Annotated in this window: 46 protein-coding genes, 1 tRNA gene and 1 pseudogene; 19 read left to right on the forward strand and 29 right to left on the reverse strand. The window is 60.2% G+C overall.

The genetic code is table 11. From position 1 onward, the window contains the following. Positions 1–40: 40 nt before the first annotated feature. The 9 genes from IHN22_RS02620 to IHN22_RS02660 form a co-directional block, all read right to left on the reverse strand. Positions 41–250: a hypothetical protein gene (locus tag IHN22_RS02620; RefSeq protein WP_191433320.1), complete on the reverse strand. Its 210-nt coding sequence runs from the start codon at positions 248–250 to the stop codon at positions 41–43. A 64-nt stretch (positions 251–314) separates the two neighbouring features. Beyond that, positions 315–2627 carry an ATP-dependent Clp protease ATP-binding subunit gene (locus IHN22_RS02625; RefSeq protein WP_191433321.1) on the reverse strand — a complete coding sequence of 771 codons (2313 nt, stop codon included), beginning with the start codon at positions 2625–2627 and terminating at the stop codon, positions 315–317. A gap of 44 nt (positions 2628–2671) precedes the next feature. Continuing rightward, a complete protein-coding gene (locus tag IHN22_RS02630; protein ID WP_300985325.1) occupies positions 2672–3289 on the reverse strand; it encodes a CvpA family protein in 618 nt (205 codons plus the stop codon). 49 nt (positions 3290–3338) lie between these two features. Then, positions 3339–4532: a DUF5711 family protein gene (locus IHN22_RS02635; RefSeq protein ID WP_191433323.1), complete on the reverse strand. Its 1194-nt coding sequence runs from the start codon at positions 4530–4532 to the stop codon at positions 3339–3341. After that, positions 4525–5280: a tRNA pseudouridine(38-40) synthase TruA gene (truA, locus tag IHN22_RS02640; RefSeq protein WP_191433324.1), complete on the reverse strand. Its 756-nt coding sequence runs from the start codon at positions 5278–5280 to the stop codon at positions 4525–4527. The genes IHN22_RS02635 and truA overlap by 8 nt, the downstream gene beginning before the upstream one ends. A gap of 44 nt (positions 5281–5324) precedes the next feature. Further along, on the reverse strand, positions 5325–6137 hold the full coding sequence (locus IHN22_RS02645) for an energy-coupling factor transporter transmembrane component T family protein (RefSeq protein ID WP_087388923.1): 813 nt from the start codon (positions 6135–6137) through the stop codon (positions 5325–5327). Next, the gene (locus IHN22_RS02650; protein ID WP_242958776.1) at positions 6138–7118 is read right to left on the reverse strand and encodes an energy-coupling factor transporter ATPase; all 981 of its coding nucleotides are present in this window, start codon (positions 7116–7118) and stop codon (positions 6138–6140) included. 36 nt (positions 7119–7154) lie between these two features. After that, positions 7155–8015 (reverse strand): energy-coupling factor transporter ATPase, encoded by an 861-nt coding sequence (locus IHN22_RS02655; protein WP_191433325.1) that lies wholly within the window; start codon positions 8013–8015, stop codon positions 7155–7157. A 12-nt stretch (positions 8016–8027) separates the two neighbouring features. Further along, entirely contained in the window at positions 8028–8891 is an 864-nt protein-coding gene (locus tag IHN22_RS02660; protein WP_191433326.1) for a class I SAM-dependent methyltransferase, read from the reverse strand. A gap of 139 nt (positions 8892–9030) precedes the next feature. Between IHN22_RS02660 and IHN22_RS02665 the strand changes: the two genes are divergently transcribed. From IHN22_RS02665 to IHN22_RS02690, 6 genes are all read left to right on the forward strand, one after another. After that, on the forward strand, positions 9031–9726 hold the full coding sequence (locus IHN22_RS02665) for a hypothetical protein (protein WP_191433327.1): 696 nt from the start codon (positions 9031–9033) through the stop codon (positions 9724–9726). Between the two features lie 156 nt (positions 9727–9882). Next, the gene (locus IHN22_RS02670) at positions 9883–12261 is read left to right on the forward strand and encodes a phosphoketolase family protein (RefSeq protein ID WP_191433346.1); all 2379 of its coding nucleotides are present in this window, start codon (positions 9883–9885) and stop codon (positions 12259–12261) included. Between the two features lie 68 nt (positions 12262–12329). Then, a complete protein-coding gene (locus IHN22_RS02675; protein ID WP_087328046.1) occupies positions 12330–12713 on the forward strand; it encodes a metal-dependent transcriptional regulator in 384 nt (127 codons plus the stop codon). A gap of 91 nt (positions 12714–12804) precedes the next feature. Then, complete coding sequence (locus tag IHN22_RS02680) at positions 12805–14946, forward strand: ATP-dependent helicase (protein WP_191433328.1); 2142 nt, start codon at positions 12805–12807, stop codon at positions 14944–14946. Positions 14947–15103: 157 nt separating this feature from the next. Further along, a complete protein-coding gene (locus IHN22_RS02685; protein ID WP_191433329.1) occupies positions 15104–15343 on the forward strand; it encodes a hypothetical protein in 240 nt (79 codons plus the stop codon). 71 nt (positions 15344–15414) lie between these two features. Continuing rightward, positions 15415–16812 carry an MATE family efflux transporter gene (locus IHN22_RS02690; RefSeq protein ID WP_191433330.1) on the forward strand — a complete coding sequence of 466 codons (1398 nt, stop codon included), beginning with the start codon at positions 15415–15417 and terminating at the stop codon, positions 16810–16812. Between the two features lie 39 nt (positions 16813–16851). On the opposite strand, the gene IHN22_RS02695 is transcribed toward IHN22_RS02690, so the two are convergent. Continuing rightward, positions 16852–17679: a TrmH family RNA methyltransferase gene (locus IHN22_RS02695; RefSeq protein ID WP_087328057.1), complete on the reverse strand. Its 828-nt coding sequence runs from the start codon at positions 17677–17679 to the stop codon at positions 16852–16854. A gap of 226 nt (positions 17680–17905) precedes the next feature. Here IHN22_RS02695 and IHN22_RS02700 point away from each other — a divergent pair, with 226 nt between their 5' ends. Beyond that, positions 17906–18589: a zinc ribbon domain-containing protein gene (locus IHN22_RS02700; RefSeq protein WP_191433331.1), complete on the forward strand. Its 684-nt coding sequence runs from the start codon at positions 17906–17908 to the stop codon at positions 18587–18589. A 45-nt stretch (positions 18590–18634) separates the two neighbouring features. Here the strand turns inward: IHN22_RS02700 and IHN22_RS02705 are convergent, their stop codons facing one another. Together IHN22_RS02705 and IHN22_RS02710 are read right to left on the reverse strand one after the other, a co-directional pair. Next, positions 18635–19195: a TetR/AcrR family transcriptional regulator gene (locus IHN22_RS02705; RefSeq protein WP_087399788.1), complete on the reverse strand. Its 561-nt coding sequence runs from the start codon at positions 19193–19195 to the stop codon at positions 18635–18637. Between the two features lie 38 nt (positions 19196–19233). Beyond that, complete coding sequence (locus tag IHN22_RS02710) at positions 19234–19686, reverse strand: zinc ribbon domain-containing protein (protein ID WP_158094642.1); 453 nt, start codon at positions 19684–19686, stop codon at positions 19234–19236. Positions 19687–19911: 225 nt separating this feature from the next. On the opposite strand from IHN22_RS02710, the gene IHN22_RS02715 reads away from it, so the two are divergent. The 9 genes from IHN22_RS02715 to bcp all read left to right on the forward strand — a co-directional run bounded on the left by IHN22_RS02715 (position 19912) and on the right by bcp (position 29823). Beyond that, the gene (locus IHN22_RS02715; RefSeq protein ID WP_191433332.1) at positions 19912–21549 is read left to right on the forward strand and encodes a class I adenylate-forming enzyme family protein; all 1638 of its coding nucleotides are present in this window, start codon (positions 19912–19914) and stop codon (positions 21547–21549) included. Positions 21550–21591: 42 nt separating this feature from the next. Further along, entirely contained in the window at positions 21592–23169 is a 1578-nt protein-coding gene (locus tag IHN22_RS02720) for a sodium:solute symporter family protein (RefSeq protein ID WP_191433347.1), read from the forward strand. A 153-nt stretch (positions 23170–23322) separates the two neighbouring features. Beyond that, positions 23323–25065 carry an indolepyruvate ferredoxin oxidoreductase subunit alpha gene (gene iorA / locus IHN22_RS02725; RefSeq protein WP_191433333.1) on the forward strand — a complete coding sequence of 581 codons (1743 nt, stop codon included), beginning with the start codon at positions 23323–23325 and terminating at the stop codon, positions 25063–25065. A gap of 2 nt (positions 25066–25067) precedes the next feature. Beyond that, positions 25068–25640 carry an indolepyruvate oxidoreductase subunit beta gene (locus tag IHN22_RS02730; protein WP_191433334.1) on the forward strand — a complete coding sequence of 191 codons (573 nt, stop codon included), beginning with the start codon at positions 25068–25070 and terminating at the stop codon, positions 25638–25640. 19 nt (positions 25641–25659) lie between these two features. Further along, positions 25660–26961: a phenylacetate--CoA ligase family protein gene (locus tag IHN22_RS02735; RefSeq protein ID WP_191433335.1), complete on the forward strand. Its 1302-nt coding sequence runs from the start codon at positions 25660–25662 to the stop codon at positions 26959–26961. Between the two features lie 15 nt (positions 26962–26976). Next, positions 26977–27408: an ACT domain-containing protein gene (locus IHN22_RS02740; RefSeq protein WP_087187148.1), complete on the forward strand. Its 432-nt coding sequence runs from the start codon at positions 26977–26979 to the stop codon at positions 27406–27408. Between the two features lie 24 nt (positions 27409–27432). Then, positions 27433–28599: a pyridoxal phosphate-dependent aminotransferase gene (locus tag IHN22_RS02745; RefSeq protein ID WP_191433336.1), complete on the forward strand. Its 1167-nt coding sequence runs from the start codon at positions 27433–27435 to the stop codon at positions 28597–28599. A gap of 14 nt (positions 28600–28613) precedes the next feature. After that, the gene (gene yaaA, locus IHN22_RS02750; protein ID WP_191433337.1) at positions 28614–29363 is read left to right on the forward strand and encodes a peroxide stress protein YaaA; all 750 of its coding nucleotides are present in this window, start codon (positions 28614–28616) and stop codon (positions 29361–29363) included. Position 29364: 1 nt separating this feature from the next. Continuing rightward, the gene (gene bcp / locus IHN22_RS02755; RefSeq protein ID WP_087388909.1) at positions 29365–29823 is read left to right on the forward strand and encodes a thioredoxin-dependent thiol peroxidase; all 459 of its coding nucleotides are present in this window, start codon (positions 29365–29367) and stop codon (positions 29821–29823) included. A gap of 33 nt (positions 29824–29856) precedes the next feature. On the opposite strand, the gene IHN22_RS02760 is transcribed toward bcp, so the two are convergent. The 14 genes from IHN22_RS02760 to IHN22_RS02825 form a co-directional block, all read right to left on the reverse strand. Continuing rightward, positions 29857–30429 carry an ECF transporter S component gene (locus IHN22_RS02760; RefSeq protein WP_191433338.1) on the reverse strand — a complete coding sequence of 191 codons (573 nt, stop codon included), beginning with the start codon at positions 30427–30429 and terminating at the stop codon, positions 29857–29859. A gap of 152 nt (positions 30430–30581) precedes the next feature. After that, on the reverse strand, positions 30582–31991 hold the full coding sequence (cysS, locus tag IHN22_RS02765; RefSeq protein ID WP_191433339.1) for a cysteine--tRNA ligase: 1410 nt from the start codon (positions 31989–31991) through the stop codon (positions 30582–30584). Positions 31992–32004: 13 nt separating this feature from the next. Continuing rightward, a complete protein-coding gene (epsC, locus tag IHN22_RS02770; RefSeq protein ID WP_191433340.1) occupies positions 32005–32691 on the reverse strand; it encodes a serine O-acetyltransferase EpsC in 687 nt (228 codons plus the stop codon). A gap of 242 nt (positions 32692–32933) precedes the next feature. Next, the gene (locus tag IHN22_RS02775; RefSeq protein WP_087187351.1) at positions 32934–33569 is read right to left on the reverse strand and encodes a DapH/DapD/GlmU-related protein; all 636 of its coding nucleotides are present in this window, start codon (positions 33567–33569) and stop codon (positions 32934–32936) included. Next, positions 33569–34096: a CDP-diacylglycerol--glycerol-3-phosphate 3-phosphatidyltransferase gene (gene pgsA, locus IHN22_RS02780; protein ID WP_087266262.1), complete on the reverse strand. Its 528-nt coding sequence runs from the start codon at positions 34094–34096 to the stop codon at positions 33569–33571. The genes IHN22_RS02775 and pgsA overlap by 1 nt, the downstream gene beginning before the upstream one ends. A gap of 6 nt (positions 34097–34102) precedes the next feature. Further along, a complete protein-coding gene (rimO, locus tag IHN22_RS02785) occupies positions 34103–35422 on the reverse strand; it encodes a 30S ribosomal protein S12 methylthiotransferase RimO (RefSeq protein ID WP_191433341.1) in 1320 nt (439 codons plus the stop codon). Between the two features lie 12 nt (positions 35423–35434). Beyond that, a complete protein-coding gene (locus tag IHN22_RS02790) occupies positions 35435–36010 on the reverse strand; it encodes a nitroreductase family protein (RefSeq protein ID WP_191433342.1) in 576 nt (191 codons plus the stop codon). Beyond that, complete coding sequence (locus IHN22_RS02795; RefSeq protein ID WP_087388905.1) at positions 36010–36660, reverse strand: regulatory protein RecX; 651 nt, start codon at positions 36658–36660, stop codon at positions 36010–36012. The genes IHN22_RS02790 and IHN22_RS02795 overlap by 1 nt, the downstream gene beginning before the upstream one ends. After that, positions 36647–37759 (reverse strand): recombinase RecA, encoded by a 1113-nt coding sequence (recA, locus tag IHN22_RS02800; RefSeq protein ID WP_087187356.1) that lies wholly within the window; start codon positions 37757–37759, stop codon positions 36647–36649. Before recA ends, IHN22_RS02795 begins: the two co-directional genes overlap by 14 nt. A 41-nt stretch (positions 37760–37800) precedes the next feature. Beyond that, positions 37801–38664, reverse strand: a complete 864-nt coding sequence (gene prmC, locus IHN22_RS02805) for a peptide chain release factor N(5)-glutamine methyltransferase (protein WP_087187357.1) — start codon at positions 38662–38664, stop codon at positions 37801–37803. 54 nt (positions 38665–38718) lie between these two features. Next, positions 38719–39699: a DUF1385 domain-containing protein gene (locus tag IHN22_RS02810; protein WP_191433343.1), complete on the reverse strand. Its 981-nt coding sequence runs from the start codon at positions 39697–39699 to the stop codon at positions 38719–38721. A 122-nt stretch (positions 39700–39821) separates the two neighbouring features. Then, entirely contained in the window at positions 39822–41240 is a 1419-nt protein-coding gene (locus tag IHN22_RS02815; RefSeq protein WP_242959421.1) for a sensor histidine kinase, read from the reverse strand. A 64-nt stretch (positions 41241–41304) separates the two neighbouring features. Then, a complete protein-coding gene (locus IHN22_RS02820) occupies positions 41305–41991 on the reverse strand; it encodes a response regulator transcription factor (protein ID WP_087187359.1) in 687 nt (228 codons plus the stop codon). 29 nt (positions 41992–42020) lie between these two features. After that, positions 42021–43412: a hypothetical protein gene (locus tag IHN22_RS02825; protein ID WP_191433344.1), complete on the reverse strand. Its 1392-nt coding sequence runs from the start codon at positions 43410–43412 to the stop codon at positions 42021–42023. Between the two features lie 151 nt (positions 43413–43563). Here IHN22_RS02825 and IHN22_RS02830 point away from each other — a divergent pair. The 3 genes from IHN22_RS02830 (at position 43564) to IHN22_RS02840 (ending at position 44655) form a co-directional block, all read left to right on the forward strand. Then, a tRNA-Leu gene (locus tag IHN22_RS02830) sits at positions 43564–43649 on the forward strand. Further along, positions 43622–43867 (forward strand): hypothetical protein, encoded by a 246-nt coding sequence (locus IHN22_RS02835; RefSeq protein ID WP_143383243.1) that lies wholly within the window; start codon positions 43622–43624, stop codon positions 43865–43867. Before IHN22_RS02830 ends, IHN22_RS02835 begins: the two co-directional genes overlap by 28 nt. After that, on the forward strand, positions 43864–44655 hold the full coding sequence (locus IHN22_RS02840; protein ID WP_087328121.1) for a TraX family protein: 792 nt from the start codon (positions 43864–43866) through the stop codon (positions 44653–44655). The genes IHN22_RS02835 and IHN22_RS02840 overlap by 4 nt, the downstream gene beginning before the upstream one ends. 140 nt (positions 44656–44795) lie before the next feature. On the opposite strand, the gene galT is transcribed toward IHN22_RS02840, so the two are convergent. The 3 genes and pseudogenes from galT to IHN22_RS02855 all read right to left on the reverse strand — a co-directional run. Continuing rightward, on the reverse strand, positions 44796–46286 hold the full coding sequence (galT, locus tag IHN22_RS02845) for a UDP-glucose--hexose-1-phosphate uridylyltransferase (RefSeq protein ID WP_191433345.1): 1491 nt from the start codon (positions 46284–46286) through the stop codon (positions 44796–44798). Positions 46287–46288: 2 nt separating this feature from the next. Further along, complete coding sequence (gene galE, locus IHN22_RS02850; protein WP_087187367.1) at positions 46289–47281, reverse strand: UDP-glucose 4-epimerase GalE; 993 nt, start codon at positions 47279–47281, stop codon at positions 46289–46291. Between the two features lie 40 nt (positions 47282–47321). Further along, positions 47322–47894: pseudogene (locus tag IHN22_RS02855) on the reverse strand (galactokinase); the annotation flags it as partial.

Genomic DNA, 47894 nt, shown 5'->3' on the forward strand with positions numbered 1-47894 from the left:
GGACAGGCTGTTGCCTGTCCCGGGACGCTTTTTATTGTCCTCAGAGGCGGAAATCCTCCTCCTTGAGCTTTTCCGTGTTCAGCTTTATGGGCCGGGGCGGGCATCGCTTCATGGGGTCATAGCGAAAGGCCGCGCAGTGTCCGCCAATGGGGACAATCCCCTTCTTCCGGCAGATGACCTCCTCCTCGCTGATAACCTCCCCCTTTTTGCAGTAGGCGCAGCAGGGGTCGATATCCCTTCGAAACAGCATAGTTTCCCTCTCCCTTCCCCGGGCTCCTTTGCCTGCCCGGCAAACACACACAGCTCCACTTCTCTTACATCGTGTACAGCGCCACTTTGTCCCCCTCGGCCGTGGCCTTGATCTGCGTGATGGGGTGGTCGTAGCTGTCGATAATCTCGGTGGCCAGCTGATCCTCCACCTCCTTCTGGATCGTGCGGCGGAGGTTCCGGGCGCCATAGGTCATGGAGAAGGACTTCTTCACCAGATACTCCACCAGGGCCTCGTCGTAGGTGAAGTTGAGGCCCTTCTCCTTCAGGCTGCTGCGCAGCTCGTCCAGCATGATGCGGGCGATGGCGCGGAAGTTCTCCTCCGAGAGCTTGTTGAAGCAGATGATCTCATCCACGCGGTTGATAAACTCCGGCCGCAGGAACTGCTGCAGAGCCTTCATGGCCCGGTCCTTATCCTGCTCGTTGGCCGTCTTGTTGAAGCCAAGGCTCCCCACCTTGGTATCGCTGCCGGCGTTGGAGGTCATCACAATGACCGTGTTCTCAAAATTCACCCGCCGGCCGTGGGCGTCGGTGATCTGTCCGTCGTCCAGGATCTGCAGCAGCACGTTCAGCACATCCGGGTGGGCCTTTTCGATCTCATCAAACAGGATCACGCTGTATGGCTTGCGGCGGATCTTCTCCGTCAGCTGCCCGGCCTCATCGTAGCCCACATAGCCCGGAGGGGAGCCGATGATGCGGGACACCGAGTGCTTCTCCATAAACTCCGACATGTCCAGACGGATCAGGCTCTCCGGGGAGTTGAACAGGTCGTCGGCCAGCTGCTTGACCAGCTCTGTCTTGCCAACGCCCGTGCTGCCCACAAAGATGAAGCTCACCGGCTTGTGCTTGGGGCTGATGCCCACGCGGTTGCGGCGGATGGCTGCGGCCACGGCGGCGATGGCCTCGTCCTGGCCCACGATCTTCTTTTTCAGCCGGTCCTCCAGCTCGCTCAGGCGCTTGAACTCCGCCTCCCGGATCTTGCTGGCAGGGATCTTGGTCCACAGCTCAATGACCCGGGCCAGGTTGTCCATGGTGAGCTCCGGCTCGCCCTTGGCTTTGATGGCATCCAGCTCCTTCTGCAGCTGCAGCTCCTTGACCTTGATCTCCGCCAGACGCTCGAAATTGGGCTCGCCCTCGGTCTGGTTCTCGATCATGTCCTTTTCCTTATAGTAGTCCGCCAGCTCCCGCTCGATCTCCATACGCCGGGAGATGCTGGGGTCCTTCAAATTCAGATCCGAGCAGGCCTCGTCAATGAGGTCGATGGCCTTGTCCGGGAGGAAGCGGTCGGTGATATACCGCTCGCTGAGCAGCACCGCCTGGCGGAGGATGCCGTCGGGGATCTTCACCCCGTGGTGCTCCTCGTAGTAGTGGGCGATCCCCTTGAGGATCTTCATCGTGTCCTCCATGTTGGGCTCCGCCACTGTCACCGGCTGGAACCGCCGCTCCAGGGCCGTATCCTTCTCGATGTGCTTGCGGTACTCGGAGAAGGTGGTGGCGCCGATGACCTGGATCTCTCCCCGGGAGAGGGCAGGCTTCAAAATGTTGGCGGCGTTCATGCTGCCCTCGGCGTCGCCGGCACCCACGATATTGTGGACCTCGTCGATGACCAGGATCACATTGCCGCACTTGCGGATCTCCTCGATGAGCCCCTTCATGCGGCTCTCAAACTGGCCGCGGAACTGGGTGCCCGCCACCAGAGCTGTCAGGTCAAGCAGATAGACCTCCTTGTCCCGGAGCTTGAAGGGCACCTCCTTGTTCACGATCCTCTGGGCCAGCCCCTCGGCAATGGCGGTCTTGCCCACGCCGGGCTCGCCGATGAGACAGGGGTTGTTCTTCTGCCGGCGGTTCAGGATCTGCACCACCCGCTCGATCTCCTGCTCCCGGCCCACCAGCGTGTCCAGCTTTCCCTGGCGGGCCCGCTCGGTGAGGTTGATGCAGTAGCTGTCCAGGAACTTGTGCTTGGGCGCCTTCTCCCCCTTGCGCTCCTTCTCCCGGCTGCGGCCGGATTCACCAGCATTACCGGGAGCCGGAGCGTTCTCATTGTTAAACAGGCGGTTGAGGAAGGGGAACGTGGCGGTCTTGCCGTCCTCATCGTCCTCCGTGTTGTCCGCGTCCTCCTGGTTCATGAGGCCCTCCATACTCTCCGCCCCGCCGAACGCCTGCATCATCTCCTGGGAGATGTTCTCCAGATCATCGTCGGTGATGCCCATTTTGCTCATCATTTCATTAACCTGGGGCAGCCCCAGCTCCTTGGCGCACTTCAGGCAGAGCCCTTCATTCACCATTTTGCCGTTCTCCATCTTCGCAATAAACACCACAGCCACATTTTTCTTACATCTGGAACACAAAGTCGGTTGCATAGTTACTTGACCTCCAAGGGTTACGTCCGCCCAGGCGCAGGGCCTCAGGCGGGCAAAATTTTCATCAGGAAAGCGGCGATATGCGAGCTCTGGACAGCGCTGCTGTCCAGCAGCAGCCCCGTTTTACTGTCCAGCCACAAGATCAGACACACAAACAGGATCCCCTTCACCGCGCCGATCAGGATACCGCCCAGCGTATTCATCTCGTGGAGCACCGGCAGGCGCAGGAGAAAATCCCCCAGATTGATGATCAGCCGCAGCAGAAGCACCAGCAGCAAAAACACCGCCAGGAACACGATCACATATGTCAGGTTATACAGCAGGGTCTCCACCATCAGGTCCACCATCCCCGCCGCGGCGTCGCCGGTCAGGTCGCCCACGTTCTCCAGCCCGGCCAGGGCCTCGCCGAAGGGCAGCTCGGACAGCGTGCCGGAGATATAGTCGGTGATCGCCTCGCTGACCTGGCTCTCCAGCACCGGCCGCAGCAAGTCCACCACCCGGTCCGTCAGCCCCCCGGCCGCGAGATTCGCGCCCACAAGGCCCACCAGGTAGACCACCAGCTCCGCCAGACTGCGGAAGAGGCCTTTCTTGGCGCCGATCCATACAGAGAGGGCAAAAATCAGCACTATGGCTACATCCAGTATAACAGAAGATTGGAGCATCCGCTACCACCTTTCTTTGGAACAGTCGTCAATCTATGGGTATGTCAAATTATGGCAAATATCGCCACGCCTCGTTGCCGCCGATTACCACTGCGGAACCATCCCCATCCATAAGGACATGGCTGGCATAGTCTGTATCCTCCAGGCTGCTGTACTCTGTCAAATCCCGGTGGTACAACACCAAGGCATTGCTCTGGAGCACCGCCAGATAGTCCCCCGCCGCATCAATATCCAAGATCTCATCACTAATGTCCATCGCCCCCAGCAGATTTCCTTGGCTGTCCAGCAGGACAATCGTGCCAATGCTGCCAGCCTGATATCTAGTCAAGAATAAGGCGGTAAAATCATCGCCAAAGGCGTAATCCTGGAGATACTGTCCGCCAAAGGAGTAGCCTCCCACTACACCGCCGGATCCCCCGACAAAGGCTACTTCACTGTCCGATACGGAAACATACACTTCCCCCGCCTGGCCCAGATCAAAGCCCACATGGTTTGTAAGAGAAGCGACCTGGGCAGGTTCTTCTTCTGTGAGGTCATACCAGGTCAGCTGGGTGCAAAATGCACCGTTTTCCTCCCCATAAGTAACGACCACTACGGAGCGGCAATCATCCGTCACACAGGCGTCGACCACAAACTGTGAGGAGAGATCCACCTCATAGACCAGCTCCTGTGTGTCATCGTAAACCGTAACAGCACCGCGGTAGCCGCTCTTCTCCGACGTTACCGCCAACCATCCGCTGTCGTTGAGCCGCGCGGAGATATAGCCATAGCCCTCCGGGAGGGAGAGCTCCAGCCGGGTCTCCTCCGGGGACACCACAAACAGGTTCTGCCCGCCCACATCGTAGGCCACCGCCAGGCCGCCGCCGGTATCCAGCGCCGGCTGGGAAAGGCCCAATTCCTCCACTGTCCGGTAGGCTGTGCCACTATCCTCAAGAAATTGAATATAGTTCTGACTGAGCACCACCAAGTATTCTCCGATCTGCCCATACCGATTATTCGCATCTGCAGCAAATGTATAGCGGTCCTCCTCCGCTACAGAGCCGTAATTCAGCCAGCGGCGGACACGATCCAGGGTTTTTCCGTCTCCCATCATGCTCACTGCCACAATGCCCAGCACAATCAGCGCTGTTACCAGCAGCGTGCCCAGCCGCCGCAGAAACAGGCCGCCCCGGCCCGGTGTCCGCTCCTCCTGCTGTGGAGGCTGCTGCGCATTATCCGGTTGTTCCTGTCTGTAATCAGCCATTGAGCCGCTCATCCTCATACCAGAGTTTTGTAAGATACAGCCCCCCCGGAGGCACGGTCGGCCCTGCCAGGGTCCGGTTCCCCGCATCCAGGATACGGGGGATATCCTCAGCGGTCAGCTTTCCCTCCGCCGCATACAGCACTGTGCCGGTAATGGCTCGTACCATATTATACAGAAACCCATTGGCGCAGACCTTCAATTCCAGAAGATCTCCGCTGCGGGTGACATAGCAGTAATAAATGGTCCGGACCGTGGTCCTGGTCTCCGTCCCCACGGAGCGCACCGCCCGGAAGTCGTGGGTCCCCTCAAAGGCCCGGGCGGCCCGGTCCATCACCGTCTCATCCAGGCGCTTGGGGTAGAAGTAGGCCCGGTTCACATAAAAGGGATTGCGGATGCGGGAGTTGAAGATCCGGTAGGTATACTCCTTTTTCAGGCAGGAGCCGATGGCGTTGAAGTCCTCCGAGACGTCGAAGGCCTCCCGGACCACAATGTCCTCCGGCAGCCGGGTATTCACCGCCAGGGGCAGCCGGTCGCAGGGAATGCGGGAGGTGGTGCGGAAGTTGGCCACATAGGTCTCGGCGTGGACCCCGGCATCGGTACGGCCTGCGCCGGTACACTTCACCGGATGGCCTACCACCGTGGCCAGGGCCTTTTCCAGAGTTTCAGCCACGGTAACGGCGTTCTTCTGGACCTGCCAGCCGTGGTAGGCCGTGCCCACATACATCAATCTTAACGCAATATTTCTCATAAGTCCTTCAGTAAACCTTAAATTTTGGTAAAAATTGTGGTCCCTTACCAACCGTAGTGAGCCAGCACACCGATACCCACGCACAGAGCCACCGACAGCAGCAGGGAGAGAATGTCCACACCCTTCATCTTCAGCTGGCGCAGGCGAGTGCGTCCGCTGCCGCCGTGGTAGCACCGGCACTCCATGGCTACCGCCAGCTCGTCGGCCCGGCGGAAAGCAGAAATAAACAGGGGCACCAGCAGGGGCACCAGGGCGCGGGCCTTGCGGATCAGGTTGCCGCTGTCGAAATCGGCGCCTCTGGCCTTCTGAGCGGACATGATCTTATCGGTCTCCTCAATGAGGGTGGGGATGAACCGCAGGGCAATGGACATCATCATGGCCAGCTCGTGAATGGGTATCCGGATCACCTTCAGGGGGCTGAGCAGTTTCTCCAGGCCGTCGGTGAGCATGATGGGCGAGGTGGTGTAGGTCAGCAGGAAGGTGCAGGTGATGAGCATCATAATCCGCAGGATCATAAACACCGCCGCCCGGATGCCCTCCGCATAGATGGTAAACACCCACCAGGACACCAGCGGTTCCCCCTCACCGGGAGTAAAGAACAGGTTCAGAATGGCGGTGATGAGGATGATGATGAAGATGGGCTTCATGCCCCGCAGGATGCTCTTGAGCCCCACCTTAGAAATGGCGATAAGGGCGGCCAGCAGCACCAGCAAAATGGCGTAGGTCACCACGTTGGCAGCCAGAAACAGGGCTACGATATAGGCAATGGTGCCGATGAGCTTGGTGCGGGGGTCCAGCCGGTGAATGATGGTCTTGCCCGGGAAGTACTGGCCCAGGGTAATGTCTTTCAGCGCCATTTACACCACCCCCTTCTCGTCAGAAGCAGCCTGCTCCATTCCATTTCCAGCCAGACCGGCTGAAAATTCCATATCCACAGGCTCCTTCTTCCTCTCCCCGCAAAGCCGCTGCCCGGCTTTGCGGGGGGCCCCGTTGAGTTTGGCCAGAATCGCGTCTCTGGCCTGCTGGATGGTGTACACCGAGGGGTCGATGTCCACCCCCATGGCACGCAGCCGGTGGAACACCCGGGTCATGGCGGGCACACCCAGTCCCATGCGCTCCAGCTCGTCCCCGTGGGCGAATACCTCCCGGGGAGCGCCGGAGAAGGGAATCTTGCCGTCGTTGACCACCACGATGCGGTCCACCGTCCGGGCCATCTCCTCCATAGAGTGGGAGACGATGATGATGGTGGCATTCTTGGCCACATGGTAGTCGTGGATGTTGCCCAGAATGGACTCCACACCCACCGGGTCCAGGCCGGCGGTGGGCTCGTCCAAAATGAGCACCGAGGGCTCCATGGCGATAACGCCGGCAATGGCAACCCGGCGCTTCTGGCCGCCGGAGAGCTCAAAGGGAGACTTCTCCAGAGTCTCCTCCTTCAGGCCCACGAACTGGGCGGCCTGCCGCACCCGGCGGTCGATCTCGTCGGGCTCCAGCCCCATGTTGCCGGGGCCGAAGGCGATATCCTTATAAACGGTTTCCTCAAAGAGCTGATACTCGGGGTACTGGAACACCAGGCCCACCTGGAAGCGGGTCTGGCGGGTACGCTCCTTGCTCTCCCAGATGTCCTTGCCCTCAAAGAGCACTCTGCCCGAGGTGGGCTTCAACAGGCCGTTGAGGTGCTGGATCAGGGTAGATTTGCCCGAGCCGGTGTGGCCGATGATGCCCAGGTACTCCCCGCGGTAGGCGGTAAAGTCCACGTCCACCAGGGCCCCGTGCTCAAAGGGGGTGCCGGCGGAATAGATATGACTCAGGCGCTCCGTCTGAATAATCGGTTCCAATTTGCTTCAGTCCTTTATCACAATGGTGCATTCCCCTTACGGGGTAACGCCCTGGTTCAGCAGCTGATACAATTCCTGGGCGCACTCCTCGTCGCTGAGGGCATCCAGGGAGACGTCCACCCCTGCCTTTCGCAGCTCCCACAGAAGCTCGGTGGTCTCGGGGACGGTGAGGCCCACTTCCTTCAGTGCCTCCACCTGCTTGAATACCTCACGGGGGGCACCGTCGGCGATGACCTTGCCCCTGGACATGACCACCAGCCGGTCGGCCTGAGCGGCCTCGTCCATGTGGTGGGTGATGAGTACCACCGTCACCCCGGAGGTACGGTTGAGCTCCTTAATGGTTTTCAGTACCTCGGAGCGGCCAATGGGGTCCAGCATGGCGGTGGGCTCGTCCAGCACGATGCATCGGGGCTGCATGGCGATGACGCCGGCGATGGCCACCCGCTGCTTCTGACCGCCGGAGAGCAGATGGGGGGCGTGCTCCCGGTACTCATACATCCCTACCGCCTTCAGGGCGTCGTCCACCCGGCGGCGGATCTCCTCCGGGGGTACTCCCAGATTCTCCGGAGCGAAGGCCACGTCCTCCTCCACCACGTTGGCAACGATCTGGTTGTCCGGGTTCTGGAACACCATGCCCACGGTACGCCGGATATCCATCAGTTTTTCCTCGTCGGCGGTATCCATACCGTCCACATACACCTTGCCGCCGGAGGGCAGCAAAATGGCATTCAAATGCTTGGCCAGGGTGGATTTCCCCGAGCCGTTGTGGCCCAGCACCGCCACGAAGGTGCCCGCCTGGATCTGGAGGTCCACCCCGTCCAGCACCACCGGGGAAGGGCCCTCCTCCTCGTCATAGCGGAAGTGCAGGTCCTTTGTTTCAAGAATGGCTTGTCCCATAGCGTCTCCTTCTTAGTCGCAGATCCATCGTCCGGTAGCACCGCAGGGCAGCGCCAGGCCGGTAGCGGTTACCGGCAGACCCAGCTCCTGGCTCTCAGTATGGCCGCCGTGCTTCCGGGCCACCAGTGTCTCCAGCAGGTAGGTGAGTACCGAGGGGGCAAGGCCGGTGGTGTAAGAGTTGATGAGGAAGAACAGGGGGTTGTCCGACAGCACCCCGGTCACCAGCTCCACAAAGGGGAACAGGTTCTCCTCCAGCTTCCAGATCTCGCCGGAGGGGCCCCGTCCATAGGAGGGCGGGTCCATAATGACGGCATCGTACTTCCGTCCCCGGCGGATCTCCCGCTCCACAAATTTGCCGCAGTCATCCACGATCCAGCGGATGGGGGCTTCGGTGAGGCCGGAAGAGGCAGCGTTCTCCCGGGCCCAGCTCACCATACCCTTGGCAGCGTCCACGTGGCACACACTGGCGCCCGCCGCGGCGCAGGCCACGGTGGCCCCGCCGGTGTAGGCAAACAGGTTGAGCACATTCACCGGCCGGCCGGCGGAGCGGATACGCTCCATGGCAAAGTCCCAGTTGGCAGCCTGCTCAGGGAACAGGCCGGTGTGCTTGAAGTTCATGGGCTTAATATTAAAGGTAAGCTCCTTATAGCCCAGCGTCCACCGCTCGGGCAGGGCCTTTTTCACCCAGCGCCCGCCGCCGGTGGAGGACCGCTGGTACCGGGCGTCGTACCGGTTCCAGCCGGGATGCCGCCCTTCGGGGCGCCAAATAGCCTGGGGATCAGGGCGCACCAGAGTAAACTTGCCCCAGCGCTCCAGACGTTCTCCCCCGCCGCAGTCCAGCAGCTCATAATCTTTCCATCCGTCAGAGACCCACATAGTCATCCTCCCGGTCATTATTGTCATAATCATCCTATTATATCATTCTACCCCTGTCGAGTCAACGAAAAGAGCGGATTGTGTTATGGAGAAAACTGTGTTAAAATAGGCATGAATTTGTGGAAATGAGGTGTCCCCTATGAGCGCCACAGAGCTTCAGTTTCGTACCGCCACCTTCGGCGGTTTCCAGAAGCAGGATGTGCTGAGTTATATTGAATCCTCCAACCAGACCCACTTGGAAAAGCTGGCCCAGCTTCAGCGGGAGCGGGATGAGCTGGCGGCCGAAAAGGAGGAGCTGGCGGCGCAGGCCGGGCAGGCCAAAGAGCAGGCTGAGATGCTGGCCAAAGAAAAGGAGGCCCTGACTGCCCAGCTGGATGAGGCACGCAAAGAAGCGGACGCGCTGCGGGCCCAGCTGACTCAGGTCCGTGGAGAGGCCGAGCAGACCGCCGCCCAGCTGACTGACGCCAATGCCCGCCTGGCTCAGGCCGAGCGCGACGCCGCCGCCTACCAGCAGGTAAAGGACCGCACCGCCGGCATCGAGCTTGAGGCCCACTGCCGGGCTCAGGAGGTGCAACAGGAGGCGGAGGAAAAGGTCCGTCGGGCCCACACCGAGGTCACTCAGTGGCTCCATAAGGTGCAGGCAGGCTATGACCTGCTGCGCTCGGATATGGACGGGGCCATCTCCCGCACCGGTCAGGAGCTGGACAAGCTGCACCAGATGCTGGAGCAGCTGTCCTCCAACTTTAGCAGTCAGGACGAGCACCTGCGCAAGCTGGCTCAGGACTGCGCGGATCAATTTGCGCCCCCCGCGCCCCTGCCCCTGGACGAGAAATAAAAACCCCGCCGCGCGGGCATGGGGGCTGTTGCAGTCTGCTGCAACAGCCCCTTCTGTTGTCCGGCGGCGTCAGTCTGTTTTTTGTGGAAGGAGTGCATCCCTTTGGCAAAATCCTCCGGACCCCGCACCAAAGTTACAGTCAAAACATCGGCCCGTATGTCCAAAAAAGGTCCGCTCAGCCCTGAGGCTCTGCGGAAACTGGACGCCTGGTGGCGGGCCTCCAATTACCTGGCCGCCGGCCAGCTCTATCTGCGGGACAACCCCCTGCTTCGTACTCCTCTGAAGCCGGAGCACCTGAAGCACACCCCGGTGGGACACTGGGGCACGGTACCAGGCCAGAACTTTATCTATACTCACCTCAACCGGGTCATCACCAAGTACGATCTGAACATGATCTACGTCTGCGGCCCCGGCCACGGTGGTTCCGCCGTGCTGGCCCAGACCTATCTGGAGGGCACCTACAGCGAGATCTACCCCAACGTAAGCCAGGATGAGGAGGGAATGCGCAAGCTTTTCCAGCAGTTCTCCTTCCCCGGCGGTGTGGGCAGCCACTGCGCCCCCGACACCCCCGGCTCCATCAACGAGGGCGGCGAGCTGGGTTACTCTCTGGCCCACGCCTTTGGCGCCGTCATGGACAACCCGGACCTGATCGCCGCCTGCGTGGTGGGCGACGGCGAGGCCGAGACCGCCCCTCTGGCTGCCGCCTGGCACGGCAACAAGTTCCTGGACCCGGTGGGAGACGGGGCGGTGCTCCCCATTCTGCACCTCAACGGCTACAAGAACGCCACCCCCTCCCTCTTCGCCCGTATCTCCGCCGAGGAAGTGGAGGACTTCTTCAAGGGCTGCGGCTGGACCCCCCGTTTCGTGGAGGGGGACGACCCGGCCCAAATGCACCAGAAGATGGCGGCCGCCCTGGACTGGGCAGTGCGTGAGATCCAGCGCATCCAGGAGAGCGCCCGTTCCTTCGGGGAAACCGAGCGTCCCCGTTGGCCCATGGTGGTGTTTCGTTCTCCCAAGGGCTGGACCTGTCCCAAAGAGGCGGATGGGGTAGCCCTGGAGGGCACCAGCCGGGTCCACCAGCTGCCTCTGGCGGTGGACGATGCCCACCCGGAGCGCTTGCCGATTCTGGAGGAGTGGCTGCGCTCCTATCATCCGGAGGAACTCTTCGATGAAGCAGGGGCACCCATCCCTGCTCTGCGGGCTATGGCTCCCCAGGGAGAACGGCGAATGGGCTCCAACCCTCACGCTAACGGCGGTCTGCTGCTGCGTGACCTGCGCACCCCCGATTTCTCCAAATACGCGGTGGAGGTCCCCGCCCCCGGCGAGGCGGAGGCCGAGGACATGGCCGAGCTGGGCAAGTACGTCAAGGACGTGCTCAAGCTGAACCAGAAGGCCAAAAACTTCCGTATCTTCTCCCCGGACGAAACCATGAGCAACAAGCTGTGGGCTGCCCTGGAGGCCAGCGACCGCCGGTGGAATGCCGACCGGCTGCCCTCCGATGAGGGACTGTCCCCCAGCGGGCGCATCCTGGACGGGATGCTGTCCGAGCATATGTGCCAGGGCTGGCTGGAGGGCTATCTGCTCACCGGCCGTCACGGTTTCCTCAACAGCTATGAGGCCTTTATCCGCATCGTGGACTCCATGGTGAGCCAGTATGCCAAGTGGCTCAAGGTGGCCGGTCCCCTGCCCTGGCGGCAGGACATTGCCTCCCTCAACTATGTGCTGTCCTCCAACGTGTGGCAGCAGGATCAGAACGGCTTCACCCACCAGGACCCCGGTTTCCTGGACCATGTGGCCAACAAGAAGGCGGACGTGGTGCGGCTCTACCTGCCCCCCGATGCCAACTGCCTGCTGTCCTGCTTTGACCACTGTATCAAGAGCCGCAACTATATCAATGTGCTGGTGACCTCCAAGCACCCCCGGCCCCAGTGGCTCACCATGGATGAGGCCATCAAGCACTGCACCCACGGCATTGGCATCTGGCAGTGGGCCTCCAACGACCAGGGTGCCGAGCCTGACGCGGTGCTGGCCTGCTGCGGCGAGACCCCCACACTGGAGACCCTGGCTGCCGTCACCATCCTGCGGCGCTATCTGCCCGAGCTGAAGGTGCGGGTGGTCAACGTGGTGGATCTGATGAAGCTGCAGCCCCACACCGAGCACCCCCACGGTCTTACCGATGAGGACTACGATGTGCTCTTCACCACCGATAAGCCCATTATCTTCGCCTTCCACGGTTATGCTTCCCTGGTCCATGAGCTGACCTACCGGCGGCACAACAAGAACCTTCACGTCCGGGGCTATAAGGAAGAGGGCGGCCTCACCACCCCCTTTGATATGCGGGTGCAGAACAACATCGACCGCTTCGACCTGGTTATCGACACCGTCAAGCGGCTGCCCCAGCTGGGTAACCGTGGCGCCTTCCTCATCCAGCTGATGAAGGACAAGCTGGTGGAACACCGGCAGTACATTACCGCCCACGGCCAGGATATGCCCGAGATTCGGGACTGGAGATGGAACGGCGGCGCAGGGATCTGATCCACCTTGCCAAAGGGCCCGTTCTGTGCTAATCTTATAGAAATAGTATGGATGGGAAGGAATCTGTCATGAATATCTATGAATCCTCCGAAAACTACCTGGAAGCCATCCTCAGTCTCCGCCAGCGGCACGGTACGGTCCGCTCCATCGATATCGCCAATGAACTTCACTTCTCCAAGCCCAGCGTCAGCGTGGCTATGAAGAAGCTGCGGGAGAGCGGCTATATCGAGATGGACAAGGACGGACTCATCTCCCTCCTCCCCGCCGGAGAGGAGATCGCCAAGCGCATCTACGAGCGGCACCAGCTGCTTACCCAGTTTTTTACCTTCCTGGGTGTCAGCCCTGAGGTAGCCGCCGCCGACGCCTGCAAGATCGAGCACGACCTCAGCGAGGAGACCTTCCAGAAGATCAAGGAGCACGCTCTGGGCAACGGCGGGCTCTCCCAGCCCTAAGTGCCACCTATACCCTGTCATTCTGAAAAAATGGCCGCCAATGGCGGCCATTTTTCGTGGGAATCCTTCATCTGCCACAGGAGAAACAAGTATGACCTTTGCCCAATTCAAAAAAGCCTACGGCCTGTGCCTGGATAAGCAGCAGGAGGCCGCCGTTCAGGCTGTGGACGGCCCAGTGCTGCTGCTGGCGGTGCCCGGCAGCGGCAAAACCACCGTACTGGTGAGCCGCATCGGCTATCTGGTGCTGGGCCTGGGTGTGGACCCTCGGTCCATCCTCACCATGACTTACACCGTCTCCGCCGCCCGGGATATGCGCCAGCGCTTTGCCTCCTTCTTTGGCCCCGAGCTGGCGGAACGGCTGTCCTTCCGCACCATCAACGGGGTATGTTCCTCCATCATCCGCCGGTGCGAACAGCTGGTGGACCAGAAGGCCTTCGATCTGCTGGAGGACACCGGGCGGCAGGCCGCCCTCATCGGGGAGATCTGCCGTAATCTCACCCAGGAATACGCCCCGGAGGCCACCATCAAGGCCATTCAAACTGCCATCACCTATGTAAAAAACCATCTTCCCGGCCAGATCGATCTGAACGACGTGGAGGTGGAGGGGGTGGAATTTCCCGCTGTCTATAAGGCCTACAACCAAGCTCTGCGGCAGCGGCGGCTCATGGACTACGACGATCAGCTGGGCTACGCCTACCAGATCCTGCGGCGCTATCCCACCATTCTCCAGGAGTGGCAGCGCCGCTACCCCTACCTGTGTGTGGATGAGGCACAGGATACCTCCCAAATCCAGCACGCCATCATCCGCCTGCTGGCGGGGAATCAGGTCCAGCTCTTCATGGTGGGGGATGAGGACCAGAGCATCTATGGCTTCCGGGCCGCCTGTCCCCAGGCTCTCCACGCCTTTGAGAACACCTATCCAGGTGCTCAGGTGCTGCTGCTGGAGCAGAATTACCGCTCCACCCGCCAGATCGTGGCGGCGGCGGACAAATTCATCCGGCTCAACACCCAGCGCCGCCCCAAGACCATGCACGCCGCCGGAGGGGACGGCCCGGCCATCCGGCAGGTAGAGGTGTACGACCGGCAGCGGCAGTATCAGTATCTGGCCAAGGTGGCGGAGAACTGCGATCAGGAGACGGCGGTGCTCTACCGGGACAACGACAGCGCCCTCCCCCTCATGGACCTGCTGGAGCGCTCCGGTACCCCCTATCGCTGCCGCCAGGTGGACAGCGGCTTTTTCACCCACCGGGTGGTGCGGGATGTGACCAACATCATCCGACTGGCCCAGGACCCCTGGAACGGAGAGCTGTTCCTGGACCTATACTACAAGCTGGGGGCGGGCATCAGCCGTGCCGCCGCCCAGGAGGCAGTCAGCCAGTGTTCTCCCACCGGGGAGACCCTGCTGGAATATCTGGCGGGCTGCTCCACCCTCTCTCCCTGGAGCCGCAAGCAGTGTAAAGCCCTTCAGACGCACATGAATAACCTGCTGGAGGAGCGGGCAGACAAGGCGGTATACCGCATCGTCCACTTCATGGGTTACGGGGCCTACCTGGAAGACCGGGGGGCAGACAACAGCAAGCTGCCCATTCTGGAGGCTCTGGGGGCCAACGAGCCCACCCCCGCCGGACTGCTTCAGCGGCTGGAGGAATTGGAGGAGGTGGTACGCCGGGACTCAGCCCACCCGGACTGTCCCTTCATTCTGTCCACCATCCACTCCAGCAAGGGTCTGGAGTACGACCGGGTGATCCTGATGGACGTGGCCGACGGTCTGCTGCCCAAGCTGCCTCCCACCCCCAAGGAGGACGAAACCGAGGAGGAGATCAACCAGCGGGAGGAGGAGCGGCGGCTCTTTTACGTCGGCATGACCCGGGCCCGCCAGGAGTTGTGGGTCATGACCTTCCGCCGTCCCGAGCTGGCCTCCACTTTTTCTTCCTTTCTCTTTCCGCAGAAAGAACCCCCAAAAAGAAAGGCTCCTGTCCGTAAAAGTCCCGATCCGGCAGTCCTGTCCGCCCAGCTTACTGCCGCCGCTAAGGACTATATCCCCGGCACCCGGGTACGCCACGCCCGCTATGGTCCCGGCCTGCTCACCACCCGGGAGGGGGACCGGATCACCGTCCGCTTTGACGACGGCACGGTAAAGCCCTTCTCTCTCCCAACCGCCCTGGGCATGGGCCAGTTCACCCTGGAGGGCCACCGGCTGCCGTCGGGAGACTATGGTCAGATTGATGATTGACCGTCCAAAATTCAGGGCGCTATTTTTGTGGAAAACCACCTTTGAATGTCCCCATCCCATAAGTTATAATAAAAATACAACGTGTAGCTATCATCGGCGTAAATCCGGTTGATATCTGCACGTTGTTTCTTTTATACACTGAATGGGAGGAACTTATATGAAACGGATCAAAGCGGCGTGTGTTTGCCAGACCCTGCACTTTCAGCTGAAAGAAGGCGTAGAACACAACTTTGCGGTAGAGTCGGTCCGTCAGGAAGTAGCCTACTACAAAAAGCAGTTGGAGCGGAACGGCACCCAATATAAGATTTTGGAGGAGAATACGCTGCCCGACGGCTCCATCCTGCTGAAGATTATAAAGCAGTACAATCAAAGCCCGGTGGGCGATTATCTGAATTAAGAAAAGCGTGTGGCCAACGGCGTAAATCCAGCACTGGCCACACACTTTCTTTTGTTGGGAGGTCATTTGAAATGGAACAGGAACAGCGCTCCAATTCCTTCCTGGTCACCGACTCCATCGGGTCTTTGATGGCCCGGTACGCCGTGCCCTGCGTCATATCCTTGCTGGTAGCGGCCCTGTACAACATCGTGGACCAGATCTTCATCGCCAACGCGTCCTATCTGGGCTCCTACGGTAACGCCGCCAACACGGTGGTGTTTCCCCTGACCGTGGTAGCTCTGGCCATTGCCGTGCTCATCGGCGACGGCTGCTGTGCTCTGGTTAGCATCTGCCTGGGGGCCGGCGAGCACAAGCGGGCGGGCAGCAGCGTCGGCAACGCCGTGGTACTCAGCCTGGCCGCCGGTCTGATCCTCACCGCCCTCTACCTCCTCTTCCAGGACCCTATTCTCACCATGTTCGGCGGGCGGGTCAACGAGGAGACCTTCCTCCACTCCAAGGAGTATTTCTTCTACATTACCCTGGGCGTACCGTTCTATCTGTTCGGTCAGGCCATGAACCCCATCATCCGCTCCGACGGTAGCCCCCGGTTTGCCATGGCCTCCACCCTGGCGGGAGCGGTGGTCAACCTGATTCTGGACCCGGTGTTTATCTTCGGCTTTCGGTGGGGCATGATGGGAGCCGCCGTGGCTACTGTACTGGGCCAGATCCTCACTGCCGCCCTGGCTGTGTGGTACCTGTGCCATATGAAGGCGGTATCCCTGAACCGAAGCTGCTTCGCCCTCCAGTGGAACGTCATCGCAAAGTTTCTCTCCCTGGGGGTATGCAGCCTGCTGTCCCAGATCTCTCTGGTGGCAGCCATGGCTGCTATTAACAACATGATCCGGCAATACGGTGCCCTGGACCCCATCTTCGGCCAGACCCAGTACGCCCAGATCCCCATGGCAGTGGTTGGTATCGTCATGAAGTTCTTCCAGATCGTCATCTCCATCGCCGTGGGGCTTGCCGCCGGGTGCATCCCCATTGTGGGCTACAACATCGGCGCCGGGCGGAAGGACCGGGCCAGGAACCTCTTTACCCACCTGCTGCTGGCCGAGGCGGCAGTAGGCGCGGTAGCCCTGCTCATTGTGGAGCTCCTCCCTACCCAGCTCATCGCCATCTTCGGTGCCGCCAATGAGAGCAGCTATTACACCGAATTTGCCGTTAAGTCCTTCCGCATCTACCTGTGCATGATGATCCTGGCCTGCGTCAACAAGGGCACCTTCATCTACCTCCAGTCCCTGGGCAAGGCCCTGGCCTCCACTGCCCTCTCCATGATCCGTGAGGTGGTATTCGGCGTGGGCTTCGCCCTGCTGCTTCCCCGCTTTTTCGGCCTGGACGGCGTGCTCTACTCCATGCCGGTATCTGACCTGCTGACTTTTCTCATTGCAGTCGTACTCATCCGGTCCACCTACCGGACCCTCAGGGCCTGAAAAAACGCCTGTGACAAGCGTCACAGGCGTTTTTGATCCTTACCTGGCTCGCAGCTCCCAGAAAGCTACGGCACTAGCCGCCGCCACGTTGAGGGAGTCCACCCCGTGGGACATGGGGATGCACACGGTGTAGTCGCAGGCGGCGATGGTGTGATCCGACAGGCCGTCCCCCTCGGTACCCAGCACGATGGCCAGCTTGTCCTCCTGCCGCAGGCGTGGGTCCTCAATGCTGATGGCGGTATCGCTGAGGGCCATGGCCACTGTCTTAAAGCCCAGAGCATTGAGGCGGCTCAGCCCCGGCTGGGGCCACTGGGAGGGGTCGTCCCCGATGCGGGTCCAGGGGATCTGGAATACGGTGCCCATACTCACACGGGCCGCCCGGCGGTACAGGGGGTCGCAACAGGTAGGGGTAACCAGCACCGCGTCCATGTGGAGGGCGGCAGCGGAACGGAAGATGGCCCCCACGTTGGTGGAATCCACAATACCCTCCAGCACCGCCACACGCCGGGCACCGGCGCACAGCTCCTCTACCGTGGGCAGCACCGGCCGCCGCATGGCGCACAGCACGCCCCGGGTCACCTCATAGCCGGTGAGACCCTCCAACACTTCCCGGTCGGCGGTGTAGAGGGGCAGGTCACCGCACCGGGCCACCACCTCTTTGGCGGGCCCGTCGATCTTCTTGCGCTCCATCAGCAGGGACAGGGGCTCATACCCGGCGTCCAGGGCCCGCAGGATCACCTTGGGGCTCTCGGCAATAAAGATGCCCTTCTCCGGCTCCAGCCGGTTGCGCAGCTGGGCCTCGGTAAGCCGGGCGTAGCAGTCCAGCTGAGGATCGGAATAGTCGGTGATCTCAATAATGTTGGCCATGGTGTCTCTTCTCCTGCCTTCTCTTCACCCTTCATTCAGAAGGTTGTTCTCTCTTGGTACAGAGTTATTTTTTATTATACCGCACCCGCTCGCCTGTGGCAACGCACATTCTTCCGGCACGGTCTTTCTGCAAATCTTCTTCTAGCTATTTACAAAATTCGTCAAAGTGTTTAAAATAAGGATACTCCCATTGGGAGGACTAAGAGAGAGAACAGGAGGTCATATCATGTTCTGTAAGTATTGCGGTCGTCAGATCGCAGACGGCAGTCTGTTTTGCCCTGGCTGTGGAAACCAGTTGAATTCTGCGCAGGAAACACCGCCCCAGGCTGGGGCTTCCTCCTACCAGCAGACTCCCCCCAGCCAGCCCGGCAGTTATCCCAACTACACTCCCACTACGCCCCCGCCTGTCGGCGGCTACCGTCCCAACGGCGGCTACCAGAGTCCCAACAGCGTCTCCACTTTCAATGGTTATCCCATGAAATGGTATAAATTTTTAATTTATTTTGCGCTGTTTGCATCCTGTGTGGGTGGTGTGATTTCCGGTATCCTTTTAATAGCCGGAAAAGCTTATGGAGAAGAGTCGGAGTTAATTTATCTCTTCTTCGGTGAATTGCGGATCGTTGATTTGCTTAGCGGAATTGTTATGATCGCGCTGGGTGTAATGGCCATTTTTGTCCGTCAAAAATTGGTTCAGTTTCGGAAAGATGCCCCTTCCTACTTGCTTATATTTTTAAGTATTAACACCGCATATTCAGCTGCCCGTCTGATTTTGACAGCCGCGTTGGCTGGCGACCTCTTCTTTTCCTCTTCGCTTGCAGGTTCGTATGTATTGGGACTTGCACTCTCCGTATTGATAATTGCACTTAATAACACCTACTTCAAAAAGCGCGCTTCCCTGTTTGTCAACTGATTTGTACCAAAAAAGCCGGATGGCATGGCCATCCGGCTTTTTTCTTTAATAGAGTACCCGGCGGACCACCGCCAGCAGGGGTTCGCAATCCTCCTCCCCCCGCAGCAGGGCGGTAATCAGCATGGAAAATACCAGTTCCACAAACCCCTCCGTGGTCAGGCGGCTGTCAAATACCGACTGGTTGACCTGCTTATCTTCCCAGAGTACCCGGCACAGGGACTCCCGCAGCTGGCCTTGAGCCCGTTCCATCATCCGGCGACCCTCCACCTTGCCCTCTCCAGTGGTAAAGCCCATGGCATGGAGGATCAAAAATCCCTGATAACGGCGATTTCCCTCCTGTATGCTGTCATGCAGCCACTGGACCACCTTGCAGAACCGCTCCTCTTCCGGCAGATCCTCCGGTACATGGAAAAGTTCCTGCCATACGCTCTCCACCGTGGCCGCCACCAGCTCTGTCTTGGAGGGAAAATAGTTGTACAGCGATCCCACGGACACACCACAGCGTACCGCTACCGAGCGCATATGGATGGCGGACCACCCCTTCTCCTGAAGCATCAGGCGGCTGGCCTCCAGGATCTCGTCCCGGGAAATCACCGCATTCCGCATCAGACTCACCTCTCTCTTTGATCACCGGTCCGGCGGCATTACTCCAGCCGTGTCCCACAGGTGGCGCAGAACAGGCTGTCCCCATCTACCGGGCTGCCGCACTTGGGACATACCCGTCCGCTTTCGGCGGCAGGCGGCTCCATCTTGGCACCGCAGCCGCCGCAGAAGGCAGAATCCGGTCCCACCTCTGCCCCGCACTCCGGGCAGATGCGGATGCCCTTGATCTGACGGATCTGGGCCTGATACTGGGCAATCTGGGCATAGGCGGCCCGGATTCCTTCAATTTGAGCGGCATATTCATAGTCCGGGTCGTTCTGGTGCCGGTCATAGCAGGCCTGCCCCAGCTCCCGCAGCAGGGCTGCTGCCTGCCGCTCCTGCTCGGCAATGGCTCCGTTGAGCCGGGTCACCTCCGTAAAGTTCTTGGTGTGCTTGGCCACTCCCTGCCCTGCATCGGACAGCCGCTTGCCGATCCCATCCAAAAACTGAGACATACTCATGCTCCTTTCTCCCCACCTCCAGGTGGGGCCTGGATTTGATTTCCCTCACAATATAACATAGCCGCCCCTCTTTTTCAACCGGAGCAAACTGTCCTGTTCCCTCTTGACTTTTTCGCTTTAAAGCAGTAAAATACACAACAATACAATTTCCAGTTGGAAAAACATCCGCCTCCCCTCCCCCGCTGTGCGGAACCGGGAGGCGCAAAGGAGTCAGCTGTCATGGTTATCACAGACTTTCTGGAGCGCAACGCCCGGCTGTACCGGGACGAGCCCGCCCTGGTGGAGATCAACCCCTCGGAGGAGCGGGACAAGGCCACCACCTGGCGGGAGTTCAGCCTCATCGAGCGCAACCGTCCCGACGAGCCCTACCGCCGGGAGATCACCTGGGGCCAGTTTGACAAGAAGGCCAACCGTTTTGCCAACCTGCTGCTCAGCCGGGGACTGAAGCGGGGCACCAAAGTGGGCATCCTGCTGATGAACTGCCTAGAGTGGCTGCCGGTGTATTTCGGCATCCTGAAGGCGGGCTGTCTGGCCGTCCCCATGAACTTCCGCTATTCCTCCGACGAGATCCGCTACTGCCTGGATCTGGCCGATGTGGAGGCGCTGGTGTTCGGCCCCGAGTTCATCGACCGGCTGGAGCCCATCCTTCCCGACCTGGGCCGGGTGCGCCAGTGGTTCTATGTGGGCAACCACACCCCCGCCTTCGCTGAGAGTTATCGGGAGCTTGTCATGTACTGCACCATTGAGCCCCCTCCGGTCCATCTGGAGCTGAGCGATCTGGCGGCCATCTACTTCTCCTCGGGTACCACCGGCTTCCCCAAGGCCATTCTACATAATCACAAGGCCCTGCTCTCCTCCTGCCTCACCGAGCAGCACCACCACGGCCAGACCCATGAGGACGTATTCCTGTGCATTCCGCCCCTGTACCACACCGGCGCCAAGATGCACTGGTTCGGCTCCCTGGCCAGCGGCGGCAAGGCGGTATTGCTGCGAGGGGTGTCCCCGGAGTGGATCCTCCGAACGGTCACCGAGGAAAAGTGTACCATCGTGTGGCTGCTGGTACCCTGGGCCCAGGACATCCTGGATGCCATCGACAGCGGCCGGGTCAATCTGGACGACTACCTGCTGGACCAGTGGCGGCTCATGCACATCGGCGCTCAGCCGGTACCGCCCAGCCTGATCCACCGGTGGAAGAAGTTCTTCCCCCACCACCAGTACGACACCAACTACGGTCTGTCCGAGTCCATCGGTCCCGGCTGCGTCCATCTGGGGGTGGAGAACATCCACAAGGTGGGCGCCATCGGCAAGCCGGGCTATCTGTGGGCCGCCAAGGTGGTGGACGAGCACGGTGTGGAGGTGCCCCAGGGCCAGGTGGGCGAGCTTATCGTCTGCGGCCCCGGCGTGATGCAGTGCTACTACAAGAACCCGGAGGCTACCGCTGAGGTCCTCAAGGGGGACTGGCTGTACACCGGCGACATGGCCGAGGTGGATGAGGACGGCTTTATCTATCTGGTGGACCGGAAGAAAGACGTGGTCATCTCCGGCGGCGAGAACCTGTACCCGGTGCAGATCGAGGACTTCCTGCGGAAGTTCGACAAGCTGAAGGACGTGGCGGTCATCGGCCTGCCCGATCCCCGGCTGGGCGAGATCGCCGCCGCCATTGTGGAGGTAAAGGAGGGTGTCTCCTGCACCGAGGAAGAGATCAACGCTTTCTGTCAGGAGCTGCCCCGGTACAAGCGGCCCCGGAAGATCATCTTCGACCATGTACCCCGCAACCCCACCGGCAAGATCGAAAAGCCGGTGCTGCGTGAGAAATACTGCCACGGCCGTCTGGTGGAGGCCCAGATCTCCAACTAATCCAGTCAGCCGGGCAGCAAGGAGTGTTCCCCTGTGACCGATATGCTCATCAAAGTATCCCTACTTGTCCTGTTTTTCGCCGTCATGGTGGGCATCGGGCTGTACTGCCGCCGCCACACCACCAACGTCAACGGCTTCGTGCTGGGGGGCCGGTCGGTGGGCCCCTGGCTCACCGCCTTTGCCTACGGCACCAGCTACTTCTCCGCTGTGGTCTTTGTGGGCTACGCCGGTCAGTTCGGCTGGCGTTTCGGCATCGCCGCCACCTGGGCAGGCTTGGGCAACGCCTTTCTGGGCTCCCTGCTGGCCTGGGTGGTGCTGGGCCGCCGCACCCGCATCATGACCCAGCACCTGGACAGCGCCACCATGCCCGAGTTCTTCGGCCGCCGCTTTGACAGCAACAGGCTGAAGATCACTGCCTCCGTCATTATCTTCATCTTCCTCATCCCCTACACCGCCAGCCTGTACAACGGCCTGTCCCGGCTCTTCGCCATGGCCTTCGACATCGACTACGCCGTGTGCGTGGTAGTAATGGCGGTGCTCACCGGGGTATATGTCATCGCCGGAGGCTATATGGCCACCGCCATCAACGACTTCATCCAGGGCATCATCATGATTTTCGGCATCATCGCCGTCATCGCCGCAGTGCTCAACACCCAGGGCGGTCTGACCGGAGCCCTGGACGCCCTGGCCCGGGTCAGCGACCCCGCCGTGTCCGATACCCCCGGCGTGTTTGCCTCCTTCTTCGGCCCCGACCTGCCCAGCCTCATAGGCGTGGTGGTACTCACCAGCCTGGGCACCTGGGGCCTGCCCCAGATGGTGCAGAAGTTCTACGCCATTAAAAGCGAGTCGGCCATCACCAAGGGCACTGTGATCTCCACCGCCTTCGCCCTGGTGGTGGCGGGAGGCTGCTACTTCCTGGGCGGCTTCGGGCGGCTCTTCTCCACCCCGGAGACGGTGGCCGCCGAAGGCTACGACTCCATCATCCCCTCCATGCTCTCCGGTCTGCCCTCCATCCTCATTGCGGTGGTGGTCATTCTGGTGCTCTCGGCCTCCATGTCCACCCTGTCCTCCCTGGTGCTGGCCTCCAGCTCCACCCTCATCCTGGACTTTATTAAGGACAACCTGATCAAGGACATGGATGAGAAGCGGCAGGTCCGCTGGATGCGGTCCCTGGTTGTGGTGTTCATCGCCATTTCCGTGGTACTGGCCATTGTACAGTACCGGTCCAACCTGACCTTCATTGCCCAGCTTATGGGGGTGTCCTGGGGCGCACTGGCCGGGGCCTTCCTGGCTCCCTTCCTCTACGGGCTGTACTGGAAGCGCACCACCAAGGCCGCCTGCGCCGTATGCTTCCTCTTCTCTACCGTGGTCATGCTGGCCAACATCTTCGCCGGGGCCTGGTTCCCTCCGGTACTCCAGTCCCCCATCAACTGCGGCGCCTTCTGTATGCTGGCAGGCCTGATCATCGTGCCGGTGGTCAGCCTGTTTACCCCCGCCCCCGGCTCCGGCCGGGTGAAGGAGATCTTCTCGTGCTATGAGCGCACCGTCACCGTGGCAGTCACCGACTCCATCGGTCCCAGGGACGATCTGGCAGAGGAAGGTCCTGTAAAAAAGATTTGACTTTACCGACAAAAAGTGATAAAGTAATACCGTTCAAATTTGCGAGAACGGAACCAGGTAGAGGCCGTTTCGCCGGAAAATCTTCGTCCTCTGCATCCGATGCAGAGGACGTTTTTTATTTTCCGATAGCCTCTGGAAAAGGAGAAATGCACCATGAAAACCCTGATGCTCGGCAACGAAGCCGTGGCCCGGGGCCTCTATGAGGCAGGCTGCGCCGTTGTCTCCAGCTACCCAGGCACCCCCAGCACCGAAATCACCGAGGCGGTAGCCAAGTTCCCCGAGGTGTACGCCGAATGGGCCCCCAACGAGAAGGTGGCCATGGAGACCGCCTTCGGCGCCTGTCTGGCGGGCAAGCGGTCCTTCTGCGGTATGAAGCACGTTGGCCTCAACGTGGCCGCCGATCCCCTGTTCACCATCGCCTATACCGGCGTCAACGCCGGTATGATTATCGCTGTGGCCGACGACGCCGGGATGCACTCCTCCCAGAATGAGCAGGACTCCCGCCACTACGCCCGCTCGGCCAAGCTGCCCATGCTGGAGCCCGCCGACTCCGCCGAGGCTCTGGCCTTCACCAAGGCGGCCTATGAGCTGTCCGAGCAGTTCGATACCCCGGTGCTCCTCAAGATGTGTACCCGTGTGTCCCACTCCCAGAGCGTGGTGGAGACCGGAGAGCGGGTAGAGCCTTCCGCCCGTCCCTACGAGAAGAACCCCGCCAAGTACATCATGATGCCCGGCTACGCCAAGCTGCGCCACCCAGTGGTGGAGCAGCGCACCCAGGCCCTGGCTGACTGGGCGGAGAGCTGCCCCTTCAACCGGGTCGAGGCAGGCGCCGACCACAGCATGGGCATCCTCACCTCCTCCACCAGTTACCAGTATGTAAAGGAAGTGGTGGGAGACAAGTACCCCGTTCTCAAGCTGGGCATGGTGTGGCCCCTGCCCTCCAAGCTGATCCGGGATTTCGCCGCCGGCGTGGACAAGCTGGTGGTGGTGGAGGAGCTGGACGGCTTCCTGGAGACCTGGTGCCGGGAGCTGGGCCTGGAGGTGGAGGGCAAGGCCTCCTTCTCCCTCATCGACGAGCTCAGCCAGAACAAGGTGGCCGCCAAGCTGACTGCCGCCCCCCAGCCGGGCAAGACCCTGGAGACTCCCATTCCCAACCGCCCCCCTGTCATGTGCGCCGGCTGCCCCCACCGCGGCCTGTTCTATACCCTCAACAAGATGAAGCTCACCGTGCTGGGCGATATCGGCTGCTATACCCTGGGCGCGGTACCCCCCTTGTCCGCCATCGACTCCACCATCTGTATGGGGGCCTCGGTGTCCGGCATCCACGGCTTCCTGAAGGCCTCCGGCGGCCAGATGGACGGCAAGACGGTGGCAGTCATCGGTGACTCCACCTTCATGCACTCGGGCATTACGGGCCTGGTCAACATCGCCTACAACGAGTCTAACGCCACTGTTATTATCCTGGACAACTCCATCACCGGCATGACCGGCCATCAGCAAAACCCCACCACCGGCTTCAACCTGAAGGGAGACCCCTGCACCAAGATCGACTTGGAGTCCCTGTGCAAGGCCGTGGGTATCCGCCGGGTGCGGGTGGTGGACCCCTACGACCTGAGCCAGTGCGAGCAGGTCATCAAGGAGGAGCTGGCCGCCCCCGAGGCATCGGTGGTTATCTCCCGCCGTCCCTGCGCCCTGCTGAAATACGTCAAGCACAAGGCGCCCCTGACGGTAGACACTGGCAAATGCGTGGGCTGCAAGGCCTGCATGAAGATCGGCTGCCCCGCCATTTCGGTGACGGACGGCAAGGCCGGGGTGGACGCCACCCTGTGCGTGGGCTGCGGCGTGTGCCAGCAGCTGTGTAAGTTTGACGCCCTCCAGACGGGTGAGGAGGTGTGAACATGGATACGAAAAATATTATGATCGTAGGCGTGGGCGGCCAGGGTTCCCTGCTGGCCAGCAAGCTGCTGGGCCGTCTGCTGCTGGACCAGGGCTATGACGTGAAGGTGTCCGAGGTCCACGGCATGAGCCAGCGGGGCGGCAGCGTGGTTACCTATGTCCGCTTCGGCGATAAGGTGTACTCCCCCATCATCGACCAGGGGGAGGCCGACTTCATCGTCTCCTTTGAGCTGCTGGAGGCCGCCCGCTACACCGCCTTCCTCAAGAGCGGCGGGCGCATCATCACCAACACCCAGCAGATCAACCCCATGCCTGTTATCACCGGCGCCGCCGCCTATCCCCAGGACCTGGTGGGCCAGATGAATAAGGCCGGAGTGCTGGTGGACGCCATGGACGCACTGGCTCTGGCCGAGGAGGCCGGTTCTCCCAAGGCAGTGAACCTGGTGCTCATGGGCCGTCTGTCCCGGTACTTTGACCTGCCGGAGGAGGCCTGGCAGCAGGCTCTGACCCGCAGCGTACCGGAGAAATTCCTGGAACTCAACCGCAAAGCCTTCCACCTGGGCAGAAATTCCTGAGCCGCGAGGAGAGAGAAGCATGGAGCGTTACTATCAGAAAGACATTGAGTGCGCCAGCCGGGAGCAAATCCGCGCCTGGCAGGATGAGCGTCTGGTCAAGCAGGTGCGCAACGTATGGGACAACGTCCCCTACTACCGCAAGAAGATGGAGGAGAAGGGCCTGACCCCCGAGGACATCAAGGGTGTGGACGATCTGCACAAGCTGCCCTTCGTCACCAAGGCCGACCTGCGGGAGGCCTATCCCTACGGCCTGGTGGCCCGTCCCCTGAAGGACTGTGTGCGCATCCAGTCCACTTCCGGCACCACCGGCAAGCGTGTGGTGGCCTTCTACACCCAGCACGACATCGACCTGTGGGAGGACTGCTGCGCCCGGGCCATCACGGCCGCCGGCGGCACCAACGAGGACGTGTGTCAGGTGAGCTACGGCTACGGCCTGTTCACCGGTGGCCCCGGCCTCAACGGCGGCTCCCACAAGGTGGGCTGCCTTACCATCCCCACCTCCTCGGGCAACACCGAGCGGCAGATCATGTTTATCCGGGACCTAAGCGCCACCATTCTGTGCTGCACTCCCTCCTATGCCGCCTATCTGGCCGAGACCATGAAGGAGATGGGCCTCACCCCCGACCAGATCCCCCTGAAGGCGGGCATCTTCGGCGCCGAGGCCTGGAGTCAGGAGATGCGCCAGAACATCGAGGAAACCCTGGGCATCAAGGCCTACGACATCTACGGCCTCACCGAGCTGTCGGGGCCCGGCGTGTCCTTCGAGTGCTCCGCCCAGACCGGAATGCACATCAACGAGGACCACTTCATCGCCGAGATCATCGATCCCGAGACCGGGGAGGTCCTTCCCGAGGGGTCCAAGGGCGAGCTGGTGTTCACCTCCATCACCAAGGAGGCCTTCCCCCTGCTGCGCTACCGCACCCGTGACATCTGCGTGCTCCACCATGAGGACTGCCCCTGCGGCCGCACCCACATCAAGATGAGCAAGCCCATGGGCCGCAGCGACGATATGCTCATCATCAAGGGCGTCAACGTGTTCCCGTCCCAGATCGAGACGGTGCTCATGGGCCAGAGCTTCGCCCCTAACTATCAGATCATTGTGGACCGGGTGAACAACACCGACACCATGGAGGTGCTGGTGGAGATGACCCCGGAGATGTTCTCCGACCAGCTGAGCCAGGTGGCCGAGAAGGAGAAGCAGGTGGTGGCTGCCCTCAAGGCCATGCTGGGCATCTACGCCAAGGTCCGTCTGGTGGCCCCCAAGTCCATCCAGCGCTCCGAGGGCAAGGCGGTCCGCGTCATCGACAAGCGGAAGATCTAAGAGAGGAGCAAGGTTATGACCATCCAACAGATTTCTGTCTTTCTGGAAAACCGGGCGGGGCAGCTGGCGGAGATCACCGCCATTCTGTCCGAACATCAGATCAATATGCGGGCCCTCCACATCGCCGAAACCAGCGATTACGGCGTGCTGCGCATGATCGTGGATCAGCCCCAGCAGGCCGCCTCCCTGCTACTGGAACACGGCTTCATCGTCTCCATGACCCCGGTTGTAGCAGTGTTGGTACCCGACGAGCCCGGCGGCCTGGGCCGTATTCTGTCCCTGCTGGCCAAGGAATCCATTGATGTGGAGTACGTCTACTCGGTCTTTGGCCAGGTGGACGGCCAGGCCTGCATGATCTTCCGTGTGGCCGACGCCGTGGGGCTGGCCAGCCTGCTCCAGGCCAACGCCATGCCCCCCGCCCGGGGCGAGGCGCTGGGCGTCCATTAACGAGAAAAGCGAGGTTGAACTGTTATGCAGCCGTTGAGTAAGAAAACCCAGTATTTCACCGACTCCGTCATTCGCCGGATGACCCGCATCGCCATTGCCAACAACGCCATCAATCTGGCCCAGGGCTTCCCTGACTTCGACCCGCCCAAGGCGCTGCTGGACCGGCTGGCTGAGGTGGCCCATGCCGGCCCCCACCAGTACCCCATCACCATGGGTGCCCCCAACTTCCGCCAGGCTCTGGCCAAGAAGTGCGGCCGCTTCATGGGCCGCACCCTGGACCCGGAGACCGAGATGGTAGTGACCATCGGCTCCACCGAGGCCATGGTGGATACCATTTTTGCCCTCACCAACCCGGGGGATAAGATTATCCTCTTCTCCCCCTATTTTGAGAACTACCACGCCCAGGCCCTCTTTGCCGACTGTGAGCCTATCTATGTGCCTCTGGTGCCCCCCGCCTTCGGCTTCGACGCCAACGTACTGGAGGACGCCTTCAAGCAGCACCCCAAGGCCATCCTCATCTGCAACCCCTCCAACCCCAGCGGCAAGGTGTTCACCGAGGAGGAGCTGAAGCTCATCGCGGACCTGTGCATCAAGTACGATGTGTACGCCATTATGGATGAAGTATACGAGCACATCGTCTACGCCCCCCACAAGCACACCTATATGAACTCCATCCCCGGTATGTGGGAACGCACCGTGTCCTGCTCCTCCCTGTCCAAGACCTACTCCATCACCGGCTGGCGGCTGGGCTACGCCATCGCCCCCAAGCACCTAATGGACAAGATCAAGCAGTACCACGACTTCAATGCCGTGGGTGCCCCCTCTCCCCTGATGGAGGCCGCCATCGCTGGTCTGGAGATGCCCGACAGCTACTATGAGGAGTTCGGGGCCCACTACGCCCACATGAAGGAGCTCTTCACCAAGGGTCTGGACAACATCGGCATCCCCTACACCGATCCCCAGGGCACCTACTTCGTGCTGGCCGACATCGGTCCCTACCTGAAAAAGGGCCAGACCGATGTGGAGTTCTGCGAGGAGCTGACTCAGAAGGTGGGCGTGGCCGCCGTACCCGGCACCTCCTTCTTCATGGAGGACGTGCCCAACATCGTCCGCCTCCACTTCGCCAAGAAGGATGAGACCCTGCTGGAGGCCCTGGACCGTCTGTCCCACATCAAGGAGAAAATGGCCTGAGCCGGGAGGAATCCATGCGCATCATCATCTCCCCCGCCAAGAAAATGCGGGTGGACACCGACAGCTTTGCCCCCGAGGGCCTGCCCGCCTTTCTGCCCGAGACCGGGCGGCTGTTGGCGGCGCTGAAGGCCATGGACGGCCCCGCCCTGCAAAAGCTGTGGAAGTGCAATGACTCCATCGCCGCCCTCAATTTGGAGCGGCTGGCCCATATGGACCTGGAGGGCCGCCTCACCCCCGCCCTGCTGTCCTATGAGGGCATCCAGTACCAGTACATGGCCCCCGGCGTCTTTGATCGGGCACAGCTGGACTATGTAAAGGAACACCTGCGCATCCTCTCCGGCTTCTACGGGCTGCTGCGTCCCTTCGACGGGGTAACTCCCTACCGGCTGGAGATGGCCGCCCCCCTGAAGGTGGACGGACACAAGGACCTGTATGCCTTCTGGGGGAACAAGCTGGCAGAGGCCCTGGCCGCTGAGACCGACCTGGTGGTCAATCTGGCCTCCAAGGAATACAGCAAAGCGGTCTCCCCTCATCTGCCCCCCTCTGTAACCTTCCTCACTTGTACCTTTGGCGAGGAGAAGGACGGCAAGGTGGTGGAAAAAGGCACCATGTGCAAGATGGCCCGGGGCGAGATGGTCCGCTGGATGGCGGAGCGTACGATCCATCAGGCAGAGGAGCTCCAGGCCTTCGATCAGCTGGACTATACCTTCTCCCCCGTCTATTCCAATCCCCAACACTACGTTTTCCTAAAGGAGGAACCCTGATATGCTGGAAGTGGGTACCGTCGCTCCCGACTTCACCCTCCCCGACAAGGAGGGTAACCCCGTCACCCTGTCTCAGTTTAGAGGCAAGCGGGTGGTGGTCTATTTCTACCCCCGGGACAACACCCCCGGCTGCACCCGGCAGGCCTGCGGCTACGCCGCCGCCTATGACGAATTCCAGGCCCTTGACACGGTAGTCATCGGCATAAGCAAGGACTCGGTGGCCTCTCACCAGAAATTTGCCCAGAAGCACGAGCTGCCCTTCATCCTGCTGTCCGACCCGGAGCTGACCGCCATTCAGGCCTACGGCGTATGGCAGGAAAAGAAGAACTACGGCAAGGTGTCCATGGGGGTGGTCCGCTCCACCTTCGTTATCAACGCCGACGGCGTCATCGAAAAGGTGATGCCCAAGGTGAAGCCGGACACCAACGCCGCCGATATTCTGGCCTATTTGCGTGGATAAAAAAGCGCCCTCCATTGGAGGGCGCTTTTTTAATCAGCAATTATGGCTCTTCCTTCTGTGGGCCGGCATCTCTGCCCCAGCTCCTGCATGGCTGAGTACCGGCAGCAGCACAACCGCTACCACGATCCCCGTCAATCCCTGCACCACATTGAAGGGTACGCCTGCCAGTACTGCGGCGGCAGCGGCAATCAGGCTGCTGCCTGCCAGGGCCATCATTCCCACTTCATAGAGGAAATAACCGGCGACCATCACCGCTTCTGCCGGAATGCCGCACAAAATCACACGCAACGGCGGGGCGATGTGTTCCCGGCTCAGGCAAAGGCGATACAGGCTCCCGCCCACCAGCGCCGTCAGCGCCTTGATGGCAAAGGTCCCCGGCGCCCATGCCGTAAAGCCGCCGAACAGGTCGGCCAGCATTGACCCGATTCCGGCCGCCGCCGCGCCCAGCCCCGGCCCCAACAGAATACCGCAGATCAGCACCATGCTGTCACCCAGATGGACGTACCCCAGGGTCGGGGTGGGGATCCGGATCACCATGGTAGCCGCGGTGGTCAGTGCTGCAAGCAGCGCCGCCATGACCATACGTCTGGTTTTTTGATTTACCATACCGGAACGCCTTCCTTCTGTTTTTCTTCTGTGCCTCCAGTATAGTTCTAATCTGATCTTTTTAAAAGTGTCAATTTTATTCTATTTTATAAGGTCAGTTTTACAAAACAGAAGCGCCCGCCGGCAATGCCGGCGGGCGCTGATTCCATAACTTATACCCGGGTCCAGGTGGTCCCTTCCTTACTGTCCTTGATCTCCACGCCCATCTCCTTGAGCTGATCCCGGATGGCGTCGGCGGTGGCCCAATCTTTGGCCTTCTTGGCCTCCAGCCGCTTGGCGATAAGGGCCTCGATCTCCTCGGCACCCTCCACCGGAGCGGACGCCTTCTCGTTCAGGGCGGCGGCCTTTTTCAGCAGGTCCAGACCCAGCACTTGGTCAAAGCTGTCGATGAGGGCCCGCTTGGTGGCGTCGTTGGTATTGGCCTTGAGCACGTCGTACAGAGCGGTGACGCCCAGGGAGGTGTTCATGTCGTTGCCCACCGCCTCGATGAACTGGCCCTTGTACTGATCGAAGGCAGCCTGATCCACTTCTCCCTCCTCTGACAGAGCGGCCACCCGGGCCACCAGCTTATCGTAGGCCACTTTGGCGTTGTCCAGGTTCTCCCAGGAGAACACCAGGCCCTTGCGGTAGTGGGACTGCAGGCAGAAGAAGCGGTAGACCAGAGGATCGTACCCCTTCTCCTCCAGCAGGGAAACGGTGAGGAACTCGCCCTTGGACTTGCTCATTTTGCCGTCGTTGGTGTTCAGGTGGTGGACGTGCATCCAGTATTTGCACCAGGGATGGCCCAGATAGGCCTCAGACTGGGCGATCTCGTTGGTGTGGTGGGGGAAGGCGTTGTCGATGCCGCCGCAGTGGATATCCAGATACTCGCCGGCATACTTCATGGAGATGCAGGAGCACTCGATGTGCCAGCCGGGATAGCCCACGCCCCAGGGGGAGTCCCACTTCAGGGCCTGATCCTCAAACTTGGACTTGGTGAACCACAGTACAAAGTCGTTCTTGTTGCGCTTGTTGGTATCCTCCTCCACGCCCTCACGGACGCCCACCGCCAGGTCCTCCTCGTCGTGGTCGTTGAATACATAGTATTTCTCCAGCTTGGAGGTGTCAAAATACACGTTGCCCCCCGCCACATAGGCGTAGCCGGTGTCCAGCAGCTTGGTGATAACCTTGATATAATCGTCGATCATGCCGGTGGCGGGCTGCACCACGTCGGGGTACTTGATGTTCAGCTTCTTGCAGTCGGCAAAGAAGGCGTCGGTGTAGAACTTGGCAATCTCCATGACGCTCTTGTGCTCCCGCTTGGCGCCCTTCACCATCTTGTCCTCGCCGGTGTCGGCGTCGGAGGCCAAATGGCCCACGTCGGTAATGTTCATAATCCGCTTCACATCATAGCCGTCGTAGCGGAGGAATTTCTCCAGCACGTCCTCCATCAGGTAGCTGCGCAGGTTGCCGATGTGGGCGAAGTGGTACACCGTGGGGCCGCAGGTGTACATGGTCACCTTGCCCGGCTCGTGGGGGACAAACTCTTCCTTTTTGTGGCTTGCGGAGTTATACAGTTTCATGGCAATTCGCTCCTTATTGATTTTGGCTTCTGGCCTGTTCATCCATCAGCTTTTCCAGCCACTCCAGCCGGGAACTGATGGCCTGCAATTCTTTCTGTACCGGGTCGGTAACGTGGATCTGGTCCACGGAGGAGGCGTAGTCCACCTTCTCCCCGGCAATACGCACCACCCGGGCGGGCACACCCACGGCGGTGGCGTTGGGCGGGATCTCGCTGAGCACCACCGCGTTGGCGGCAATGCGGGAGTTGTCTCCCACCTTAAAGGGGCCCAGCACCTTAGCGCCGGTGGACACCAGCACGTTGTTGCCCAGGGTGGGGTGGCGCTTGCCCTGGTCCTTGCCGGTACCGCCCAAGGTGACGCCGTGGTAGATGAGGCAGTCGTCGCCGATCTCGGCGGTCTCGCCGATAACGATGCCCATGCCGTGGTCAATAACGAACCGGCGGCCGATTTTGGCCCCGGGGTGGATCTCAATGCCGGTCCAGAACCGGCTCCACTGGCTGACAAACCGGGCCAGGAACTTCAGGTGGTGCCGGTAGAGGAAATGGGCCAGCCGGTGGTAGATGATGGCGTGTACGCCAGGATAGAGCAAAAAGATTTCCAGACGGCTCCGTGCCGCCGGGTCGCGGGCCTGATAGGCCCGCAGGGTCTCGCCAAGTCGGGTCAGAGAAAACACCTCCAAAGAAAAACGCCTCTTACGCATACGCATAAGAGGCGATAAAATCGCGGTTCCACTCTCATTTCTCACTCGAAGGCCGATGACGGGGCCAGCCGGGGGGCATCCACATCCCCCGCGCTCCCGGACGCACATTCTCCAGTTACTCCCTGGGACCGCTCTCAGCCGGTGACGTTCCCTCTCTGGCGGGTACTCGCTGGATACTATTTCCGTTCCTCGCGCTATTTGGTTACCATAGTATACTACCACGTTTTCTATTTGGTGTCAAGTCAACGAACACCTGGGTCATACTTGGCGCAGAAGGATGCCACGTCGTCAAAGTCCCGCAGCCGCTCCCGCAGCTCTTCATGGCTCCAGTCCCACCACTGGATGCGCAGGAGGGCGGCGATGGTATCCTCATCGTACCGCCAGCCGATGTGTCGGGCGGGCACGCCCCCCACGATCTCATAGGGGGCCACATCGTGGGTAACCACGGCCCCTGCCCCCACCACCGCGCCATGGCCCAGGGTGACCCCCGCCATGATGACGGCGTTGTGGCCGATCCACACGTCGTTGCCCGTGGTAACATGGTGGTTATCCCGCCGCCATTGGAGCAGAGCCTGATCATCCGGCCCGAAGCCGTAGTGGGCGCAGCGGTAGGTGAAATGGTGGGCTGCCGCCCGGGTCTTGGCCGGGTGCTGTACCGGGTTGATGCGTACCCCTGTGGCAATGGAGTTGAACTTACCGATATGGGAGTAGATCACATCGTTGGACCCGAAGAGGTAGGTGTAGTCCCCCACATGGGTCTCCTCCACGATACAGTGGTCCCCCAGCTCCACATAGCGGCCAAAAGTGCAGTTTTTCACCACACAGGTGGGATGGATGAGGGGCCGGTCCTCCTCCAAAGTTCTGGTAAAGTCCAGCATTATACTTTACTCCAGTCGATAACGTCCTTATTTTTTACAAAATACTCGATACCGGAATAGATGGTGGTAGCCAAAATAATGGCCACGCATACCACATCCAGGGTCAGGTTGTGGAACACCAGCATAATGCAGATGCACACCATGGTGGAGGCGGTCTTGATCTTGCCCGACCAGGCAGCGGCAATGACCCTTCCCCGCTCCACGGCGATCAGCCGCAGGCCGGTAACGGCAAACTCCCGCACCACCACAATGAGCAGCGCCCAAGCGGGGAAACGGTTCATCTCCACGAACCACAGCAGGGCGGCCATGACCAGCATCTTGTCCGCCAGAGGGTCCATGAACTTGCCGAAATCGGTAATCATGTTGTAGTGACGGGCAATATAGCCGTCCACAAAATCAGTGACGCTGGCCAGGATAAACACAGCCAGAGCATAGTACATATGGAAGGGGAACTGGAGGTAGAGCACCACCAGAAAGACGGGGATGAGCAGTACCCGAAGCAAAGTCAGCTTATTGGCGGTATTCAAAACACGTCACTCCTCTATTTCCCCGGTCAGGTCACCATCGCTGGTACCGGTAATACGCACGTTGACAAAGGTCCCCGCAGGCACCAGACCAGCGGCGGTAAAGAACACCTTGCCGTCCACGTCGGGGGAATCGGCATAGGAGCGGCCAGCGTAGCAGCCCATCTCCTGATCAAAGCCCTCGCACAGCACCTCCAGGGTCTCCCCCAGGCGACTCTCGTTCCAGGCGTCCATCACCCGGCTCTGGAGCTCCACCAGCAGCTCCACACGCCGCTTTGCGGTATCCGGGTCCACCTGATCAGGCATGACGGCGGCGGGGGTCCCCTCCTCAGGAGAGAACTGGAAGATACCCGCCCGCTCAATACCGCTCTCCCGCAGGAAGTCACACAGCTCCTCAAACTCCTCCTCCGTCTCGCCGGGCAGGCCGCAGATGAGGGAGGTACGCAGCACCAGACCGGGCAACCGCTCCCGCAGCTTCTTCAGCAGGGCGATGATCTCCGCCTTGGTGGAGCGCCGGTTCATGGCCTTGAGGATACGGTCATTGATATGCTGGAGGGGGATATCAATATACTTGAGAATCTTATGCTCCCGGGCAATGACGTCGATGAGGGCGTCATCCAGCTCATCGGGGTACAGATAGTGGAGCCGCACCCAGTGGAAGGGCAGCTTGCACAGCTCGGTCAGCAGTTCCGGCAGCATCCGCTTATGGTACAGATCGGTGCCGTATCGGGTGATGTCCTGAGCGATGACGATAAGCTCCTGCACTCCGTCATCGGCCAGCTTCTTGGCCTCAGCCAGCAGTGACTCCATGGTGCGGCTGCGGTACCGGCCCCGGAGGGAGGGAATCACGCAGTAGGCACACCGGTTGTCGCACCCCTCGGCAATCTTCAGGAACGCGGTATAGGGGGGCGTGGAGACGATGCGCGCACCGTCCTCGATGGTATGGTCGATATCCCCGAAGTAGGTGGGGGTATCCCCTTCCATGACAGACTCGATAGCGGGCACGATGTCGGTATAACTGCCGGTACCCAGAATGCCGTCGATCTCGGGCAGTTCCTCCAGGATCTCATCCCGGTAGCGCTGGGTCAGACAGCCCGCCACCAGCAGCTTGCCCAGCTTACCCTGGTCCTTCAGGGCAGCCAGCTCCAAAATATTCTGGATGGCCTCGCTCTTGGCGGAATCGATAAAGCCGCAGGTATTGAGCACCGCCACATCGGCCCCCTCGGGGTCGCCGGTAACGGTATGGCCGGCAGCCTTCACCAGGGCCATCATCTGCTCGGTATTCACCAAATTCTTGGCACAGCCAAGGGATACAAATGCAATCTTCAAGAGACTGCCTCCTTATACGATGGTATATCTGCCCTCCCGGCGGGGAGGCATTTGGGGCTGCTGATCAGGATAGCCCAGGGTAATGGCCGCCACGTATTCTCCCTTGTCAGGAGCAAACCGCTCCTGAAAGGCGGGGCCGAAGCCCATCCGCTGGGGCGCGGACAGCCAGCAGGAGCCGATCCCCTTGTCCCAGGCAGCCAGCAGTACATTTTCAATGGCGGCGGACACGCTCTGCATGGCGCCGTCCCGGTCTGGATAGTCAGGTTTCAGGAAGAACACCAGTACACATACCGGCGCCCCTCCCAGAGTGGACAGGAACTTGTTGGTGATACCCACCTGCTCCGGGTTGCGGGCAAAGCGCTGCTCCAGCACCGGGGTGAACTTCTCCACTACCCCGCCCATGATGGTCTTGACCTCCTCCAGAGCTTCGGGGCTCTGAACGGCTACAAAGTACCAATGCTGCAGGTTGATAGCGGACGGGGCAGCCAAACCGGCCTCCAGGATGTCCTTCAAATCGGCCTCCGGAATGGGGTCGGCCTTATAGCGGCGGATGCTGCGGCGGGTCATCAGGGCTTCGCGGGTATCCATCAGAATTCCTCCTCCAGTGCCCCGCCGTACCGGCGCAGGCCCTCTTTGATATCCTCCCACCGGAACCCCCGGCGGGCCAGGGCGTTGGCCGCCCGTTGATAACTTTTGGGGTCGGCGAGATCCGCCCCACGGAGTTTTTTCTGCAAAAAAGCGTCAATAGCGTCGTCAGGAGCCTCCAGATCCTCCAGGGCTTCGTCCCAATAGTCCCGGGGCACACCTCGGCGATAGAGTTCGTCCCGGATGCGGGCCGGGCCCCAGCCCTTGGCAGCATAGTGGTCGGCCACCGTACGGGCATAGGCCTCGTCGTTCAGGTAGCCCAGTTCCTCCAGCCGGTCGGCCGCCGCTTCAGCGGTCTCCCGGTCAGCCAGCGGTTCCTTCTCACGGTTCCGGGGCCGGGCAGTCAGCTTGTCCACCAGTTCCTTCCGGGACAGGGGTCGGGCAGCCAGCAGGTCCAGAGCCTTGTCCCGCACAGCGGCGGCTTTGGCAGCCCGTTCCACCTGCTCTAACTGCTCCTGGCTCAGCTCCAGGCCTGAGCACAGCCCAAAGGCGACGATCTCATTTTCTGTGATGCGGAGGATGGTCCCATCCTCCAGGTGGCACAGCCAGCGGCCTTGAATGCGCTCCGAGGGGGCCAGCTTACTGATCCGCATCCTCGAAGTCCTCGGCGGATACATCCACCGCCCGGCCAGCAGCACGGGCAGCGGCCCGGGCCTGGCTGCTCATCAGCTTGTAGGAGTTCTTCCGAATGTCGGCCTCCAGCCGATCGCATACCTCCGGGTTGTCCTTCAGGTACTGCTTGGCAGCATCCCGGCCCTGACCCAGACGGGTCTCACCCATGGCAAACCAGGAACCCGACTTCTGAACCAGGTCCAGCTTGGTGGCCAGATCCAGGATCTCGCCCACCTTGGAGATGCCCTCGCCGTACATGATGTCAAACTCCGCCTCCTTGAAGGGAGGAGAAACCTTGTTCTTGACCACCTTGACCCGGGTACGGTTACCAATGATCTCAGAGCCATTCTTCAAAGACTCCACCCGGCGCACATCCATACGGACGGAGGCATAGAACTTCAGAGCCCGGCCGCCGGTGGTGACCTCCGGGTTGCCGTACATAACGCCCACCTTTTCGCGCAGCTGGTTGATAAAGATGACCACGCAGTTGGTCTTGGCAATGGAGCCAGCCAGCTTCCGCAGAGCCTGGCTCATGAGGCGGGCCAGCAGACCCACATGGGAGTCGCCCATGTCGCCCTCGATCTCGGCACGGGGGGTCAGGGCAGCCACCGAGTCCACCACCACCACGTCGATGGCGCCGGAGCGGACCAGGGCTTCACAGATTTCCAGGCCCTGCTCGCCGGTGTCGGGCTGGGAGATAAGCATGGAGTCGATGTCCACGCCCAGAGCCCGGGCATAGTAGGGATCCAGGGCGTGCTCGGCGTCGATAAAGGCCACCTCGCCACCCCGCTTCTGGGCCTCGGCCACAATGTGGAGGGCCAGGGTGGTTTTACCGGAGGACTCGGGGCCATAGATCTCAATGATACGTCCCTTGGGGACGCCGCCGATGCCCAGGGCCAGGTCCAGGGACAGAGAGCCGGTAGGGATGGCCTCCACCACAATGTCGGCGTTGTCGCCCAAGCGCATGATGGAGCCCTTGCCGTAGGCCTTCTCGATCTGGGCCATGGCGGTCTCCAGCGCCTTTTTCTTGTCAGAGGCGGGAGCGGCGCTCTCCACCACAGATTTCTTCTTGTCTGCCATGTATCCTTTTCATCCTTTCACGGCGGGCCAGAAGCCCGCCCTTACCGATTCAAAACGCCTTCCACCACACGCCAGATGCCCTGGGTGTCCTGACTGGACTGCACGTTAGAGAAGCCCTGCTCAATCAGCAGCTGCTCCACATCCGGAGCCTGTCCAATCCCCACCTCAAAAAGGAGGGAGCCGCCCAGCCGCAAAGCGGGGCCCCACTGGGCAGTCACCGCCCGGTAGAAATCCAGGCCGTCGGCGCCGCCGTCCAGAGCGGTACGAGGCTCAAAATCCCGGACAGAGCGGTCCAGCCCGGCAATATCTCCGGTGGGAATGTATGGCGGGTTGCAGGCAATGACGTCAAAATCCCACAGCGCTCCGTCCGGAGGCTGAAGGGCGTCGGCCTGGAAGCAGGTCACCCGGGCATTCAGGTCACACCGTCGGATATTCTGCTTGCAGGTTTTCAGGGCCGCCTCGCTCAGGTCAGCCAGCACCACCCGGCAGTCGGGCACGTTGGAGGCCACCGCCAGACCCACGCAGCCGCTGCCAGCGCACAGATCCAGCACCCGTGCCCCCTCCCCTGCCGCCCGGGCCAGCAGAATGGCCCGCTCAGCCAGCAGTTCAGTATCCATGCGGGGGATGAGTACATCCCGGTTGACGGTGAGAGACAGGCCGTAAAATTCCCACTCCCCAATGATGTAGGCCACCGGTTCTCCGGACAGCCGCCGCTCCACCAGCTCCTTCAGCTTCTCCTCCACCGCGTCAGAAGCATAGAGGGCCATATCCCGGTAATACTGCTCCCGGTTCTTTCCGGCGGCAGCGCACACCAACTCCCGGGCCTCCAGCTGGGCACCCTCCACCCCTGCTTCCCGCAGGCGGCGGCGTACGTCCAGATAGAGGTTGTTGTAGGTGGTTGCCATGCTGTAACCACTCCTCGTCTCTCTTGTTCTCTCTCAAAACACCTTTATTGGGTGTTACCACCGATCTTTGCCCTGTTCCTGGGGCAGCACCAGGGTAAAGGCCCGGATGCCCACCTCAATCATGGAGTCGTCCGGCTCAAAGGTGGTCCAGTTCTGGAGCCACATACCGGGAGCGGACATCATGCGGGTGAACCAGTTGTCATGGCGGCCCACCAGGCGGTTGAACTCGTAGGTCAGGCTGACGATCACCGGCAGCAGCAGCAGATGCAGACCCATCCGCAGAAAGGTGTTGGTCACCTCCACAAAGGAGAAGACCACGCTGGACAGCAGGATACTCACCACGATGACCACGAACAGGAAGCTGGTGCCGCAGCGGGGATGGTGCCGGGGCTGCTTGCGCACATTCTCCACCGTCAGGGGCAGACCGTGCTCATAGCAGAAGATGGTCTTATGCTCCGCCCCGTGATATTGGAATACCCGATGGATATCCTTCATGTGGGAGCACAGGATCAGATAGCCCACAAAGATCACAATACGAACCACACCCTCCAGCACGTTGCGCAGCCACATGGCCAGGGGGGTAAAGTGGCCCAATAGGCCCACCAGGGCGGTAGGCAGCAGAATAAAGAGTCCCACCGAGAAGCAGATACCCAGCACCACCGCCAGGGTCACCAGGGCGGAGGCCGCCTTTTCGCTGCCCAGGTGCTTGTCCAGCCACTGCTCAAATTTAGAGGGTTCCTCCGGCTCCTCCTCGTCCTCAGGCACGAAGGATGCGGAGTACATCAGCGCCTTGACGCCGTTGGCCATGGAGGAACAGAAGTTAAAGACGCCCCGGATGAAGGGCACACCCAGCACCGGATGCTTGTCCTTGATGAGCACCCGCTCCTCTACCTGCTCGGCCAGTTCCCCGTCCGGCTTGCGGACCACCACGGCCTTTTTCTCCGGCCCCAGCATCATGATGCCTTCGATGAGGGCCTGACCGCCGATCATGGTCTTATACGGCGTGTCGCAGGCACGTTTCGTCTGTTTTGACATTCGTTCCATGTTCTCCTTGCTATTTGGATTCATATCTAACATATTGTATCAGACCCGCACCCCGATTGCAAGGGGTGCGGGCCTCTTTTTTAAAACAGATGTTCGATTTGCCTGACATTTCCTCACTGGGGCTGGATGGGCAGACGGACGGTGACGATACAGCCGCCCCCCTCGGCGTTGCCGATCTCCAGTACACCCTCATGGCGGCTGACAATCTCATCGCACACCGCCAGGCCGATGCCGGAGCCTCGGGCCTTGGAGGAACCCTTGTAGAACTTGTACTTGACGTGGGGCAGCTCCTCCTCGGGAATGCCAGGACCGTAGTCCCGGATGGTGATGACCACCATATCCTCCTCCCGCCGGATGGCGGTATCAATGCGTTTACCCGAGCCGCCGTGCTTGGCGGCGTTGTCCAGTAGGTTGCAGAATACCTGCCGCAGCCGCTCCGGATCGCCTTCAATGGGCGGAAACTCCTCGTCGCAGTCGAAATGGTTGAGCTCGATGCCCTCCCGGCGGAAGAACTCCCGGTAGGTGTATACCGCGTCCTCCAGCTCCGCCTTGATGTCCATGGGCTCCACCGACAGGGTGAAACGACCGTCCTGGATGCGGGAGAACTCCAGCAGCTCCTCCACCATGTTGGTCAGCCGCCGGGCCTCAGAGACGATGATGCCCATGCCCTTCTTCACATCGGCGCCGTCCCGCACCTCGCCGTTCATGATGGTCTCCGCCCAGCCGTTGATGGCCGTCAGAGGGGTACGCAGCTCGTGGGACACCGAGGAGATAAATTCATTCTTCATTTTCTCGCTCTGGTTGATCTTCAGAGACATATCATTGATGGCGTCGGTCAAATCACCGATTTCGTCGTCAAAGCGCTTTTCGATCTGCACGCCGTAGGACCCGGCGGCGATGCGCTTGGCGGTCTCCGTAATTCCCGCCACCGGCTCCACAATGGAGCGGACAAAGTACAGGTTGGAAAAGTAAACAATAGCCAGGATCACCATACCGATGCCCAGGGAGATGGCTACCACAATAACGATCTGCCAGTCCACATTCCGCAGAGAGGTAACGTAGCGCATGGCACCCACCACTTCCCCGTCGATGATGAGGGGGCTGGTGGCAGCCATAATATGCTCCCCAGTACTGGGGTCGGAGCCGGTCCACACCTCGGTCTTGCCCTGGCTCAGCGCCTTGGAGATATCAGGGGTACCCGGAGAACGGAAGGCAGTCAGGTCCGAACTGGAGTAGCGGATCTGGCCGCTGGCGTCCAGGAACTCCACCTCCAGCTGGTCGCTGGACTGGTCGCTGCCCACCAGCGTCCGGGCATACTCATAGTAGGAGTCGCCGCTGGCCCGGTAGTAGTTGAAGCTGCGCACCGCGCTTTCCGCCTTTTGGGACAGAGATTCGCTGAGGGTCGAATAGTAGTAGCTGCCCATGGCTGCGGAAAAGGCAGTCACCGCCAGCAGCACGATGAAGAGCACCACGCTGATGGAGTTGACCATCCACCGCTTCCGAATGCCGCGGATGCCTTTGATTTTCTTCATAGGTCGATGTTTCACCACCTGGGTTTGATAAAAAATAGCGCGTCACAGGGTTGGGTGGCCGCCGTCAGAAGCCCCACTTGTAGCCGTAGCCCCATACCGTTGTTATAAAGGTAGGATTCGTCGGGTCGTCCTCGATTTTGATGCGCAGGCGGCGGATATTCACGTCCACGATTTTCAGCTCGCCGAAATAGTCCCGGCCCCACACGGAGTCCAGGATCTCCTCCCGGGACAGAGCCTTCCCCGGATTGTCCATAAACAGCTTCATAATGGAATACTCCACCTGGGTCAACTTAACCCGCTGTCCGTTCTTCTCCAGAGTTCGGTTGCGGGTGTTCAGCAGGAAGGGTGGCTGACTGATCTCGCCGGTATCCACCGCCTCCGCCCCGCCGGTACGGCGGTACAGGGCATCAATGCGGGCGGTGAGCTCCGCCGGAGAAAAGGGCTTGGTCACATAGTCGTCGGCGCCGGTCATCAGCCCGGTGACCTTATCCATCTCCTGAGTGCGGGCGGTGAGCATAATGATGCCGATGTTATTGTCCCCCGCCCGGATACGGCGGCATACCTCAAAGCCGTCCATATCAGGCAGCATGATGTCCAGCAGCGCCACCTTGATATCTGGATTGCGCTTGAGCTGGGCCAGGGCCTCCTCGCCGGTCTCGGCCTCGATGGCCTCATAACCGGCCCGCTTCAGGTTGATGACCACAAAGCTGCGGATGTTGGCCTCGTCTTCCAGTACGAGTACCTTTTTCATCCCATTCCCTCCTTATATTCCTGTCCGTGTCAGGACCAGTCGTTGGTAATCAGTGCAAAGTGTGCCTTCACGCCACTCTCGTCCAGTCCGCAATCCCAGCTGTTCTGGATGAAGCGGGCGGCATAGATGGTGTCGCTGTCGTCATCCCCCTCCAGCAGCCGGAAGCGGCCCGACATATTGGCCCGCATATAGCGGTTGTCACCCCGCAGGGTGTAGATCACCAGGAATGGGGCCGGGTCCACACTGGCGTCTCCCTCCCAGCAGGAGAAGATGACCGCCCGCTCTCCCCCGCCGGCCACGTCGCTGCGGGACAATGTGATCTTGCCGTCCCAGCTATCCGGCAGGATAAAATACCAGCCGTCCTGATCGTTGTAGTAGGTGGAGAAGACCGGATGGGAGTTGCCGTTGATATCGTACTGCCGCCAGCGGATGGCCCAGAAGTTCACCGCAATGCTGGTGCTGCTGGGATCAGGCAGCGCATAGGGGTCAGGCAGCTCCATAATGCCGTCATTATTGATGTCTTTTGCTGTCACCGCTGTATACCAACGGATGGTATTGTCACTCTCCCCTGTCTCAGGATCCAGGGTGATGTTCTGGATCCGTCCGTTTTTCCAGGCGAAAATATCGGTGATCTGCCCGGTCTGGCTGTAGGCGGTGCTGGAATCGTAATCGGTCTCGCTGCCGCTGCGGCCATAGGCAGAGCTGACAAAAACCGCCGGGATGTTATCCTGCAAATATCCAGTCTTAACTCCGCCCTCCGGCAGGCTGGTAACATTGTGGGACAGGAGCGCCGAGGAGTCCAATCCCAAGATGCCGTTTTTGTAGTTGTACAACTCCACCCGGTTGCTCTCCTCTGTGGCGCCGGTCTGGATCACCACGACCTCGTCCTGGCCATCCTGGTCCATATCGCAGATCTGGAAATTGGTATAATTGGTACGCATCAGCTCCAGTACCTGGCCGTTATGAATGGAATAGGCAGCCAGGGAGTGGTTCTGATCGCTCATCATCTGCCAGCTGACGATGATCTCCTTGCTGGGACTGTCGTCCAAATTCTCATAGGAGACATAGTTGATGGCCGAACCCTCGCCTTCAATAATGGCCGCCACCTCATAGTCGTCTCCGGTCTGACGATAAATGTAGATCTTCAGGGGGCGCTCCGACGAACTGACCCGGAAAAAAGCGATGGCCTCCTGAACACCGTCGCCATCCAGATCCTGAAGCTGTACCTTCTGGGTCAGTTCTCCGGTGAGGGGGGCGGCGTACTCGCCGCCGGCGTTAAGGACTTCGTTGATCTTATTATCCAGCTTCAGATAGTCGTCCGGCGCTCTGGGCGGGGCGTAAAGGTCGTCCACCGACTGGGAAAAGCAGCCTGTCAGCAGCATTAACAGCCCTGCCGCCAAAATCAGTCTGAGTTTTTTCATGGATTTTCTGCCCTCCGTGGGAATTTTCGATAGTGTTATCATAACACATCTTCCGGTGAAATGGTATGGCGTTTTCTGAATTTATTCCGATTACAGGGCTTGCCATCTGTCCGCAATTCGTGTATAATACCATCCAGACCTCATATAAGATGCCGGTGTGATGGAATGGTAGACGTGACGGATTCAAAATCCGTTGGTGGCAACATCGTGTGGGTTCGAGTCCCACCACCGGCACCACGTCGGAGCAAAGTTCGCTTTGCTCCGACGTCTTTTTATGCCCGTGGCAAAAAAAGAAGTCATCTGCCCGCTCCCTTGCTCCTCCTTTCCAAATCGAACCCGCTCCGCTGGGCTGCGGTTTGATTTTTACCGCTTTATCAGAAATTTTTAATAATTTTTGTTTCAATATGTGGTATCATTTGCAAAAATTAAAGTTCATTCAAGGAGAAGGAAAATGATTGCCAACCAGCTTACGCGCTCCAGGGACGCAGCAGATCACGGGATATCCTTAAACACACTGAAATACATTGCAATTTTGGCAATGACCATCGACCATATCGCCTTTGCATTTGTACCCCTGGGCACGCCTCTGGCCATTCTTATGCATACCATTGGAAGAATAACAGGCCCCATTATGTTCTTTTCCGCCGTGGAGGGGTACCATCATACAAGCAATATCCGCAGATATATCCTTCGCTTGGCTGTATTTGCAATCATCAGCTGGCTCCCGTTTTTGTATTTTAAGTACGGCGGCGACCTGTCGGGTGCTCCAGTTATGCGTCCAAATGTGATCTACACCATTCTTTTAGGTGTATTGGCCATACACATCCGCAGGAATGCACATCTAAAAAATCCGGTCCTCAAAACACTTTTAATTTTGGCTCTGATCATTCTCTGTGTTCCGGCGGATTGGGGCTGTACAGGCATTATAATCATCCTTGTTTTGGATTACTTCTATACGAACTTTAAACACCAGGCATTTGCATACTGTATGGTAGTTCTGCTCAATATGGAGATACTTACCATGCTTACAAGTCCCTTCTTCTCCCTGTTTTATGACCACACTTTTTATATTGATACAGAATATTACTTATACTCGCTCCAAAATATCGGGGCATTCATTCCCATCATCCTGCTTTCTTTCTATAAAGGACAGCACGGGTCAAAAAGCAGCTTCTCAAAATGGTTTTTCTACATCTTTTACCCGCTTCACCTTTTGGTGCTGGGATTTCTGCAAACACTCTGAGAAAAATGCGGGAACAGCGCAGATGCTGTTCCCGCACAGTTTATAAAGAAATAAAATTTGTACCAGAAAAATCCTTCGACGCACTGATCCCCCGGCGCTGGTCGCGCCGGGGGATCTCAGTGATATGAAGTTAAACTGCCTTACACCTGGCTCAGGAAACGGAGGAAGGCCTCCTTGCCCTCCAGAGTACGGGCGTAGATACCGGCGTGTTCCAGCACTTTGGCAAGCACCAGGCCGGTCTCATGGTAGACCACATCCAGGGCATTGTCAGGAGTAACCTGGGAAGCAAAGCCCTCTGCCCAGTCAGCATGAGCTGCAGTCAGCGGGTCGGAGCGCAGGTCGCCGCCCTGTGCCAGCTTGTCCGCCACCGCCGCCAGTTCGGTCTTGAGCCGGGCGGGCAGTACCGCCAGGCCCATGACCTCGATGAGGCCGATGTTCTCCTTCTTGATGTGGTGGAGCTCGGCATGGGGGTGATAGACGCCCAGGGGATGCTCCTCGGTGGTGATGTTGTTACGCAGCACCAGGTCCAGCTCGTAGTCGCTCCCCCGCCGCCGGGCGATGGGGGTAATGGTGTTGTGAGGCTCACCGTCGGTCTCGGCGTAGATGAAAGCGCTCTCATCGGTATAGCCCCGCCAGCTGGTCAGGATGCGGTCGGCCAGGTCAATGAGCCGCTGGGGATCGGCACAGGTAAGGCGCACCACCGACATGGGCCACTTGACAATGCCGGCCTGCACATCCTCATAGCCCGGGAAGGTGAAGGGGGCCTCCACCGGTGCTTTCTCCATGGCGAAGGTATAGCAGCCGCCCTGGAAATGGTCGTGGGCCAGGATGGAGCCGCCTACAATGGGCAGGTCGGCGTTGGACCCCACGAAGTAGTGGGGGAACTGACCCACGAAGTCCAGCAGCTTGCCGAAGCAGGCCTTGTCGATCTTCATGGGGGTATGGACACTGTTCAGGCAGATACAGTGCTCATTGTAATACACATAGGGAGAATACTGCAAAAACCAGGGAGAACCGTTAATGGTAATGGGCACAATGCGGTGGTTCTGGCGGGCGGGATGGTTTACCCGTCCGGCATATCCCTCATTCTCGGCACACAGCTGGCACCGGGGATAGGCGGAAGCAGGCAGGTTGCGGGCCGCCGCAATGGCCTTGGGGTCCTTCTCCGGCTTGGACAGATTGATGGTGATGTCCAGCTCGCCATACTCGGTCTGGGCCTTCCACTGCACGTCCTTGGCAATGCGGTCCCGGCGGATATAGTTGGTGTCCTGGCTGAATTTATAGTACCAATCGGTAGCCGCCTTGGGGTCCTGACGGAACCGGTCGTTGAAGGTGTCAATGACCTGGGCGGGACGAGGCGTAAGGGCTCCCATGAGCCGGGTGTCAAACAGGTCCCGGTAAGTTACGGTGTCCTCGGGCAGCATTCCCCGGGCACAGGCGTCGTCGGTAAGGGCGCCCAGAATGACGGGCAACTCCTCCTCCCCTACCTGTCCCACTTCCGGCAGGGCGCAGCTGTCCACCCGCAGGATGTCCAGCAGGGTGTTTACTGCCCAGATCTGCTCCTCAGGCCGGACAAGACCCTTCTCCACGGCGTAGGACACCAGCTTGGCAATAGCCTGGTCACGCTCCATGCTCAGCCCTCCTCAAAGCCGTTGGGATGGCTCTTATGCCAGGCCCAGGCGGAGGCCACGATGGTGTTCAGGTCGTTGTACTGAGGCTTCCAGCCCAGCACCTTGATGGCCTTCTCCGAAGAGGCGATGAGCTGAGCGGGATCGCCCGCCCGGCGGGGAGCCATCTTGGCGGGGATGGGGTGTCCGGTAACTGCCCGGGCCACGTCCACTACTTCCTTTACGGTAAAGCCCACACCGTTGCCCAGGTTGAACACGTTGTTCTCCCCGCCCTTGAGCAGGTAATCCAGAGCCAAAATGTGAGCCTGGGCCAGATCGGTGACATGGATATAGTCCCGGATGCAGGTGCCGTCCTTGGTGGGATAGTCGTCGCCAAAGACGCTGACCGCCTCCCGCTGTCCCAGGGGCACCTGGAGAATGATGGGGATCAGATGGGTCTCAGGATTGTGGGCCTCGCCGATCTGGCCGGAGATATGGGCACCGCAGGCGTTGAAGTAGCGCAGGGCCACGTATTTCAGGCCGTGGGCCTTGGAAACCCAGCTCATCATGTGCTCCATGGACAGCTTGGTCTCGCCGTAGCAGTTGGTGGGCACAGTACGGTCGTCCTCCAGGATGGGCACCCGCTCCGGCTCACCGTAGGTGGCGGCGGTGGAAGAGAATACGATCTTGTCCACGCCGTGGGCCACCATGGACTGGAGGAGCACCATGGTGCCGTGGAGGTTGTTGTCATAGTACTTCAGAGGATCGGACATGGACTCTCCCACCTGGGAGGAGGCGGCAAAGTGGATGACGCCCTCGATGTCCTCGGCCTGGAACAGGGTATCCAGAGCCCCCCGATCCCGGATGTCCAGCTGATAGAATTTTGCCTTGGGATGGACTGCGGCTTTGAAGCCAGTCTGCAGGTTGTCGGCCACCACCACGTCCCGGCCGGCGTCAATCAGTTCATATACCGTATGGGAGCCGATGTATCCGGCTCCGCCCAATACCAAAATCGCCATTGTTCAGACGCGCTCCTTTCACTTCACTGTATGCACTTGTTCAGGGCCAGAGAACGGTGCCGCCCACAGGGCGGATGGACAGCACATGACAGCTGCCCTTCCCCAGGCAGGCCTCCACCTGCTTGCGGAAACTCTCCAGCAGATCCAGCGGCACAAAGGCCTGGATGGTACCGGCAAAGCCTCCGCCGTGAACCCGGCAAGCGCCCCGGCCGGACAGAGCCCGCTCCGCCACGGTGAGCGCCACCGCCATGGCCTGCTCCTTCACCGCGCCGATGGGAGTAATATTCTGGAGCAGATCCCAGGAGGAACGGCCCGACTGTTTCACCACTTCCAGGAAGGTATCCATATCTCCCTGCTCCAGGGCGTCGGCCTCCAGCTTCACCCGCTTGTCGTCGGCAAAGAAGTGGAGGGCACGGAGCACCGCCCGGTCCCCTACCGCCTTCCGCAGCTGGGGCAGGGCCTGGATCACCTGATCCTCCTCCACTTCCCGCAGCACCTGTTTACCAAAGTAGGCTGCCACCGCCCCCATCTCCTGGGGCACTGCGGCGTACTCCGCCGTCAGGTCGGCGTGGCTGGCCCCCGAGTCGATGATACACAGGGCATAGCCCAGGCC

Source organism: Flavonifractor sp. An112, assembly GCF_904377885.1.
Taxonomy (GTDB): domain Bacteria; phylum Bacillota; class Clostridia; order Oscillospirales; family Oscillospiraceae; genus Flavonifractor; species Flavonifractor avicola.

Bases quoted from the DNA above. Each gene is read 5' to 3' on its own strand.
- IHN22_RS02825 (WP_191433344.1), bottom strand. From the start codon at position 43,412: ATGAAAAAACTCAGACTGATTTTGGCGGCAGGGCTGTTAATGCTGCTG.
- IHN22_RS02635 (WP_191433323.1), bottom strand. From the start codon at position 4,532: ATGGCTGATTACAGACAGGAACAACCGGATAATGCGCAGCAGCCTCCA.
- prmC (WP_087187357.1), bottom strand. From the start codon at position 38,664: ATGGCAACCACCTACAACAACCTCTATCTGGACGTACGCCGCCGCCTG.
- IHN22_RS02675 (WP_087328046.1), top strand. From the start codon at position 12,330: ATGAATATCTATGAATCCTCCGAAAACTACCTGGAAGCCATCCTCAGT.
- cysS (WP_191433339.1), bottom strand. From the start codon at position 31,991: ATGAAACTGTATAACTCCGCAAGCCACAAAAAGGAAGAGTTTGTCCCC.
- bcp (WP_087388909.1), top strand. From the start codon at position 29,365: ATGCTGGAAGTGGGTACCGTCGCTCCCGACTTCACCCTCCCCGACAAG.
- IHN22_RS02685 (WP_191433329.1), top strand. From the start codon at position 15,104: ATGAAACGGATCAAAGCGGCGTGTGTTTGCCAGACCCTGCACTTTCAG.
- IHN22_RS02670 (WP_191433346.1), top strand. From the start codon at position 9,883: ATGTCCAAAAAAGGTCCGCTCAGCCCTGAGGCTCTGCGGAAACTGGAC.
- IHN22_RS02820 (WP_087187359.1), bottom strand. From the start codon at position 41,991: ATGAAAAAGGTACTCGTACTGGAAGACGAGGCCAACATCCGCAGCTTT.
- truA (WP_191433324.1), bottom strand. From the start codon at position 5,280: ATGAGAAATATTGCGTTAAGATTGATGTATGTGGGCACGGCCTACCAC.
- IHN22_RS02680 (WP_191433328.1), top strand. From the start codon at position 12,805: ATGACCTTTGCCCAATTCAAAAAAGCCTACGGCCTGTGCCTGGATAAG.
- IHN22_RS02740 (WP_087187148.1), top strand. From the start codon at position 26,977: ATGACCATCCAACAGATTTCTGTCTTTCTGGAAAACCGGGCGGGGCAG.
- IHN22_RS02645 (WP_087388923.1), bottom strand. From the start codon at position 6,137: ATGGCGCTGAAAGACATTACCCTGGGCCAGTACTTCCCGGGCAAGACC.
- IHN22_RS02775 (WP_087187351.1), bottom strand. From the start codon at position 33,569: ATGCTGGACTTTACCAGAACTTTGGAGGAGGACCGGCCCCTCATCCAT.
- IHN22_RS02630 (WP_300985325.1), bottom strand. From the start codon at position 3,289: ATGCTCCAATCTTCTGTTATACTGGATGTAGCCATAGTGCTGATTTTT.
- IHN22_RS02730 (WP_191433334.1), top strand. From the start codon at position 25,068: ATGGATACGAAAAATATTATGATCGTAGGCGTGGGCGGCCAGGGTTCC.
- IHN22_RS02700 (WP_191433331.1), top strand. From the start codon at position 17,906: ATGTTCTGTAAGTATTGCGGTCGTCAGATCGCAGACGGCAGTCTGTTT.
- yaaA (WP_191433337.1), top strand. From the start codon at position 28,614: ATGCGCATCATCATCTCCCCCGCCAAGAAAATGCGGGTGGACACCGAC.
- IHN22_RS02710 (WP_158094642.1), bottom strand. From the start codon at position 19,686: ATGTCTCAGTTTTTGGATGGGATCGGCAAGCGGCTGTCCGATGCAGGG.
- IHN22_RS02665 (WP_191433327.1), top strand. From the start codon at position 9,031: ATGAGCGCCACAGAGCTTCAGTTTCGTACCGCCACCTTCGGCGGTTTC.
- iorA (WP_191433333.1), top strand. From the start codon at position 23,323: ATGAAAACCCTGATGCTCGGCAACGAAGCCGTGGCCCGGGGCCTCTAT.
- IHN22_RS02815 (WP_242959421.1), bottom strand. From the start codon at position 41,240: ATGAAGAAAATCAAAGGCATCCGCGGCATTCGGAAGCGGTGGATGGTC.
- IHN22_RS02790 (WP_191433342.1), bottom strand. From the start codon at position 36,010: ATGGATACCCGCGAAGCCCTGATGACCCGCCGCAGCATCCGCCGCTAT.
- galT (WP_191433345.1), bottom strand. From the start codon at position 46,286: ATGGAGCGTGACCAGGCTATTGCCAAGCTGGTGTCCTACGCCGTGGAG.
- IHN22_RS02720 (WP_191433347.1), top strand. From the start codon at position 21,592: ATGCTCATCAAAGTATCCCTACTTGTCCTGTTTTTCGCCGTCATGGTG.
- galE (WP_087187367.1), bottom strand. From the start codon at position 47,281: ATGGCGATTTTGGTATTGGGCGGAGCCGGATACATCGGCTCCCATACG.
- IHN22_RS02655 (WP_191433325.1), bottom strand. From the start codon at position 8,015: ATGGGACAAGCCATTCTTGAAACAAAGGACCTGCACTTCCGCTATGAC.
- IHN22_RS02715 (WP_191433332.1), top strand. From the start codon at position 19,912: ATGGTTATCACAGACTTTCTGGAGCGCAACGCCCGGCTGTACCGGGAC.
- IHN22_RS02810 (WP_191433343.1), bottom strand. From the start codon at position 39,699: ATGTCAAAACAGACGAAACGTGCCTGCGACACGCCGTATAAGACCATG.
- IHN22_RS02705 (WP_087399788.1), bottom strand. From the start codon at position 19,195: ATGCGGAATGCGGTGATTTCCCGGGACGAGATCCTGGAGGCCAGCCGC.
- IHN22_RS02660 (WP_191433326.1), bottom strand. From the start codon at position 8,891: ATGTGGGTCTCTGACGGATGGAAAGATTATGAGCTGCTGGACTGCGGC.
- recA (WP_087187356.1), bottom strand. From the start codon at position 37,759: ATGGCAGACAAGAAGAAATCTGTGGTGGAGAGCGCCGCTCCCGCCTCT.
- epsC (WP_191433340.1), bottom strand. From the start codon at position 32,691: ATGCGTAAGAGGCGTTTTTCTTTGGAGGTGTTTTCTCTGACCCGACTT.
- IHN22_RS02620 (WP_191433320.1), bottom strand. From the start codon at position 250: ATGCTGTTTCGAAGGGATATCGACCCCTGCTGCGCCTACTGCAAAAAG.
- IHN22_RS02625 (WP_191433321.1), bottom strand. From the start codon at position 2,627: ATGCAACCGACTTTGTGTTCCAGATGTAAGAAAAATGTGGCTGTGGTG.
- IHN22_RS02695 (WP_087328057.1), bottom strand. From the start codon at position 17,679: ATGGCCAACATTATTGAGATCACCGACTATTCCGATCCTCAGCTGGAC.
- IHN22_RS02745 (WP_191433336.1), top strand. From the start codon at position 27,433: ATGCAGCCGTTGAGTAAGAAAACCCAGTATTTCACCGACTCCGTCATT.
- IHN22_RS02760 (WP_191433338.1), bottom strand. From the start codon at position 30,429: ATGGTAAATCAAAAAACCAGACGTATGGTCATGGCGGCGCTGCTTGCA.
- IHN22_RS02795 (WP_087388905.1), bottom strand. From the start codon at position 36,660: ATGCGGATCAGTAAGCTGGCCCCCTCGGAGCGCATTCAAGGCCGCTGG.
- IHN22_RS02690 (WP_191433330.1), top strand. From the start codon at position 15,415: ATGGAACAGGAACAGCGCTCCAATTCCTTCCTGGTCACCGACTCCATC.
- IHN22_RS02840 (WP_087328121.1), top strand. From the start codon at position 43,864: ATGATTGCCAACCAGCTTACGCGCTCCAGGGACGCAGCAGATCACGGG.
- IHN22_RS02735 (WP_191433335.1), top strand. From the start codon at position 25,660: ATGGAGCGTTACTATCAGAAAGACATTGAGTGCGCCAGCCGGGAGCAA.